Annotated in this window: 58 protein-coding genes, 1 tRNA gene and 2 pseudogenes (1 of these 61 running past the window's edge); 32 read left to right on the forward strand and 29 right to left on the reverse strand. The window is 57.4% G+C overall.

Annotated elements, in window-relative coordinates:
- From JFT91_RS26290 to JFT91_RS26295, 3 genes are all read left to right on the forward strand, one after another.
- A partial coding sequence (locus tag JFT91_RS26290; RefSeq protein ID WP_201234328.1) for a terminase large subunit domain-containing protein occupies window positions 1–1,812 on the forward strand: 1,812 nt, incomplete at its 5' end.
- Complete coding sequence (locus JFT91_RS29805; protein ID WP_177409286.1) at window positions 1,724–2,593, forward strand: phage portal protein; 870 nt, start codon at window positions 1,724–1,726, stop codon at window positions 2,591–2,593. The genes JFT91_RS26290 and JFT91_RS29805, both read left to right, overlap by 89 nt.
- Window positions 2,594–2,668: 75 nt before the next feature.
- Window positions 2,669–2,926 carry an ogr/Delta-like zinc finger family protein gene (locus JFT91_RS26295; protein WP_064392752.1) on the forward strand — a complete coding sequence of 86 codons (258 nt, stop codon included), beginning with the start codon at window positions 2,669–2,671 and terminating at the stop codon, window positions 2,924–2,926.
- Between the two features lie 55 nt (window positions 2,927–2,981).
- Here the strand turns inward: JFT91_RS26295 and JFT91_RS26300 are convergent, their stop codons facing one another.
- Window positions 2,982–3,167 (reverse strand): hypothetical protein, encoded by a 186-nt coding sequence (locus tag JFT91_RS26300; protein ID WP_201234329.1) that lies wholly within the window; start codon window positions 3,165–3,167, stop codon window positions 2,982–2,984.
- Window positions 3,168–3,269: 102 nt separating this feature from the next.
- Window positions 3,270–3,617, reverse strand: a complete 348-nt coding sequence (locus JFT91_RS26305; RefSeq protein WP_201234723.1) for a helix-turn-helix domain-containing protein — start codon at window positions 3,615–3,617, stop codon at window positions 3,270–3,272.
- 92 nt (window positions 3,618–3,709) lie between these two features.
- On the opposite strand from JFT91_RS26305, the gene JFT91_RS26310 reads away from it, so the two are divergent.
- From JFT91_RS26310 to JFT91_RS26345, 8 genes and pseudogenes are all read left to right on the forward strand, one after another.
- Entirely contained in the window at window positions 3,710–3,910 is a 201-nt protein-coding gene (locus JFT91_RS26310) for a BcepMu_gp16 family phage-derived protein (RefSeq protein ID WP_095050509.1), read from the forward strand.
- A gap of 29 nt (window positions 3,911–3,939) precedes the next feature.
- Window positions 3,940–4,413: a YmfL family putative regulatory protein gene (locus tag JFT91_RS26315; RefSeq protein WP_201234330.1), complete on the forward strand. Its 474-nt coding sequence runs from the start codon at window positions 3,940–3,942 to the stop codon at window positions 4,411–4,413.
- Entirely contained in the window at window positions 4,410–4,775 is a 366-nt protein-coding gene (locus JFT91_RS26320; protein ID WP_201234331.1) for a hypothetical protein, read from the forward strand. Before JFT91_RS26315 ends, JFT91_RS26320 begins: the two co-directional genes overlap by 4 nt.
- A 75-nt stretch (window positions 4,776–4,850) precedes the next feature.
- Window positions 4,851–5,084, forward strand: coding sequence for a hypothetical protein (locus JFT91_RS26325; protein ID WP_064392761.1), 234 nt, complete (start codon window positions 4,851–4,853; stop codon window positions 5,082–5,084).
- A gap of 2 nt (window positions 5,085–5,086) precedes the next feature.
- Window positions 5,087–7,884, forward strand: a pseudogene (locus JFT91_RS26330) (toprim domain-containing protein).
- Between the two features lie 15 nt (window positions 7,885–7,899).
- Window positions 7,900–8,193: a hypothetical protein gene (locus JFT91_RS26335; protein ID WP_201234332.1), complete on the forward strand. Its 294-nt coding sequence runs from the start codon at window positions 7,900–7,902 to the stop codon at window positions 8,191–8,193.
- A 63-nt stretch (window positions 8,194–8,256) separates the two neighbouring features.
- Window positions 8,257–8,667, forward strand: a complete 411-nt coding sequence (locus tag JFT91_RS30330) for a hypothetical protein (protein WP_518524899.1) — start codon at window positions 8,257–8,259, stop codon at window positions 8,665–8,667.
- Window positions 8,668–8,773: 106 nt separating this feature from the next.
- Complete coding sequence (locus JFT91_RS26345) at window positions 8,774–9,979, forward strand: Arm DNA-binding domain-containing protein (protein ID WP_201234333.1); 1,206 nt, start codon at window positions 8,774–8,776, stop codon at window positions 9,977–9,979.
- A 192-nt stretch (window positions 9,980–10,171) separates the two neighbouring features.
- On the opposite strand, the gene JFT91_RS26350 is transcribed toward JFT91_RS26345, so the two are convergent.
- The 5 genes from JFT91_RS26350 to JFT91_RS26370 all read right to left on the reverse strand — a co-directional run bounded on the left by JFT91_RS26350 (window position 10,172) and on the right by JFT91_RS26370 (window position 12,842).
- Complete coding sequence (locus JFT91_RS26350) at window positions 10,172–10,939, reverse strand: hypothetical protein (protein WP_201234334.1); 768 nt, start codon at window positions 10,937–10,939, stop codon at window positions 10,172–10,174.
- Between the two features lie 171 nt (window positions 10,940–11,110).
- Window positions 11,111–11,329 (reverse strand): hypothetical protein, encoded by a 219-nt coding sequence (locus JFT91_RS26355; protein WP_201234335.1) that lies wholly within the window; start codon window positions 11,327–11,329, stop codon window positions 11,111–11,113.
- A gap of 73 nt (window positions 11,330–11,402) precedes the next feature.
- Window positions 11,403–12,272, reverse strand: coding sequence for a P63C domain-containing protein (locus JFT91_RS26360; RefSeq protein WP_201234336.1), 870 nt, complete (start codon window positions 12,270–12,272; stop codon window positions 11,403–11,405).
- 322 nt (window positions 12,273–12,594) lie between these two features.
- Window positions 12,595–12,684: transfer RNA gene (locus tag JFT91_RS26365), tRNA-Ser, on the reverse strand.
- 8 nt (window positions 12,685–12,692) lie between these two features.
- Window positions 12,693–12,842, reverse strand: coding sequence for a hypothetical protein (locus tag JFT91_RS26370; RefSeq protein ID WP_201227296.1), 150 nt, complete (start codon window positions 12,840–12,842; stop codon window positions 12,693–12,695).
- A gap of 138 nt (window positions 12,843–12,980) precedes the next feature.
- Between JFT91_RS26370 and JFT91_RS26375 the strand changes: the two genes are divergently transcribed.
- From JFT91_RS26375 to JFT91_RS26385, 3 genes are all read left to right on the forward strand, one after another.
- Entirely contained in the window at window positions 12,981–13,670 is a 690-nt protein-coding gene (locus JFT91_RS26375; RefSeq protein WP_201227297.1) for a crotonase/enoyl-CoA hydratase family protein, read from the forward strand.
- A gap of 217 nt (window positions 13,671–13,887) precedes the next feature.
- Window positions 13,888–14,610, forward strand: coding sequence for a lysophospholipid acyltransferase family protein (locus tag JFT91_RS26380; RefSeq protein ID WP_201234337.1), 723 nt, complete (start codon window positions 13,888–13,890; stop codon window positions 14,608–14,610).
- A gap of 134 nt (window positions 14,611–14,744) precedes the next feature.
- Window positions 14,745–15,716, forward strand: a complete 972-nt coding sequence (locus tag JFT91_RS26385; RefSeq protein ID WP_201227299.1) for a magnesium and cobalt transport protein CorA — start codon at window positions 14,745–14,747, stop codon at window positions 15,714–15,716.
- A gap of 141 nt (window positions 15,717–15,857) precedes the next feature.
- On the opposite strand, the gene JFT91_RS26390 is transcribed toward JFT91_RS26385, so the two are convergent.
- From JFT91_RS26390 to JFT91_RS26400, 3 genes are all read right to left on the reverse strand, one after another.
- Window positions 15,858–16,586 carry an amidotransferase gene (locus tag JFT91_RS26390; protein WP_201234338.1) on the reverse strand — a complete coding sequence of 243 codons (729 nt, stop codon included), beginning with the start codon at window positions 16,584–16,586 and terminating at the stop codon, window positions 15,858–15,860.
- A gap of 94 nt (window positions 16,587–16,680) precedes the next feature.
- Window positions 16,681–18,825, reverse strand: a complete 2,145-nt coding sequence (locus tag JFT91_RS26395; RefSeq protein ID WP_201234339.1) for a 3-hydroxyacyl-CoA dehydrogenase NAD-binding domain-containing protein — start codon at window positions 18,823–18,825, stop codon at window positions 16,681–16,683.
- A gap of 24 nt (window positions 18,826–18,849) precedes the next feature.
- Complete coding sequence (locus JFT91_RS26400) at window positions 18,850–20,055, reverse strand: acetyl-CoA C-acetyltransferase (RefSeq protein ID WP_201234340.1); 1,206 nt, start codon at window positions 20,053–20,055, stop codon at window positions 18,850–18,852.
- Between the two features lie 584 nt (window positions 20,056–20,639).
- Here JFT91_RS26400 and JFT91_RS26405 point away from each other — a divergent pair.
- Complete coding sequence (locus tag JFT91_RS26405; RefSeq protein ID WP_201234725.1) at window positions 20,640–21,461, forward strand: c-type cytochrome; 822 nt, start codon at window positions 20,640–20,642, stop codon at window positions 21,459–21,461.
- Between the two features lie 119 nt (window positions 21,462–21,580).
- Here the strand turns inward: JFT91_RS26405 and JFT91_RS26410 are convergent, their stop codons facing one another.
- The 10 genes from JFT91_RS26410 to JFT91_RS26455 all read right to left on the reverse strand — a co-directional run bounded on the left by JFT91_RS26410 (window position 21,581) and on the right by JFT91_RS26455 (window position 30,931).
- A complete protein-coding gene (locus JFT91_RS26410; protein WP_201227303.1) occupies window positions 21,581–22,390 on the reverse strand; it encodes a transglutaminase family protein in 810 nt (269 codons plus the stop codon).
- On the reverse strand, window positions 22,387–23,337 hold the full coding sequence (locus tag JFT91_RS26415) for an alpha-E domain-containing protein (protein WP_201227304.1): 951 nt from the start codon (window positions 23,335–23,337) through the stop codon (window positions 22,387–22,389). Before JFT91_RS26415 ends, JFT91_RS26410 begins: the two co-directional genes overlap by 4 nt.
- Window positions 23,338–23,349: 12 nt before the next feature.
- Complete coding sequence (locus JFT91_RS26420; protein WP_201234341.1) at window positions 23,350–24,759, reverse strand: circularly permuted type 2 ATP-grasp protein; 1,410 nt, start codon at window positions 24,757–24,759, stop codon at window positions 23,350–23,352.
- Window positions 24,760–25,300: 541 nt separating this feature from the next.
- Window positions 25,301–25,648 (reverse strand): ribonuclease E inhibitor RraB, encoded by a 348-nt coding sequence (locus JFT91_RS26425; protein ID WP_007960698.1) that lies wholly within the window; start codon window positions 25,646–25,648, stop codon window positions 25,301–25,303.
- 208 nt (window positions 25,649–25,856) lie between these two features.
- A complete protein-coding gene (locus tag JFT91_RS26430; protein WP_007914057.1) occupies window positions 25,857–26,090 on the reverse strand; it encodes a hypothetical protein in 234 nt (77 codons plus the stop codon).
- 308 nt (window positions 26,091–26,398) lie between these two features.
- Window positions 26,399–27,274, reverse strand: coding sequence for a polyamine aminopropyltransferase (speE, locus tag JFT91_RS26435; RefSeq protein ID WP_201234342.1), 876 nt, complete (start codon window positions 27,272–27,274; stop codon window positions 26,399–26,401).
- A 225-nt stretch (window positions 27,275–27,499) separates the two neighbouring features.
- Window positions 27,500–27,691, reverse strand: coding sequence for a PLDc N-terminal domain-containing protein (locus tag JFT91_RS26440; protein WP_007914053.1), 192 nt, complete (start codon window positions 27,689–27,691; stop codon window positions 27,500–27,502).
- A 71-nt stretch (window positions 27,692–27,762) separates the two neighbouring features.
- Window positions 27,763–28,293: a hypothetical protein gene (locus tag JFT91_RS26445; protein WP_201234343.1), complete on the reverse strand. Its 531-nt coding sequence runs from the start codon at window positions 28,291–28,293 to the stop codon at window positions 27,763–27,765.
- 183 nt (window positions 28,294–28,476) lie between these two features.
- Window positions 28,477–28,995, reverse strand: a complete 519-nt coding sequence (locus tag JFT91_RS26450; protein ID WP_201227307.1) for an ankyrin repeat domain-containing protein — start codon at window positions 28,993–28,995, stop codon at window positions 28,477–28,479.
- Between the two features lie 97 nt (window positions 28,996–29,092).
- Window positions 29,093–30,931 (reverse strand): long-chain-acyl-CoA synthetase, encoded by a 1,839-nt coding sequence (locus JFT91_RS26455; protein ID WP_201234344.1) that lies wholly within the window; start codon window positions 30,929–30,931, stop codon window positions 29,093–29,095.
- Window positions 30,932–31,318: 387 nt separating this feature from the next.
- Here JFT91_RS26455 and JFT91_RS26460 point away from each other — a divergent pair, with 387 nt between their 5' ends.
- Entirely contained in the window at window positions 31,319–31,597 is a 279-nt protein-coding gene (locus tag JFT91_RS26460; RefSeq protein ID WP_129391315.1) for a DUF3509 domain-containing protein, read from the forward strand.
- A 214-nt stretch (window positions 31,598–31,811) separates the two neighbouring features.
- Here the strand turns inward: JFT91_RS26460 and mtnC are convergent, their stop codons facing one another.
- From mtnC to aroC, 5 genes are all read right to left on the reverse strand, one after another.
- Entirely contained in the window at window positions 31,812–32,495 is a 684-nt protein-coding gene (gene mtnC / locus JFT91_RS26465) for an acireductone synthase (protein WP_201234345.1), read from the reverse strand.
- Between the two features lie 4 nt (window positions 32,496–32,499).
- Window positions 32,500–33,045, reverse strand: a complete 546-nt coding sequence (locus JFT91_RS26470; protein ID WP_038861971.1) for a 1,2-dihydroxy-3-keto-5-methylthiopentene dioxygenase — start codon at window positions 33,043–33,045, stop codon at window positions 32,500–32,502.
- A gap of 94 nt (window positions 33,046–33,139) precedes the next feature.
- Window positions 33,140–33,766: a methylthioribulose 1-phosphate dehydratase gene (locus JFT91_RS26475; RefSeq protein ID WP_201227312.1), complete on the reverse strand. Its 627-nt coding sequence runs from the start codon at window positions 33,764–33,766 to the stop codon at window positions 33,140–33,142.
- Complete coding sequence (locus JFT91_RS26480; RefSeq protein ID WP_201227313.1) at window positions 33,763–34,908, reverse strand: MFS transporter; 1,146 nt, start codon at window positions 34,906–34,908, stop codon at window positions 33,763–33,765. The genes JFT91_RS26475 and JFT91_RS26480 overlap by 4 nt, the downstream gene beginning before the upstream one ends.
- Before the next feature lie 34 nt (window positions 34,909–34,942).
- Window positions 34,943–36,034, reverse strand: a complete 1,092-nt coding sequence (aroC, locus tag JFT91_RS26485; protein WP_201234346.1) for a chorismate synthase — start codon at window positions 36,032–36,034, stop codon at window positions 34,943–34,945.
- Between the two features lie 130 nt (window positions 36,035–36,164).
- Here aroC and JFT91_RS26490 point away from each other — a divergent pair, with 130 nt between their 5' ends.
- Together JFT91_RS26490 and JFT91_RS26495 are read left to right on the forward strand one after the other, a co-directional pair.
- Window positions 36,165–37,118 carry an alpha/beta hydrolase gene (locus tag JFT91_RS26490; protein ID WP_201234347.1) on the forward strand — a complete coding sequence of 318 codons (954 nt, stop codon included), beginning with the start codon at window positions 36,165–36,167 and terminating at the stop codon, window positions 37,116–37,118.
- 99 nt (window positions 37,119–37,217) lie between these two features.
- Window positions 37,218–38,009, forward strand: coding sequence for a hypothetical protein (locus JFT91_RS26495; RefSeq protein ID WP_201234348.1), 792 nt, complete (start codon window positions 37,218–37,220; stop codon window positions 38,007–38,009).
- Between the two features lie 155 nt (window positions 38,010–38,164).
- Here JFT91_RS26495 and prmB read toward each other — a convergent pair whose 3' ends face one another.
- Window positions 38,165–39,073: a 50S ribosomal protein L3 N(5)-glutamine methyltransferase gene (gene prmB, locus JFT91_RS26500; RefSeq protein ID WP_201234349.1), complete on the reverse strand. Its 909-nt coding sequence runs from the start codon at window positions 39,071–39,073 to the stop codon at window positions 38,165–38,167.
- A 238-nt stretch (window positions 39,074–39,311) separates the two neighbouring features.
- Here prmB and JFT91_RS26505 point away from each other — a divergent pair, with 238 nt between their 5' ends.
- The 3 genes from JFT91_RS26505 to JFT91_RS26515 all read left to right on the forward strand — a co-directional run bounded on the left by JFT91_RS26505 (window position 39,312) and on the right by JFT91_RS26515 (window position 40,996).
- Window positions 39,312–39,902 (forward strand): cysteine hydrolase family protein, encoded by a 591-nt coding sequence (locus JFT91_RS26505; protein ID WP_201234350.1) that lies wholly within the window; start codon window positions 39,312–39,314, stop codon window positions 39,900–39,902.
- A 142-nt stretch (window positions 39,903–40,044) separates the two neighbouring features.
- A complete protein-coding gene (locus JFT91_RS26510; RefSeq protein WP_201227319.1) occupies window positions 40,045–40,365 on the forward strand; it encodes a hypothetical protein in 321 nt (106 codons plus the stop codon).
- Between the two features lie 73 nt (window positions 40,366–40,438).
- Window positions 40,439–40,996: a Smr/MutS family protein gene (locus JFT91_RS26515; protein ID WP_201227320.1), complete on the forward strand. Its 558-nt coding sequence runs from the start codon at window positions 40,439–40,441 to the stop codon at window positions 40,994–40,996.
- A 149-nt stretch (window positions 40,997–41,145) separates the two neighbouring features.
- On the opposite strand, the gene JFT91_RS26520 is transcribed toward JFT91_RS26515, so the two are convergent.
- The gene (locus tag JFT91_RS26520; RefSeq protein ID WP_242485601.1) at window positions 41,146–41,766 is read right to left on the reverse strand and encodes a hypothetical protein; all 621 of its coding nucleotides are present in this window, start codon (window positions 41,764–41,766) and stop codon (window positions 41,146–41,148) included.
- A 387-nt stretch (window positions 41,767–42,153) separates the two neighbouring features.
- Here JFT91_RS26520 and JFT91_RS29810 point away from each other — a divergent pair.
- The 3 genes and pseudogenes from JFT91_RS29810 to JFT91_RS26530 form a co-directional block, all read left to right on the forward strand.
- Window positions 42,154–42,489: pseudogene (locus tag JFT91_RS29810) on the forward strand (site-specific integrase); the annotation flags it as partial.
- Window positions 42,490–42,511: 22 nt separating this feature from the next.
- The gene (folE, locus tag JFT91_RS26525) at window positions 42,512–43,057 is read left to right on the forward strand and encodes a GTP cyclohydrolase I FolE (protein WP_010456659.1); all 546 of its coding nucleotides are present in this window, start codon (window positions 42,512–42,514) and stop codon (window positions 43,055–43,057) included.
- Window positions 43,058–43,161: 104 nt separating this feature from the next.
- On the forward strand, window positions 43,162–43,533 hold the full coding sequence (locus JFT91_RS26530; protein WP_201234352.1) for a glutaredoxin family protein: 372 nt from the start codon (window positions 43,162–43,164) through the stop codon (window positions 43,531–43,533).
- 160 nt (window positions 43,534–43,693) lie between these two features.
- On the opposite strand, the gene JFT91_RS26535 is transcribed toward JFT91_RS26530, so the two are convergent.
- Window positions 43,694–44,860: an aminotransferase-like domain-containing protein gene (locus tag JFT91_RS26535; RefSeq protein WP_201234353.1), complete on the reverse strand. Its 1,167-nt coding sequence runs from the start codon at window positions 44,858–44,860 to the stop codon at window positions 43,694–43,696.
- An 82-nt stretch (window positions 44,861–44,942) separates the two neighbouring features.
- Between JFT91_RS26535 and JFT91_RS26540 the strand changes: the two genes are divergently transcribed.
- From JFT91_RS26540 to JFT91_RS26555, 4 genes are all read left to right on the forward strand, one after another.
- On the forward strand, window positions 44,943–45,389 hold the full coding sequence (locus JFT91_RS26540; protein WP_201234354.1) for a MarR family winged helix-turn-helix transcriptional regulator: 447 nt from the start codon (window positions 44,943–44,945) through the stop codon (window positions 45,387–45,389).
- Between the two features lie 290 nt (window positions 45,390–45,679).
- Window positions 45,680–47,029: an NCS2 family permease gene (locus JFT91_RS26545; protein ID WP_201147283.1), complete on the forward strand. Its 1,350-nt coding sequence runs from the start codon at window positions 45,680–45,682 to the stop codon at window positions 47,027–47,029.
- Between the two features lie 88 nt (window positions 47,030–47,117).
- Window positions 47,118–47,747: a LysE family translocator gene (locus JFT91_RS26550; protein ID WP_201234355.1), complete on the forward strand. Its 630-nt coding sequence runs from the start codon at window positions 47,118–47,120 to the stop codon at window positions 47,745–47,747.
- Between the two features lie 377 nt (window positions 47,748–48,124).
- Window positions 48,125–51,673 carry a calcium-binding protein gene (locus JFT91_RS26555; protein ID WP_201234356.1) on the forward strand — a complete coding sequence of 1,183 codons (3,549 nt, stop codon included), beginning with the start codon at window positions 48,125–48,127 and terminating at the stop codon, window positions 51,671–51,673.
- Window positions 51,674–51,821: 148 nt separating this feature from the next.
- On the opposite strand, the gene JFT91_RS26560 is transcribed toward JFT91_RS26555, so the two are convergent.
- Window positions 51,822–52,217 (reverse strand): hypothetical protein, encoded by a 396-nt coding sequence (locus tag JFT91_RS26560; protein WP_201234357.1) that lies wholly within the window; start codon window positions 52,215–52,217, stop codon window positions 51,822–51,824.
- On the opposite strand from JFT91_RS26560, the gene JFT91_RS26565 reads away from it, so the two are divergent.
- From JFT91_RS26565 to JFT91_RS26580, 4 genes are all read left to right on the forward strand, one after another.
- On the forward strand, window positions 52,218–53,321 hold the full coding sequence (locus JFT91_RS26565; RefSeq protein WP_201234358.1) for a hypothetical protein: 1,104 nt from the start codon (window positions 52,218–52,220) through the stop codon (window positions 53,319–53,321).
- Entirely contained in the window at window positions 53,246–53,650 is a 405-nt protein-coding gene (locus JFT91_RS26570; RefSeq protein WP_201234359.1) for a hypothetical protein, read from the forward strand. The genes JFT91_RS26565 and JFT91_RS26570 overlap by 76 nt, the downstream gene beginning before the upstream one ends.
- Before the next feature lie 175 nt (window positions 53,651–53,825).
- Window positions 53,826–55,517: a hypothetical protein gene (locus JFT91_RS26575; protein ID WP_201234360.1), complete on the forward strand. Its 1,692-nt coding sequence runs from the start codon at window positions 53,826–53,828 to the stop codon at window positions 55,515–55,517.
- Window positions 55,518–55,569: 52 nt separating this feature from the next.
- Window positions 55,570–56,168 carry the start of a hypothetical protein gene (locus JFT91_RS26580; protein ID WP_201234361.1) on the forward strand. The gene runs 1,006 nt beyond the window's last position, so the window shows 599 of its 1,605 coding nt (coding positions 1–599); it begins with the start codon at window positions 55,570–55,572; its stop codon lies beyond the right edge, outside the window.

Raw genomic sequence — 56,168 nt, forward strand, 5'->3', positions numbered from 1 at the left:
GACGAACTGGAGCGACTGACGGGCCTACTTGAGCGGCTGAAAAAACTTGCGGGCAAACCTGCGCAGGCGGCGCCGTCGGACGCACCGGACGAGCCTCGCGAACGCAAGCCTGGTCAACGCCGTGAACGAGGCGAAAGCAGCGGTAAGAAGCGCGAAAAGAGGGCCAAGAACGACGTTAGCGGCCTGACCGAAGTGGACTTCCTCGATAAATTCATCTCGAAAATGTACGGCTACCAGAAAGAGCTGTTCGAGGCGAAACAGAACCCACTGACTCGCCGTGTCCGAAACATCCTCAAAAGCCGTCAGGTCGGTCTGACTTACTACTTCGCCGGCGAAGCGTTCATGGACGCCGTGCTGAGCGGTGACAACCAGGTGTTTCTGTCGGCCAGCCGATCGCAGTCCGAGATTTTCCGCAGCTACATCATCCAGTTTGCACAGCAGTGGTTCGGCATCGAGCTTACGGGTAACCCGATCACCCTCAGCAACGGCGCGGAACTGCGCTTTCTCAGCACCAACAGCAGCACCGCCCAGGGCTACCACGGCCACGTCTACGTGGACGAATATTTCTGGATCCGTGACTTCGAAAAACTCAGCACCGTGGCCAGCGCCATGGGCACACACAAGAAATGGCGCAAAACCTATTTCTCAACGCCCAGCGCCGTGTCGCACCAGGCGTATCCATTCTGGTCGGGCGAGGAATTCCGCAACAGCAAACGCGGCAAGAAGGCCGGCGGTGTGTGGCCCAGCGAAGCGGCCTACACGCAGGGCGCGCTGTGTCCGGACGGCCAGTGGCGCAAGACGATCACCCTGGACGACGCGATCGCCGGCGGCTGCGATCTGTTCGACCTGGAGCAGCTGCAGCTGGAGTACGACGAAGACAAATTTCAGCAGCTGTTCTACTGCAAATTCATCGACAGTACGCAAAGCGCATTCAGCCTCAAGGATCTGGAGCGTTGCTACTCGGATCTGTCGTTGTGGGAGGACTACAACGCAGAGCTGGATCGGCCGTTCGGCAACAGTCCGGTCTGGCTGGGCTACGACCCGAGCCGCACCCGCGACGACGCCACCTGCGTGGTCATCGCGCCGCCACTCGAACCCGGGGCGAAGTTCCGCATTCTGGAGAAGCACAGCTGGCGGGGCCACTCGTTCACCTATCAGGCCGCACAGGTCAAGAAGCTGACCGAGCGCTTCAACGTCCAGCACATCGGCATTGACGTCACCGGAGTGGGTTACGGCGTGTTCGACCTGGTGCGCGACTTCTACGCCAAAGCGACGCCAATTCACTACAGCCTTGAGGCGAAAAACGCCCTAGTGCTGAAAGCCCAGGACACGATCCAAGGCAGTCGCATCGAGTGGGACGCCGGCTGGACGGACATCGCGCAGGCATTCCTGACCATCAAGCGCGGCGCCACCAACAGCGGCCAGATCACCTACAGCGCCTCGCGCACCGACGCCACCGGCCACGCCGACATCGCCTGGGCGGTTATGCACGCCTTGGCCAACGAACCTTTGAACACCAACAAGCGGCGTCGTAGCCGCTACGTCACGAGTAACCAGACCAGCTATGGCCAACCGCAAACGCAGAAAACAACACGTAGCCCAACCACCGCAGCAGCCCATGCGCTCATTTACCTTCGGGGAACCGGAACAGGTGCTGTCCGGCAACATCGGCGAGTACGTGGGCGTGTTCCCCAGCGACGACGGCAAGATCTACAAGCCGCCGGTGTCACGGGCTGGTCTGGCCAAGCTGCTGCGCGCCAACGCGCACCACGGCGCCATTCCAAAATTCAAACGCAACCTGCTGTTGCGTGAGTTCATCCCCTCGGCAGGCTGCAGCACGGAGACGATGGGACGCGCTGGGCTGGACTACATGGTGTTTGGCGAATCGTATTTCTACAACGACACCAATGCGTTCGGCCAAGTGCTGGAGCTGCAGCACCTGCCCGCCATCAACATGCGAGTAAAGGTCGACGGCGGCTTCGTAATGCTGCTGCCCGACAACAAGGAAATGGAGTTCGAACAACACGAGATCTCCCACGTCCTGGACTACGACGTGGAACAGAATATTTACGGGATCCCGGATTACTTGGGCGGTCTGCAGGCGCTGCTGCTCAATGAGGCGGCCACCCTCTTCCGCCGTCGGTACTACAGCAACGGCGCGCACGCCGGTTACATCTTCTACACCAACGATCCTGATCTGACCGAGGAGGACGAAGACGAGCTGCGCGCACAGATCAGTGCCAGCAAGGGCGTGGGCAACTTCCGCTCGATGTTCGTCAACATCCCCAACGGCAAAGAAAACGCGATCCAGATCATCCCCGTGGGTGACTTCCAGGCGAAAGACGAACTGGAGAAGGTGAAGAACATCACCCGAAACGACGTTATCGCCGCCTGGCGCATGAACCCGGCACTGGCCGGCATCATCCCGGAAAACACCGGTGGTTTCGGAGACATCGAAAAGATCGATCGCGTATACACCAGCAACGAGATCCGGCCGATCTGCCAGTTGTTCAACCAACTGAATGACAAGCTGCGAGAAGACAGGCGCTTTAGCTGGAAACCCGCACCTGAAGCAGTGGATACAACTACATGAAAAGCCACGCAGAGAGAAAGCCACTACAGATTATGGCAATATGGTGGCGATCAGCTGCCCCTGGGGAGGGACACAATGAGAGTTGTATGCAATTGCGGACACAAGGGCCGGATTGCCTCGCGGGAAGAGGTAACCAGAGCCTTTGTAAAACTGTACTGCCAGTGCCTGGACGCAAAGTGCGGGCACACATGGGTGGCGAATCTGACGTTCTCGCACACGCTCAGTCCGTCATCGCAGACATTCGAGCGGATGTTGATCGATCGTTTGCGGGAAATGCCCAGGGCGAAGCAGCGGGAGCTTTTCGAGCAGTTGGGATCGCAGGCGGTGGCGTAGCTACAAACCGCCAACGCTATAGCGCCGGCGATCGGGATCATTCAAAGAATGACGGTCAGCCCCCTACTTTCTCCTTTGGGTTGATTGCCAGTATCTCGGCCACACGGCGAACCTGTTGCTGTTCAACGCGGCTCAGCCGGCGATACAGATCGATCAGTCGACGCTCGATGTCCGTGAGTACGGCAGTTTCCGACCCGGCGTGTTCGAGGTTGATGTGATCGTTCTTCTTGCGATCCAACATGCTAACTACTCCATAAAGTGCATTGCTGAACGGACTTTATGGAGTGTGCGTAACTGCATTGGAATAAGAGATACCCCAATGACTGTACGGGAATGTTGCGAGTTAAGACCGTTGCCGGGCGGCGTCGTCTGCCATCGCTTCAAGGAAACGACGAATCGCCTTCTGATCATCATCAGGGATCGACCTGAATTGCATGATCATCTGTTCTTCCGAGGGGCTAAAAAGTTGGCCCAATGGTGTTGCACGATGTCCCGTAAGCACGTAAGCCGCATCGACCCCCTTCTCTTCCAGGGCCGTGACATAACGAAGGTCTAGGGAGCTGGCTCCCAGTTCGTAGTTCTTTTGCGTTCCCCTACTGACTCCAAGTAGGACTCCAAACTCTGTTTGATTTAACCCCAAGCGCTCGCGCTCTTCCCTGAGGCGTTCACCTACTCGATCCGCTATGAGCATTTTTTTAGTCACCACCATTGACTTGATCATTTTTTTGACCAAGAATCACCACAGACAAACGCGAACAAACACAAATGAACAGAGGGAACACTATGCCCGCCACCATTACGCACGAGCAAGCCCGCGCGGCTCTCGATCGAAAGGGACTAAGTATCGCGGAGTTCAGTCGCAAGCATGGGCTGAACAAAAATTTGGTCAGCGACCTTTTGAACGGTCGGATCAAAGGTCGCCGAGGGGAGGCACATCGCGCCGCCGTGCTGCTAGGCATCAAAGACGGCGTAATTGAACAGTAATCGCGGCGCTCAACAGGGAAAAGTAGAAGTTGAAAAGTCCAATCCTAGACACCCGCAAAGAAGTCATGAGCGAGATCATCCGCAGTTACACCGGCGGACGCGAAGCCGCTGCTGCGCGCTTGGGTCTTAAGCTCAAAAAGTTCGACAACCATGCCTATGAGAATGCCGGTTGCAGTCCCCTCAGCGACTTACAGATTTTCATGCTCGAGCAGGACTGTGGAACTCAACACTTCCCCACTTACGTCGCTTCGATGTATGGGGGACTGTTCGTACCGGTGGCCGATCCTGAAACGCTCGACAACGTCGAACTTTACAAGCGCTCCGTGCAGGTTTCTGCAAAGCGAGGTTGTGTTGATCAAGCAATTGCCGCTGCTCTTGAAGACGGTTCGATCAGTGATGAAGAAGCCGAATTCATCATGGACGCGCATAACCTCCACGTAGCAGCAAGGCACGCAGAAGTGCTGGCTGCCATCGCTCTCTATCGCGCAGGAAAGGCTCAATGAATAATTTGTCTGCAGTACCGGAATACCAGGATGTCCTGCAGAGCGCCGCGCTGGCGTTTCTTGAGCGTCACCACTGCGAACATCTGAGCGACGATCAGCAACTGTTCAGCCGAGCTGTTCAACACCTGGTTGCAGACTACGACGTGCAAACGCAGGTCGCTGAAAAGATCGTTCACCTGGCAGGCACCACCATGGTCGCCGTTCGCGATCGGCAACGCCTGAACATCCAGAGCAGCACGTCGACGCACACCGTGATCGTTGATCCGGTGACCGGCCGACAATGGGCCGTACCGGTCAGCCTCATCTATGAGCGAATCATCAACGCGCCGGACCTTGGCCGCTTTCGCTTAGCCAACTTGTAACACCACCCCTCAAACAAACGCCTGCCCCGCACTCCGTGGGTTTGGGTGAGCTGCGCCCGAAATCGAGGTTTCAAGATGGGAAACGCCGTAATTCTGACCACCCAGCTGCCACCTGCAGAGGCCGAAGCACTTCTGGCTGCGATGCGTGAGCAGTACCGCTTGAGCCTCAACGACTACTGGTACGCGGATGAATACCGGTATGTCCCGCAAGAAAAACGGCACAGCTCGATCCTCGAAAGAACGCCGGTGATGGCCGCCCAGAAACGCCTGATGGCCGCCCTCTCCCTCAGCCTCAAAGCAGTGAAGTAATCATGAAAGAAGATCTCCGCGACGACGTGTTGCTCCGCCTTCAATCCGACTTCGGACTGACGCACCGCAAGGGCACCGATTACATGCGCGGCGGCACTTGCCCCAAGTGCAAGAAAAAGGAGCTGTATTCCCGATTCGATACGCCATGGATGGTGATCTGTGGTCGTCCGGAAAAGTGCGGCCACACCCTGCACGTAAAAGAGCTGTACGACGATTTGTTTGAGGACTGGAGCAAGCGAGCGCCGGCGACGGACCAGCACCCTAACGCCACTGCACGGGCTTATCTGGAGTTTGCCCGGGGCTTTCGATTTGAGCTGATCCAGGGATGGTTCACGCAGGAAAGTTTCTACTCGCCCGAACACAATGCGGGCAGCGCCACGGTGCGCTTCGCCCTGGAAAAAGGCGGCTGGTGGGAACGGCTGATCGATCAGCCGCACCGTTTCGGCAAGATGAAAGCGCGCTTCAAGTCCAAGGACAGCTATCGCGGCGTCTGGTGGTGCCCCCTTGCGTCGACCTGCTTGAGGTCAAGGAAATCTGGATTGTCGAGGGGATCTTTGACGCCATCGCTCTGGTGCACAACGACATCGCGGCCGTATCGGCCATGTCGTCCAACGCATTCCCTGGCGACTCGCTCAAGGCCCTGATCAAAACCCGTGAGGGCGGCAAGGTGCCCAAGTTGGTCTGGGCGCTGGACAACGAACCGAGCGCCAACGCCTACACTCGGCGCTGGGTCCGCGAAGCCCGTGCCCTGGGTTTCGTCTGCGAGTCAGCACAGATCCCGCAACGTGACGGCCGCAAGTCTGATTGGAACGACCTGCACCAGCGCTGGAGCTTCATTCAGGACGACACCAAGCGCGCCGACCAGATCGCTACGGACCTCAAACAGGCCCGCCACCTGGGCGCCCTGCTGCTGGCAGAAAGCGCAGCGGAAAAGGCCTTGCTCATGTACGACTGGAACAAGCGCGGGGAATTTCACCTGGGCTTTGGCAGCCGTCTGTACTGGTTCAAGTTGGACATGGAGAAATTCAACCGGGCCATGTCCGACATCGAGGACAGCGAGAACCACGACGACCAGTTGCTCAACCAGGCGCAACAGCGCGAGAAGGCGCTGCAGCAATCCGGCAGCGTCGTGGAGATTGCCAACTGCTACCCGCAAGCCTTGTACTTCCAGCGCAACGAAGTCACCGACGAGTCCTGGTATTACCTGCGCGTGGACTTCCCGCACGACTCCGAAAGCGTGAAAAACACCTTCACCAGCGGCCAGCTGTCCGCCGCCAGTGAATTCAAAAAACGCCTGCTCGGCATGGCCGCCGGCGCCATGTTCACGGGCAGTGGTCAGCAGCTCGACAAGCTGATGAAGGACCAGCTGTTCGGCATCAAAACCGTGTCGACCATCGACTATGTCGGCTACAGCAAGGAATACGCCTGCTACGTCTATGGCGATATCGCAATCAAGGACGGCACCACCTACAAGGTCAACAGCGAAGACTATTTCGAGTTCGGCAAGCTGCGCCTAAAAACCCTGCAGAAAGGCGTCCCGATCAAGCTGCAGCGAGACGGCAAAGACTTCAACGAGCAGTGGGCGCGGTTGCTGTGGACCTGCTTCGGCGCCCAGGGCTTCGTCGCGCTGGTGTTCTTTTTCGGCTCGTTGTTCTGCGAACAGATCCGCGCGCGTTACCAGTCCTTCCCGTTTTTGGAAGCCACCGGAGAAGCCGGTGCCGGCAAAACCACCCTGCTCAATCTGCTGTGGAAACTGCTCGGACGCGAAGGCTATGAAGGTTTCGACCCGATGAAATCGACCAAGGCCGGACGCTCGCGCCTGATGGGCCAGGTGTCCGGCATGCCGGTTGTGTTTCTTGAGGCCGATCGTCACAGCGACGATCGGGCACACGCAAAAACCTTTGAATGGGATGAGCTGAAAGACTTCTACGGCGGCGGCACGCTGGCCACCAAAGGCGTCAAGACAGCGGGCAACGAGACGTATGAACCGCCCTTTCGGGGAACGATCGCCATCAGCCAGAACGCCGCCGTGGTGGCTCACGAAGCGATCATGACGCGCATCGTCAAACTGCACTTTGTGCGCCCGACCGTCACCCCGGAAAGCCGTGCGGCCGCTGACCATTTGAACGCACTGGACGGCGGCAGCCTCAGCCACTTTCTGTTGCGCGCCGTAGGCAAGGAGTCCGCGGTGCTCGATCTGTTCGCCCAGCGCATGCCCGAACACGAAGCGAAACTGCGCCGCCTGCACACGCATTGTTTTGCCTGCAGTACGGCCTATGTCAGCGACCAAGGCAACTGCTGCAGTTGTGGTTATGACCTTCGCGGCTATATCCGAGTGGAGCGGATCAGCAAGAACCACGCACAACTGCTCTCGCTGCTGGACGGGCTGCGCCTGGTGCTGAAATTGAGTGATCCGCAAGTCGCCGCCACGCAACGGCAAATCGTCCGTATGGCGATCGAGCGCCAGGCCTCGATCAGTTCCGACCATCCGGCCGTCGCCGAATTCTGGGAGGTCTACGACTACCTCGAATCCTTGAGTGAGGACCCTGTGGTCGACCACAGCAGTGACCCGGCCGTGATCGCCATCAACCTCAACGAATTCTGCGAGCGCGCCGCCGAACACAAACAGAAGCTGGCTGACGTGGCCACGTTGCGCGACCTGCTCAAGGAGTCTCGATCGCGCAAATTTCTCGACAGCAACAAGGCCGTGCACAGCGCCGTACGCGCCGCCTTCAACCATCGCAACCCCGTTTCACAACCCCGGCCGACCACGGTCAAGTGCTGGACATTCAAGGCGTAAAGGAGAGCAAGACCGATGCAGATCCAAGTGTTTATGGGCAATGCCGGCGACGGCCGAACCAACAAGCTCCAGTCGGTCCAAGACCGGCTGGACTTCACCGGGCAAAGCGCACCGATCATCCAGGCCGGTGCGTACGGGGAGGAAGGTTTACTGCAGATTCTGGAAGTGCGGGCCGCCGCTGGCCAGCGCGAAATCTTGGTGGACGACTGCAGCAGGCAACAGATCCTGCGGGTCCTGGAATGGCAATCATGTGTTGAGCATGAGCCGGATTTTGACGGCCTGGTGATCCACCTGGCACGAAAGGACTGATCTAAAAAACAGTGCCGAGGAGTTGCAGCTCCTCGACACCCGACCACTTACGAGGACCATACCATGCAAGCACAGAGCCCCAGCAGCAGCGGCACGAAGGCTACCACACCGGCGCGGCACCTGGTGGCGACCGCGATCATCGGCGCCGCCGTCATCGGCTACCTGGTGCATAAAACCCCTGAAGCCCGAACGCGCCTGGAAAGCCTCAGCCAGATGGCCAGCACCCTGGGCGACCTGAGCGAAACGGATGTCGCCGTGATCAGCCAACTGCTGGCCACCCCGGCCACTGGGGGGCGTCCCGCCATGACCAATGACCCTGCCGCAACACCGGTGCGCCGCTTTCCCTGGAACATGGATCACACCAGCGTGTGCGACCAGTGTGGCAAGTGGCGCGCTCAGGGCAATCACCAGGCCTGCAGCCGGCGGCGTCAGCTGTTAAATGCCCACCTGCGCCGGCACAAGCCCAAACCATAAGCCGCGTCCACCAGAAGACGCGCTTGCAGATACTTGGCCCGGAAACGGGCCTTTTTGTTTTCGATCGTCAGACTGTCGACATACGAGTACAGCGTTAGGGGTTTACATGAGTGGGGTCGAAGCTCGCGGCAAGTCCGTGAGAATCTATTTTCAATACAAAGGGGAGAAATGCCGGGAAACGGTTCCGGGCGGTAATACACCGGCGAACGTGGCGCAGGCCAGGCGCTTGGTCGACATCATTGAATACGAGATCCAGACCGGCACCTTCGATTACGCCCGGCACTTTCCCAACTCGCCCAGGCTGGTAGAAAACACCTTCGGCCATTACCTGGATCTGTGGTTGAAGATAAAGGCCAACAGCGTAGCGGCCTCGAGCTACCGAGGTTACGCCAACAAGGCCGAAGTGCATGTGCGGCCACGCTGGGGCAAGGTCCAGATTAACCAGATCGATCACTTGGACCTGCAGGAATGGATTCAGGACACGCTGTCGAAAACCCTGAAGAACAAGACCATCCGCGACATCATCAGCAACGTGCGCCAGGTGTTTCGCTTGTACCGCACGCGGATGAAAGTCGCCCATGACCCGACTGAAGGATTGATGGTCCGCCTGCCCGATCCCGAAACACCGGACCCGTTTACCCGCGCCGAAATCAAACAGATCCTCGACACCCCGACCAGCCGCACGCAGGAACTGCTGATGGTGCAGTTCATGTTATGGGCAGGTCCGCGTGTATCGGAAACGATTGCCCTGGCTTGGGAGGATGTCGACTTGGCGCAAGGCACAGTGACTTTTCGCCGGTCCAAGGTGCGCGGGGCTTACCGGGTAACGAAAACCCGTCGTTCGACGCGGCGGGTGCGTCTGCTGGCACCGGCATGGGATGCCCTCTGCAAGATCGATGCGCTAAACCGAAACAGGAAAGCGGAGACCGTGGAGATCGTTGAGCGGGACAACAAGACCGTGCGGCGCCACAAACTACACTTCGTTTTCCTGAACACGAAAAGCGGTCTTCCGCACGCCAACGACTTCGTGGTCCGTGACCGGTTTTTCAAAGCGCACCTGCTCGCTGCAGGCGTCCGCTATCGAGGCCCCGGGCAGTGCCGGCACACCTACGCCAGTCAGTTGCTGACCACCGGTGTGGCGTCGATCGACTGGATCGCCGAGCAGATGGGGCACACCAATGGCAACATGATCCGGCAGCACTACGGGACGTGGATCAATGAGGACGGTCCGGATGTTGTGGGCATGCTGCAACTGGCGTTAAATTTATCGCCGGTAGCAGCTGAAAATACTGAATTCACTAGCCGTCAGTAGGTAGGGACCAGTGGTACCCATTGGTCAGGATATTGGTCAGTCAGCCTAATGGAGGATGGTGGCCAAACTCCTATAAAAAAGCCCCCACACCTGGCAAAGGTGTGGGGGCCTAATGAACATAAACGGCGATCTATTTATCAGTCGTCAAAGTCAGTAATTGGCCAAAAGCGGACGTTCCATCGACGCAGGCAATTATTCCGGAATGAATGTCCATACGATACCCTGTCGCTTATCTTCTGGAGGCAGGTGCTTCTTCAAGCGACTGATTTCAATAACCTTATAATAACTTTTGCCCCATTTATCAAGGCGCTGAGGAGCGCGGCACAAAACTGTTTTCGGGATGAAACCAGGCTCAAAGTCTTTCGGCTTAGGCTTACGGTGCTCAAAGGCGATCCACTTTTGGGTGGCATCAACGAGCGCCTGACATTTAATAAAACAGTAGACTCCACAACACGAAAAAATCGTCAGAAGTACAATTGGCCCAAGATACGCGAACCGAGCAGTATCGGTCGCCGCCCAACCAGCAAGCGTAATCCCGGTATTACTAAAATACATCGCTGCGATCATTCCAGCGGCCATAAACGAAGTTACAAGACACACTGACTGCATATCTGCGTAATATTTAATTTTAGCCTGTCGAACCTTAATGCGCAAAATCGGATCATCAATTGTTTCTGTTGATGCCTCCTTGCACCTTGGAATTTTCTTGTAGCCGGCCTTAATCATTAACTTTCGCACTTGATATGCACGCCCTCCCCACACCAAAAACGCCAGGCCCATATACAAAAACAAAGCAACTAACGCGAACAAGGCCAGCTTGTCAGGAGAGAAAAGCACTTTAGAGGCTGAAGACTCGGGATTTTCGAAGGCAATCACTGCCGCAGCACATGCTGTAAAGGTGTTGCTCGCCACCAGTGACGTGATATCAAATGAGCGAGCCACCAAAGTTTTAGGTGTCATTAACGAAAATACCCCAACGCAGATTAATTCACATGCTCTTACTAGGGAGCATGATGGTCCTTTGAGTTTTGTTGTTTTAAATCACTTTAAAGATAGTGCTATTGCAACAGATTAGCTTGATCGCTCGAACATCACTTGCGATATCGCGTTCTTCGGCTTTCTGGCAGTTCCCTAGGACTGCCGTAGTTGCATAATCGCATCTGTAATTGCTTTCGCATTTTTATCCAGGGTTTCCATAGCCCCCGCTGCGTTATCTGCAACGCTCTGAGCGCCATTCTCTGAGAGCCACTTTGTGACCTCATCTATCGCAGCGCCTAGAGCATGCTGGTTGTGCAGAAGCAACGTTAAAGCATCTGCCATGGCAATGTTGGCGTGTGAGTTATCTGGCATGCTGATCATCCTTTATTTGAAGCGAGTGGATAATCATTCATCCACTCTATCGTTTTTTTATTAGAATCCGAAGCTACTTCAAACCTAAAGAGAGCTGCTCTTTATAATTAGCCCCAAACACGCGATCAAAATTATTCTTAAACTCAACCACACCATTTGAAAGCTCCATGACTGTAATGAGCTTAGTGATGTGTTTTTCTAAGTGAGGAATACCGATATCACCGGACAAAAATTGGTGATGTTTTCTCACACGATTCCCTGATTCGTTTTTTGGATTCTTTTCACGCAACTCTTTAAGCACGCCCGAAGGGAGGTGTTCGTAGACATACTCGTTCGTGAATTTACCTAGATATTGAGGGTGCGTCATTTTCAGAGGGTCATATTCCCAGCCGTAGAGACGATATAGCTCTTGATAGTATTTTCTTGGGAATCGTGCCTGCCATTTCAGAAGATCTTCAGAAATGTACGCTTTGAGAATTGTTTGCAGCGCGTTACTTTCGCGCTCATATTGATAGCCGGTTGCCTCATCGATAAGAGCGGCGATACCAACCTTCGCGAGAGCACGGATAAGAATATGTGCTTGAAGAACAATTTTCTCCTGACTCTCCAGCAGCGCATTTACATCGTTTGCTGTGAGGTACAACTCGCATATCAGAGGGATTAATTCGGCATTGTGGCCCGATGCAATCTTTCCCGTGGGTGAGTAATAGTGTACGACAGCTGATTTTTCTTTAAGCTCTTCGGAGATAAATGGAAGAAGGTTTTTAGCCCCGATCACAGAGGGCAATCCGTCAATGCGCTTCTCACCCTTCCTTGGACGATCAAATGCATCGAACAGCGCGGTTTGCGTAATAATTCGCATACCGTTGCTCAACACTGCACATGAAATCGTTTTATCGCCGATTATTAGCTCACCCCGGTGGGTGCACTCAAAAACTTCCATAATGTTTCACCACGGTCACTGATTTTGTAATCGAATAGTGACCACGATGGTCACTAATGTCAACGAAAAATAGTGACCATTTTTAAACGGATGGGAAAACACGAGGAGCGAGTACAGACGTATTCTTCTGGCTGAAATTAACCATGGTCCGAGCCATCGGCGACCGGATGTGACTTCCCGCTTACTAATTCAATCGGCTCAATTTTCCACTCCGGAACAGGGATCTGTCCCAGATCTGTCCCATATGACCATTTTTCAGACGCCAAAAACCACAAACCCCCGACTTTCTCTAGGAAAATCAGGGGTTTGTGTTTACTGAATGTGGCGGTGAAGGAGAGATTCGAACTCTCGATACAGTTTCCTGTATACACACTTTCCAGGCGTGCTCCTTAAGCCACTCGGACACTTCACCGTATCTCTTCAAACATGTTCTGTCTGTCGAGGCGCGCTAATGTAGTCGAAAGCTTTTCCGATGGCAAATTTTTTTTGCAGAATTTTCATGCGCTTAAGAGAAAAAGCCGTTTGCGCTGCTGACGGCCCATGGCAAACCGGCCAATCTTCGGTGGCCATGACCCTTCTATATAGAAGCAGAACGGCGCACTACGCAGGCTGAGCCGGGAATCGGTGACCGGCGGGTCAGTCACGGCGCTTTACCTGGCCTGCGGCGGTGGGTAACGTCTGCCCATCTTTCTTACAAGGAATAGCGTCATGAGTGAGTTGATTTCTTACCACCTCGAAGACGGTATCGCGACCCTGACCTTGAGCAATGGCAAGGTCAATGCCATTTCCCCGGACGTGATTGCGGCGTTTAACGCGGCGCTGGATCAGGCGGTGACTGATCGTGCCATCGTGATCATTACCGGTCAGCCAGGGATTCTGTCCGGTGGCTATGATCTGAAAGTAATGACCGCTGGCCCTAAAGAGGCCGTGGCGCTGGTGACCGCCGGTTCGACGCTGGCGCGACGGCTGCTCTCTCACCCTTTCCCGGTAATTGTTGCTTGCCCGGGTCATGCCGTGGCCAAAGGTGCTTTCATTCTGTTGTCCGCCGACTACCGCATCGGCGTCGATGGGCCGTTCAGCATCGGTCTGAACGAAGTGCAGATCGGCATGACCATGCACCACGCCGGTATTGAGCTGGCCCGTGATCGCCTGCGTCGATCGGCCTTCCACCGCTCGGTAATCAACGGTGAAATGTTCGATCCGAAAAGCGCTGTGGATGCTGGCTTCCTCGACAAGGTGGTTTCTGCCGAGGAGCTGCAAGGCGCCGCTCTCGCAGCCGCGCGTCAGTTGAAGAAAATCAACATGACCGCGCACAAGAACACCAAGTTGAAAGTGCGTAAGGCGCTGCTGGATGCCCTGGATAACGCGATCATTCAGGATCAGGAGCATCTGGGTTGATAGCCCGGTTGCAGCGATGAGAAAAAGCCCGACCATCGTGTCGGGCTTTTTCTTGCGCGCACTGTTGAAAATGCCGTGGCGGCTCTAGGACGCATCTGACAACCGACTCGGAAACATGCGCTTAAACATCGGCTATCTCCGGACTCTATAGCGGCAATTGCCGAAAACAGTGCACATCCGTACACTGCGCCACCTTTTGTGCCGGTGGGGCCTGCAAATGCTGTTTGTGTTTCGTATGTTATTGATGAGCCTGCACTTTATTTTGGCCGGTGTGCTGGGGGTGATCCTCGGGATATGCCGCCCGTTCAATCCGGACAATAGCCGTCTGTGCGCCCGCCTCTACGCGCTGCCGGCGATGTGCATTTTGAGTCTGCGGGTGAAATCAGACGTCAGCGGTTTGATGAACAAACCCGACAGCTGCGTGATCATCGCCAACCATCAGTCCAACTATGACCTGTTCGTATTCGGCAATGTCGTGCCGCGCCGCACCGTGTGTATTGGCAAGAAAAGCCTGAAATGGGTACCGCTGTTCGGGCAACTGTTCTGGTTGGCCGGCAATGTGTTGATCGACCGTGGCAATGCGCAGAAGGCGCGCCAGTCGATGCTCACCACGACGAACACCCTGCAGAACGAAAACACTTCGATCTGGGTGTTCCCGGAAGGTACCCGCAACCTCGGCGAAGACTTGTTGCCGTTCAAGAAAGGCGCGTTCCAGATGGCGATCGCTGCTGGCGTGCCAATCGTTCCGGTATGTGTCAGCAGCTACGTCAAGCACATGCGCCTGAACCGCTGGCGCAGCGGGAAAATTCTCATACGCTCGCTACCGGCGATTCCTACAGCCGGATTGACCATGGACGACATGCCCATGCTCATCAACCAGTGCCGCGAGCAGATGCGCGAATGCATCGAATCGATGGATCGGCAGTTACAAGCTGCTTAAAAAACAAACCCGCCCTGTGCGGGTTTTCTTTTGCCCAGTGAACTGTGCAGATTTCACTGACTCTCAAGCAGCGACACGGCTAAGCTGAAGCCTTTGAATTCCTGCCATCTGCCAAGAAGAAGTGAACCACCACCATGGGTCGAGTTGTTGCTGCTGCGGTGTACAGCGCGGGTAAAAAAGTCACCAATATTTCCCTCGATGAAGGCGCTGCCTGGGCTGCGAAAACCGGGCACTTTGTCTGGATCGGCCTGGAAGAGCCGAGCGCCCAGGAACTGTCTAACCTGCAACGTCAGTTCAACCTGCACGAACTGGCGATCGAAGATGCCCTGGAAAAACACAGTCGGCCGAAGCTGGAAACCTTTGGCGACGCTTTGTTTATCGTCACCTACTCGCCCATCCGAGAGAACGGCGTCTTGCAGTTCATCGAGACGCACATTTTTGCGGGCAAGGGCTACATCATCACCGCGCGAAACGGTCACTCGGCGTCCTACGCACATGTCCGCCAACGCTGTGAGGCGCGCCCACTGTTGCTGGAGCACGGGGAAGATTTCGTCCTCTATGCGCTGCTCGATTTCGTCATCGAGAACTATCAGCCCGTGGGCGAAGCGATTCATGCGGAGATTGATGAGCTGGAACGCAATGTGTTGTGCAGCGCATTGAATGAGCGCGACATTCAAAAGCTGCATGGCTTGCGCCGCGATGTCGTACGCCTGCGTCGCTATGCGGCTCCGATGGTGGAGATAGGCGAGGAATTGCAGAAACTGAGCTTCCCGTTTATCGACAAGAACATGCGCCCGTATTTCCGCGATGTGCAGATTCACGTCACGCGACAAATGGAAGACCTGACCACACTGGCCGACATCGCCAGTCAGACCATCGAGATCGGTGTATTGCTGGAAGCGTCACGACAGAGCGTGGTGCAACGCAAGTTTGCTGCCTGGGCGGCGATTCTGGCTTTTCCGACGGCAGTGGCGGGGATTTACGGGATGAACTTTCAGAATATGCCGGAGCTGAGTTGGCATTACGGCTACTTTGCCGTGCTGGGGTTTATTGCGGTGGGATGTGTGAGTTTGTGGGCGAGTTTCAAGAAGTCCGGGTGGTTGTAGACCTGTGGCGAGGGAGCTTGCTCCCGCCCGGCTGCGCAGCAGTCGCAATCCTCGCACTCATATTTTTGGCCATTGAATGTTGGGGGCCGCTTCGCCGCCCAGCGGGAGCAAGCTCCCTCGCCACAGAATCCGTATCAGGCTTTAAACGGCCTTAGCCTGAGGTTTGTGCGCCACAAACCGCATCATCCATTCCGCAACCGTAGCGCCATGGTGTTCCTGCTCCAGGCTGGCCACGCCCTTGCTGTAGATCTGCGAACCCAGCGCTTCCTGACGCAGATCCAGCAGCGCCCGCGAATAATCGTGAATGAATTCCGGGTGGCCCTGGAAGCACAGCACCTGATCATTGATGTGGTAAGCCGCAAACGGACAGAAATCGCTGGACGCAATCACTGTGGCGTTTTCCGGCAGAGCAGTCACCTGATCCTGATGGCTGATCAGCAGCGTCAGCTCTTCACGTACCGGGCTCATCCACGGCGCCTTGGCGGCGAGTTTGTAGTTGTGGGTGCCGACACCCCAGCCCTGCGTCGCACGTTCGCTTTTGCCACCGAGTAGCAGCGCCAACAGTTGATGGCCGAAACATACGCCAAGCAGTTTGTCGCCACGCTCGTAACGACTCAGCAGGTAGTCCTTCAGCGTTTGAATCCACGGGTCGGTACCGAACGAGTCGGCCTTGCTGCCGGTGACCAGGTACGCATCGAAGGTCAGTTCGTCACTTGGGTATTCGCCCTGCATCACGTTGTAGACGGTGAACTCGGCGGCAATCGGTTGCTGCGAGAACAGGCGCTGGAACATCTGCCCATAACCCTGGTATTGATCGACCAGTTCCGGACGCAGGATGTCGGTTTCCAGAATGCAGATGCGTAGCGACATAAAAAATACCTGACACGTGATGGGAATAATGAACACCCCAGAGCCTGCCTCGAAACACCCTGGCAAGGCAAGCCCCGACATCTGTTCACCGCCCTTAAAACAACTCGCCTTTCGCGGCTTTTTCAAGCAGCAGCGCAGGCGGAGCGAAGCGCTCGCCATATTGTTCAGCCAGATACTGCGCGCGAGCGACGAAGTCCTTCACGCCGTATTGGTTGATGAACTGCAACGCTCCGCCGGTCCACGCCGCAAAACCAATGCCGAAGATCGAGCCGACGTTGGCGTCCGCCGTCGAGGTCAGCACACCCTCCTCCACACAGCGCACGGTTTCGATGGCCTGCACGAACAGCAACCGATCACGCACATCCTTCGGTGAGATCTTCCCGTCGGCCTTCTCGAAGCGCGCTTTCAGATCCGGCCATAGATGCTTCTGAGCTCCGGCCGGATATTCATAAAATCCACCGCCGGCGGCTTTGCCCGGACGCTTGTATTCGTTGAGCAGCAAGTCAATCACGGCGAAGGCCGGGTGCTCAATCAGCGGTTTCCCTTCTGCTTGTAGGTCCTTGGCCGTTTGCTGACGGATATGGCTCATCAGGCTGAGGGAAACTTCGTCAGAGATCGCCAGAGGCCCGACCGGCATCCCGGCCTTGCGCGCTTCGGTCTCGATCATTGGCGCGCCCACCCCTTCACCGAGCATGGCGATGCCTTCATTGGTGAAGGTGCCGAACACCCGTGAAGTAAAGAAACCGCGACGGTCGTTGACGACGATCGGCGTTTTCTTGATTTGCAGGACGAAATCGAACCCACGAGCGAGGGTTTCGTCGCTGGTCTGCACGCCTTTGATGATTTCCACCAGCGGCATTTTCTCCACCGGACTGAAAAAGTGCAGACCGATAAACTTGCTCTGATCGGGTACGGCAGCCGCCAGACCGGTGATGGGCAGCGTCGAGGTATTGGAGGCGATTACCGCGTCAGCGCCAACCACCTGCTGCGCTGCCGACGAGACCTTGGCCTTGAGTTGACGATCTTCAAACACCGCTTCGATGATCAAGTCGCAGCCGGCCAGATCTGCGTCGTTTTCCGTAGCGACAATTCGCGCCAGCACGGCTTCACGCTGTTCAACGCTCATCTGGCCTCGGGCAACTTTCTTGTCCAGCAACGCCGCCGAATGCGCTTTGCCCTTCTCGGCTGCAGCAAGATTAATGTCCTTGAGCACCACGTCGATGCCTGCTGAAGCGCTGGCGAAGGCGATCCCGGCGCCCATCATCCCGGCTCCGAGCACGCCGACCTTTTGCGTTTTATACGGCGCAAAGCCCTGCGGTCGCGAACCGCCGGCATTGATCTGATTAAGCTGAAACCAGAATGTGCCAATCAGGTTTTTCGAGATCTGCCCGGTGGTCAGCTCGGTGAAATAACGGGTTTCGATCAAATGCGCGGTATCAAAATCCACCTGCGCGCCTTCAACCGCCGCACACAGAATCTTTTCCGGCGCAGGCAATGTGCCCTGGGTTTTGCTGCGCAGAATCGACGGCGCAATGGCGAGCATCTGCGCCACTTTCGGGTTCGACGGCGTGCCGCCAGGAATCTGATAACCCTTCACATCCCAACGTTGTACTGCTGTCGGGTTGGCGATGATCCACGCCCGCGCCTTGGCCAGGAGTTGATCGCGATCCGCCGCCAGTTCATCGATCAAACCGGCCTGCAACGCCTGCTGCGGGCGCACCTTTTTGCCTTCGAGCAGGTACGGCAACGCTTTTTCGATGCCGAGCATGCGCACTATGCGTACCACCCCGCCGCCGCCCGGCAGCAGACCCAGGGTCACTTCCGGCAAACCCAACTGCACCGAGGCATCGTCCAACGCCACGCGATGATGACAGGCGAGGCAGATTTCCCAACCGCCGCCGAGCGCCGCACCGTTGATGGCCGCCACCACCGGTTTGCCGAGTGTCTCGAGGGTGCGCAATTGCCCTTTGAGGGTCAGCACCATGTCGTAGAAGGCTTTGGCTTCCGGCTTGCCAATCTTGATCAGTTCATTGAGATCGCCGCCGGCAAAGAAGGTTTTTTTCGCCGAGGTGATGATCACGCCAGCCATGTGATCCTTTTCAGCTACCAGCCGGGCAACGCAGGCGGCCATCGCCTCGCGGTACACGGCGTTCATGGTGTTGGCGCTCTGGCCCGGCATGTCGATAGTCAGCACGACGATGCCGTCCTGGCCTTTTTCGTAACGAATGGCTTCGCTCATAACAAGGTTCCTTGAATTCGGGGCTCAGAGGCGTTCGATGATGGTGGCAATGCCCATGCCGCCGCCGACGCACAGCGTCGCCAGGCCAAAGCGCAGGCGCCGGGCTTCCAGTTCATCGAGCAGGGTGCCGAGGATCGCGCAACCGGTGGCGCCCAGCGGGTGACCCATGGCGATGGAGCCGCCGTTGACATTGACCTTGTCCGGGTCGACGGCCATGTCCTTGATGAACTTCAACACCACCGAGGCAAACGCTTCGTTGACCTCGAACAGGTCAATGTCTTCGACGCGCAGCCCGGCCTTGGCCAGCGCCTTGCGCGTGGCCGGCGCAGGGCCGGTGAGCATGATGGTCGGATCGGTGCTGGTGACCGCCGTGGCGACGATGCGCGCCCGTGGTTGCAGACCCAGCGCCCGCCCCTTGGCTTCGGAGCCGATCAACATCAGCGCTGCGCCGTCGACGATCCCGGAGCTGTTGCCCGGCGTGTGGACGTGATTGATTCGCTCGACATGGCTGTAGACCCGCAACGCCGTGGCATCGAAACCCATCTGGCCGATCATTTCGAAACTTGGCTTGAGCTTGCCCAGCCCTTCCAGCGTCGACTCGGCACGGATGAATTCGTCGTGATCGAGCAGGATGATGCCGTTCTGATCCTGCACCGGCACCAACGACTTGTTGAACGAGCCCTCGGCTCGCGCCCGCGCGGCTTTCTGTTGCGAGTGCAGCGCGTAGGCATCGACGTCCTGCCGGCTGAAGCCTTCGAGCGTAGCGATCAGGTCGGCGCCGACGCCTTGCGGGGTGAAATGGCTGTGCAAGTTGGTCTGCGGGTCCAGCGCCCAGGCGCCGCCATCGCTGCCCATTGGCACCCGCGACATCGATTCAACGCCGCCGACCACCACCAGATCCTCGAAACCCGAGCGCACTTTCATCGCGCCAAGGTTCACTGCCTCAAGGCCCGAAGCGCAGAAGCGGTTGATCTGCACACCCGCCACGCTGACGTCCCAATCAGCCACTTGCACTGCGGTTTTGGCGATATCCGAGCCCTGATCGCCAATCGGCGTGACGCAACCGAGCACCACATCATCGACCTGACTGGTGTCCAGCGCGGTGCGTTGTTGCAGCGCGGTCAGCAGACCGGCCACCAGATTGACTGGCTTGACGCTGTGCAAAGCGCCATCAGCCTTGCCTTTGCCACGGGGCGTGCGTAACGCGTCGAAAATCAAAGCTTGGGTCATGACGTCCTCGAACCTGTGCGGTGAGTGATTTCTTGTGCTCTCACTCTTGCCCTGAGCTGTCACGGATTCAATGACCACAGCGCTCAATGCGGTTGACGCACGCGCTCAGACGGACGGTCGTCGCCCATCAGGTGAACCGGTTCAGGTCAGCGAGTTGTCTAGCAAGCGGGCGGCAAAGAAGCTGGCAATACGCCTCATGCCTTTTTAATCGCTACTGGTAGCAACTCCATATGAAATGGATCTAAGCCAAGCGTGACGCGGGCCCTAAGGTAGTACATGTACGTCAGAGTCGTCGGGTTTTGCCGAGGCAGGCGTTCTTTAACAGGAAGTGCAGCGTTTGCCGTCATGGATATGCAGGCAGACATCAGGAAATAACAATAAAGGCGGTTCAGCCATGTTCAAACAACCGAAAGTCCGTCAAGCAGGGCTCATTCTTTTCGCCACGACGCTGTTGTTGATTTTGCCGAATCTGACCAAGGTCATCGGCTGACTCAAGCGGCAGGTGCTGTCATCGCCACTGAAAATGTGACTGGCCCGCTACCCGGGCCAGCGTGGCTGTGCCAACCTTTGCGCACTTCCACGACATGGACGACGATCATTTGAAAGTGCTCATTGTGTTCGGGGCTTTGCTGTTGAGCATGCCCTTGTCTGCCGCACAGCTGGATCTTCAGCTTGGCGCCAACAGTCGCACCTGGCAGACCGAGGAATTGCTCAAGCATCCTCAAGTGCAAACCCTGACGATCAAAAACGACGTGTCCTACAAGAAGAACATGACCTATCGCGTTGTGCCTGTGGCCGCATTGTTGACCGGAATCAAACCTGAAGATCATCTGCAAGCGGTGGCACTGGACGGGTTTGCCGCTGAGCTGGCCGCGGCGCCCTTGCTCAGCACCCAAGGCGCGCGTGCATGGCTGGCGATTGAAGACCCGGCCCAGCCGTGGCCACCGCTGTCAGCCGGCAAACACAGTGCCGGGCCGTTCTATCTGGTGTGGACTGACCCGCAGGCTGGCAACATCAGCCCTGAACAATGGCCGTTCGAAGTGGCGAGCATCAAGCGCATGGCACCGGTGGCCGAGCGCTTCCCTGCCCTGTTGCCTGATCCAGCGTTAAAGGCCGATGACCCGGTGAATCTGGGTTTCGCGTTGTTTCAGAAGAATTGCCTGGCGTGCCATCGATTGAACGGTGCGGGGGATGCGCAGTTTGGGCCCGATTTGAATATTCCGTATAACCCGACCGAGTATTTCGGCACGGATTTCCTCAAGCGCTACATTCGTGATCCGCAGAGTTTGCGTCAGTGGCCGCAGGCGAAGATGCCGGGGTTTTCGGCGGATGTGTTGCCGGAGGGGGATTTGCAGATGTTGATTGGCTACTTGCAGCACATGGCTGGGCGCAAGGTTAGGCCCTGAACCCATCCCCTTGTGGGAGTGAGCCTTCTCGCGATTGCGGTGGAACAGTCAGTATTGTTGTATCTGACATACCGCTATCGCGAGCAGGCTCACTCCTACAGGGGCTACGTGTGAGCCCGTTATTGCTGCTGCACGGAGATGATCGGCGCAGGGGTCGGCGAGACGAACACTTTTGCGTGCATCTGTTCACAGCCACCGCCCCGGCGCATGCCGCGTACCGGGCAGGCATCCAGGTAATCCAGACCCACCGCCAGTTTCAAATGTCGTTCCGGTCGGGCCAGTTCATTGGTCACGTCGAAGCTGTACCAGGCGTCATCCAGCCACGCTTCTGCCCAGGCATGGCTGGCCAGATGTTCGCAATCTTCGCTGTACAGATAGCCCGACACATAGCGTGACGGAATGCCGAGGCTGCGCGCGCAGGCCAGAAACGCATGGGTGTGATCCTGGCAGACACCCGCGCGCCCGGCGAACGCCTCGGCAGCGCTGGTATCGACTTCGGTCGAGCCCGGCGTATACGTCATGTGCTGATTCAAACCGTGCATCAAATCGATCAGCGCCGTGCGATCACGCCGTTGTTTGCAGGATTTTGCCGCAAACGCACGCAAGGCTTCATCTGCCTCGGTCAACCGGGTAAAACGCAGAAACGGCAGCGCTGACTGGCTTTCATGCTCGGCTTCACGCAGTTCGTCGATATCGACCTGACCACGGGCGCCAATGATGATCGCTTCGTGCGGCTCGTCCATGGTCAGCACATGCAGGATGTTGCCGAACGGATCGAGTTGCGCACGCACCGGGCGTGGCAGGTCGAGTTGCCAGCTCAATACGTGCTGGCGTTCGCTGTCGTGGGGTGTCAGTCGCAGGTACTGGATGCTCGCCCGCACCTTATCTTCGTAGTGATAGGTGGTCTCGTGGCTTATGGAAAGTCTCATGCAGCCTCCAGGTAGGAACTGTGAATAGCGTTACCCAACTGGCGCACCAGCGGGATGAACTCGGTCAGCCAGGCATGCAGGCCTTCCTCGAGAATTTCGTTGATGCCGGTGTAACGCAGGCGCGCGTCCATCTCGGCTGCCAGGCGTTGCGCCGGTCGGCCATTGGCGCCGGGCAATTGCGCAAGTATCTGGTCTATCTCTTCGGTGCACGCCCTTAACGAACGCGGGACATCGGCACGCAACAGCAACAGCTCGGCGACATGCCGGGCGCCGGGGGCGTCGCGGTAGATTTCGGTGTAGGCCTCGAACGACGACAGCGCGCGCAGTAATGCACTCCATTGATAGTAGGCGTGAGCCGTGCCGTCGCTGACCGCCTCGGCTTGATCGCCGGCCATCTCGTAACGAGCATCGAGCAGCCGCAGCGTGTTGTCCGCGCGCTCGATAAAGGTGCCGAGACGAATAAAACGAAACGCATCGTTACGCATGATCGTGCCGTAAGACGCGCCACGAAACAGGTGCGAACGCTCCTTGATCCACTCGCAGAAACGGCTCATGCCGTAGCGACTGAGGCCCTGCTCAGCGATCCCGCGAATCTCCAGCCACGTTGCGTTGATGTTCTCCCACATGTCTGCGGTGATGCGTCCGCGTACGGCATGAGCACTGGCCCGCGCCGCGCCGAGGCAGCTGTAGATGCTCGCCGGGTTGGCCGCATCAAGGGCGAAAAAGTGCAGCAACCGTTCGGCGTGCAGCGCGCCGTGACGCTCCAGGTAATCATCGAGGGTGCCGGTGATCAGCAACGGCATGGCCAATTCGTGCAGACCGTCGCCGCGACCGTCCTGCGGCATCAGCGACAGCGAATAACTGACGTCGAGCATCCGGGCGAGGTTTTCCGCCCGCTCCAGGTAACGCGACATCCAATACAGATCCGAGGCAGTTCTACTTAACATGGCAAGCTTCCTTCAATCCTCGACCACCCAGGTGTCCTTGGTTCCGCCGCCCTGGGAGGAATTCACCACCAGAGAGCCTTCGCGCAGCGCGACGCGGGTCAAACCGCCGGGCACCACGCGGGTTTCGCGACCGGACAAGACAAACGGGCGCAAGTCGATATGACGCGGCGCGATGCCGTTTTCGACAAAGGTCGGACAGGTCGACAGCGACAATGTCGGCTGCGCGATGTAGGCGTGGGGTTTGGCCTTGATCCGTTCGCGGAAGGCGTCGATTTCCGCCTTCGTCGACGCCGGCCCCACCAACATCCCGTAACCCCCGGAGCCTTGGGTTTCCTTGACCACCAGATCTGGAAGATTGGCCAGCACATGGGAAAGTTCAGACGGGTTACGGCATTGCCAGGTCGGCACGTTCTTAAGGATCGGCTCTTCGTCGAGGTAGAAACGGATCATGTCGGTGACAAATGGATACACCGATTTGTCATCTGCTACTCCGGTGCCGATGGCATTGGCCAGCACTACATTGCCCGAACGATAAGAAGACAGCAGCCCCGGCACGCCGAGCATTGAATCCGGATTGAATGCCAGCGGATCGAGGAACGCGTCGTCGAGCCGACGGTAGATCACGTCCACCGCTTTCGGACCGTCAGTGGTACGCATGAAGACTTTGTCGTCGCGCACAAACAGATCGGCGCCCTCGACCAGCTCCACGCCCATTTCCCGAGCTAGAAACGCATGCTCGAAGAACGCACTGTTGAAGCGCCCAGGCGTTAGCACCACCACACTGGGGTCATCAATCGGGCTGGAGCTTTTCAGGGTGTCGAGCAACAGGTTCGGATAGTGGTCGATCGGTGCGATGCGTTGCGCGGCGAACAGCTCCGGGAACAGGCGCATCATCATCTTGCGGTCTTCGAGCATGTAGCTGACGCCGCTCGGCGTGCGCAGGTTGTCTTCGAGCACGTAATAAGTGCCGTCGCCATCACGCACCAGATCGACGCCAGAGATGTGCGAATAGATATCACGGTGCAGGTCGAGCCCCTGCATCGCCAACTGATATTGCTCGTTGGCCAGCACCTGTTCGGCAGGAATGATCCCGGCCTTGATGATGCGCTGGTCGTGATAAAGGTCGGCGAGGAACATGTTCAACGCCTTGACCCGCTGGATGCAGCCGCGCTCGACGATCCGCCATTCGCTGGCAGGGATGCTGCGCGGAATGGTGTCGAAAGGAATCAGGCGCTCTGTGCCCTGCTCGTCCCCGTAGAGCGTGAAGGTAATCCCGGCACGATGGAACAGCAGATCGGCTTCACGTCGCCGTTGGGCCAAAAGCTCGTCTGGCGTGTCGGCCAGCCATCGGGCGAACTCCCGATAATGCGGGCGAACCTGGCCGCCGGCATCGTACATCTCATCAAAATAGGTGCGGATCATGCCGTACTCCTTGTCACCCGGACCTACAGGCCTTCGCAAGGCCCGTGCCATCGGCATAAACGCTTTGATTTCAATCGGTTGGATATTCACGCCACAGGCACCGCACCATTCCTGTGCGGCAAATGCCCCAACCTGAATGCCCCCGCTTCATTGCGACGCACTGCATCGCCTATCACCAGCATAGTCAGAGTTGATTTCACTGCCCGGCGCTGCTTGCGGATAATCCGCGCATTCGCTGCAAAACTTCCCTGCGCACAGCGCCGCGAAGTCGCCAGCTCAACTGACCTGGACTGCCCCCGCAGCCCGCCCCGCCGTAACCCTGACCGGTTTCCTCTCCTTATCGGTCTTCCCTTTAGCCACCCTCTCCGGTGGCTTTTTTTTTGCCCGTTTGAAATATTTTGAAAGTAAAAGCAAAAGATCGCAGCCTCCGGCAACTCCTACATAATCTGTGTAGGAGCTGCCGAAGGCTGCGATCTTCTGATCTTTAAAAATGGCAACGGCCAACCCAGAGGTTAGCCGTTGGTAATCAAATAACCTGAAATCAGTTCAAACGGTGGCGATTACGCACCTCCTGCTTGACGCCCCAGCCCTCGATGATGCCACCCAGCGGTTCGACCACGGCGGAGAAGCCCTGCTCGAAATCGCCAATATCGTCATAGGTCGCGTACATCACTTTGCTCAATTCCAGCGACCACGCGCCGTCATCCCGCGCGCTGACCTGTGCATTGATGGATTCACCGCGAAACTTGCCTGCCGCCCTGCGCGCCCGCTCCTCGTCCGGGAAAATGGCGTAGAACTCGATGGGATGGAATCGGGAAAAATCGAAACCGCCTTCTTTCATGCGGCGCAGAACATTGCTGCTGATGTCTTCTTGATAGGCTGTGCTCATGAATCGTCCCCCTCGCATAGATGGATAGACTTTCCGAATCCCGCCCCGGGCCTTTGGCCAAAGTACTACGGCAACGTGGTTGCACGCGGGAACAAGCATGTAGCTGACAAGACCAGACCTTAGCGATCCGTTCGCTGATCTCGCTTGCAGAGTAGCCCCAAGTTAGAGCTGCTGCCAAGGCCTGGTGTTAAAGGTGACAGGAAGAATGTCAGATGGGAGTGATGCTGCGGATTTCAATGCTGTTCTGGGTTTTCAGGCTTTTCACGCCAGCATCGGCAGTGCGCCCTTCCAGATCGTTCAGGTCCAGTTCGGCGGCAACGGGCAGGAGCCGTGCCTTGATCAATCGAGCGGCCTCATCGTCACTGGGGCATTCCGCGCGCTCGAACACCTCATCGACAATTTCACCATGATCGTCCACGAAAGTGACTTTCCACTTTTGCATCGGTGCCTCCTCGATCAAACCCGCAAATGGGCTTACACCTAAATCGACTGGTACGCCGAAAGTTGGTTCAAAAGGATTACAGCGCACGAACATGAAAAAAACGACATCTTGGGTACAGGCAGCAAAGTGGGGAGCGTGCTTTTGTGGCGAGGGGATTTATCCCCGTTCGGCTGCGCAGCAGTCGTGAAAATCAGCAACCGCGGTGTATCAGGAAGACCGTGGATGCTGATTTTGGGGACGCTGCGCATCCTAACGGGGATAAATCCCCTCGCCACAATAGCTCCCTCAATGGGGAGCTCGCGGTGGGATCAGTCGTTGCTTGGCTTGTTGATCGCTTGCAGCACGTACTGTGGCAAAGCAAATGCGCCGATGTGGATTTCCGGGTTGTAGTAGCGCGTGACAATGCCGCTGCCAATGAAGCGCTGTTGCAGCACTTCACGGCTCAGTTTGCGGTAAGCCGGGTTGGTCGAGCCCCAGGCGAAGGTCATCGAGCCGCCGATGTAGGTCGGCACGGCTGCCTGGTAGAAGTGCCAGTCCGGGAACAGGCTGCGCAGACGACCGGCGGTGGTTTTGACTTCGTCGATCTGCATGAACGGCGTGCCGTTCTGGGTCACGAGAATGCCGCCTTCGTTCAGGCAACGGTGGCACGCCTGGTAGAAGTTCTCCGAGAACAGCACTTCGCCCGGGCCGATCGGATCGGTCGAGTCGGAGATGATCACGTCGAATTTTTCGGTGGTAGTGGCGACGAAACGCATGCCGTCGTCGATCACCAGGTTCAGGCGCGGATCGTCGTAGGCGCCCTTGGAGTGGTTCGGCAGAAACTCTTTGCACATATCGACGACGGTGCCATCGATCTCGACCATGGTGATGTGCTCGACACTGCCGTGCTTGGCGACTTCACGCAGCATGCCGCCGTCGCCACCACCGATGATCAGCACGCGCTTGGCGGCCCCGTGGGCGAGGATCGGCACATGGGTGAGCATTTCGTGGTAGATGAATTCGTCGGCTTCGGTGGTCTGGATCACGCCATCCAGCGCCATCACCCGGCCCATGCGCGGGTTTTGAAAGATCACCAGATGCTGGTGTTCGGTGCGCACTTCGTGCAGCAGTTTTTCCATGCGAAAACGCTGGCCGTAGCCTTCGTAGAGGGTTTCCAGGTACTCGCTGGTTTTGGTGACGGTCATGGTGAAATGCTCCGATGAATGCGCGGGCGCCAATCGTGGGGACGATTGCCCGGGAAAGGCGCGCATTCTACGTTGCCGAAGATGACAGGTCGAACCTCACTTCATCGGCAAACCCCATTCCCCTGTAGGAGCAAGGCTTGCCCGCGAAGGCGTTGTGGCAGTCGACATCATTGGCAACTGACACAACGCCTTCGCAGGCAAGCCCTGCTCCTACAAAGAGCGGCGTCAGATTCGGACGTTACCGCGTGGCCCGGCGATCGCCCAGATGATCAGGCCCAGCACCGGCAGGAGGATGATCAGCAGCACCCAGACGATTTTCATCCCGGTGGTTGCGCCGCTTTTCAGTACGTTGATGATGGCCCAGATGTCGAGGGCAAGGATGATCAGGCCAATCAGACCGTTGAACGTGGAACCCATGGTGTCACTCCAGAATAGTGGCATGCACTTTTAGGATAGACGGTCGCGCGCAGGGTTCCCTTTTATTGCACTCAGACGTGAACGGCGATCTTCAGCGCTTCAAGCGAAGGCGCGGCGGCGATGCCGACTTGCGCACACAGTTCCAGTACCCGTGGCACGTCGTTGCCGTAGACCAGCACCACTTGCAACTCGTCGTCGAGCAACTGACTGAAGTTCATCAGCGTGTAACCGCCGTTTTCCTTGTTCATGCTACTCATCTGCACCTGGATGCGATTAAGCGCGGTCAGTGCTTCGGTTTTCGCCAGTTGCTTGGGCTTGAGATTGAAATCCACGCCTGGGCCAAACGAAGCGACGATCTGTGCGAACAGGTCGACATAGGTGTCCGCCTGGAACAGCACGGTGTCCGGCAGGCTGCCGACCACGACCCACTCACCCAGAGGAATCGGGAAGGTGTCGTCGTAGTTGATGTCCGGATTGGCTGTCAGAAAAGCTTCCGCGTCGGCGTAGGCCTTTGCGGCGTCGTCGGCCACGCTCAGGATCTCGTCCTCGCCCATGCAGCCGGAGCTGATTTTGCTGATGAGTTCGACGAGTGCGGCTTTCATGTGGGCGGATCCTGTGGCAGCTGAATTTGGAGGGCGCGAAGAATAACGCATTCTTCAGCACACCCGACACCTGTGGCGAGGTAGCTTGCTCCCGCTGGGGTGCGTAGCGGCCCTGAAAAAGCTTGCCAGCGCTGCGCACTGAAGCGCGAGCAAGCTCCCTCGCCACAGGGATCGCGCCAGTTTTCAGGCGAGGAGTTTTTCCAGTTGGGCAGTGGTGTCGACGGCACCCATGGTGCGGGCCGCGTCCAGCGCCGTGACGCCATTGGCGTCCTTGGCCTGCGCATTGGCACCTTTGCTGATCAGGTAATCAACGATTTCCACGCGGTTGAACATCGCCGCCATCATCAATGCAGTGCGGCCGTCGAACGACGAACCTTCGATCTCGGCGCCCGCCTCGACCAGGGCCTTGACCACCGCCAGATCACCTTTGAACGCGGCACCGGCAATCGGGCTCTGGCCGTTGCCATTGCGCATTTCCGGATCGGCTTTGTGTTTAAGCAGCACTTGCACCGCGTCCACATGGCCGTAATAGCTGGCCAACATCAGCAACGTGTCGCCCTTGCTGTTCTTCAGGTTGACCGGCAGACCGGCGCTGACCAGACGATCAAGCATCTCGGCATCACCGTCGCGTGCCTTGTTGAAAACCTGCTCGGTGAATTCGGCAGCTTCCTCAGGGGTCATCTGGCGGCTTTGTTCGGACATGGGGCAACTCCACTTTCGGTCAATCGGAAAGCCGACAGTTTCCCGAGCAAGACGATAACTGTCACCCACTTTTTCTCAAGTCGATCCATAGCCAATTTCAATAGCGATACCTGCCCTGATGAATTTCAGCCAACACTTGATCGGTGACCTGCACGTAAGTCTGGCTGCCCGGCAGCCAGGCGAAGATGGGGTCATTACCTGTCTGAGCGGGGTCGAAGCCTTCGTTTTTAAGGCGGGTTTTCTGATATTTGAAGGTGCCGGTGGTTTCCATCTTGACCTTTACCCGCAGGAATAACGGTACCGCGTAGGCTGGCATGCGCTGTCGCGCAAAACTCAGCAACTCGGCGAAATCCAGGGTCGCCAGGGATTCGGAGGGAGTAATTGCGGCCATGCCGGCACGCCCGTTGGTGTTGCGGATTTCCACGCCATACGCCACCGCCTCGGAGATATGCGGATGTTGCAGCAGCAGGTTTTCCACTTCCGTGGTCGAGACGTTCTCGCCCTTCCAGCGGTAGGTGTCACCGAGGCGATCAACAAACTGTGCGTGGCCAAAACCGATATTGCGCAGCAGATCACCGGTGTTGAAAAAGCGGTCGCCTTGAGCGAACACATCGCGTAACACAACCTTGGCGGTCTTCTGTGGATCGGTGTAGCCGTCCAGCGGCGCTTTCTCGTCGATCCGCGCCAGCAACAAACCCTGTTCGCCCTTGCCGACTTTACGCATAAAGCCGTCGTCACCGCGGATTGGCTCACCACTGTCATGGTCGTAAGCCACCAACTCCCAGGCCATCAGCGAAAAGCCGATGGTGTTGTCGAAGTTGAGAATATTGGTGAAGCCGATATTGCCGTCGCTCGCCGCATACAGTTCACAGATGTGATCAACCGCGAAGCGCGTCTTGAACTCAGCCCAGGCACCGGGGCGCAAGCCGTTGCCAATCATCTTGCGCACGTCGTGTCGGCTGTCGTCGGCGCTGGCCGGTTGATCGACCAGATAACGGCACAGTTCGCCGACGTAGCCAATGGTGGTCGCTCGATAGCGGCGTACGTCGCTCCAGAACTGACTGGCGCTGAATTTGCGGCGGATCGCAAAACCGGACGCGCCGTTGATCGCCGAGCCCCAGCACACACACAGACCCGTCGCGTGGTACAGCGGCAAGGTGCAATAGACGACGTCGTCGGGACGCATGTTCAGCGCGATCATGCCGAAACTGGCAGAGCTGCGCATCCAGCGTCCATGCTTGAACACTCCGGCTTTGGGCAGGCCCGTGGTGCCCGAGGTGTAGATGTAGAAACAGGGGTCGTCGAAAAACACCTGCTGACTGCTCGGCGGGTTATCGCTGCAGGCATCGGCACTGGCGCTGATCAGGTTGACGTAGCCTTCGGGCGCAATGCCCGGATGGCTGTAGGTGTCCTGATCCGCCACGAACCAGGTGCGGTGCGGGTCAATCGACACTTGCTCGCGCACCGCCGCAAATGCCGGCACGAGTTCCTCTCCGACGACAATGGCCACCGGTGCCACCAGATTCACGCTGTGGATCAACGTATCGCGGGTCTGCGAAGTGTTGAGCAATGCACTGACCGCGCCGACCTTGGCCAGCGCCAGAATGGTCACCAGCAATTCCGCGCGGTTCTCGATGAACACCGCGACCACATCACCCTTGCCGATGCCCTGCCCGTTCAGATAGTGGGCAATACGGTTGGCCCACTGGTTGACCTGTGAATAGGTCAGCACAACATCGTGCTGCAATAACGCCGGGCCTTCGGGATTGCGCAGGGTCGCTTGTTCGAATGTCCAGCCAAGGCCACAACTTTGCGTCGGATCCGTGACGTTGGCCACCTTCATGCCTTTGACCACCCGTGGGATGGCTTTGGCAATCATCGGCAGTTTGCGGAGCATCATGCCCCAGGTGATCGTGTCGCTTGGCGCGTTACTCATGGAAGCTCCCCGTTCGACCTTTTGTATTGGCCAGTGTTTTTATTGTCGGGCAAAGGCTTGGGATGACCGACGCATCGAGCGAGGGTCGAGACCGAAAATACGTCAGCACTTCTCGGCCTGTACACGCAGTTTTTGCAATGTTTTGTATCCGCTGATCTGGCGGGACCGACGAAGATCATCGGCTCATCGATTGGTTCCGTTGAATCGATAATGATCCCGCAAAATGCAGGATGCACGATGGCCATTCATGCAGATTGCACGACCATCAAAAATTGAAGAATCTACAAGCTATTGATTTATAACGATTTTTAAAAAATTAAATGCTGGCACAATCACTGCAACCTCCTCTGCATGCTTGCCATTCAAGTGCATACGGAGCTGAAAGACATGAGCCTGATCCAAGAAAAATTTACCTCCCTGTTCTCCAACTTCGAAGTCACCACCGCGCCACGTCCCGATGGCGGGATTCTGCTGACCTTGCGCAGCAGTGACGGCAAAGTGTTCAAACGCGCGCTGACTTATCAGCAACTGCATGCTGGTGATCAACTGTCGTGGGCGATCAGTGCCATTCGTCGTGACCTGGCTGAACAAGCCAGCGAGCTGCCGCAAATTGCCATGCTGCAAAGCCAGCAGCGTTTTGCCCTGCCGACGTATCACTCGCTGTAATTTTTAAATCGCTTTAAACAAAACAGGCCGTGAAGCTCTCGCTTCACGGCCTGTTTTTTTATGCGCGAACTCCCTGTAGGAGCTGCGGCACGCTGCGATCTTTTGATTTAGATTTCAACGATCAAGATCAAAAGATCGCAGCCTCGTTCCACTCGACAGCTCCTACAGGATTTTGTATTGGCAGTGAGGTGGTATTTACCCCTGCACCGGGAAATCAGAAGGCTTCGGGTTCGATGGCGGTGAACGTTTCGACGGTGACGTGGCTTCCCAGCTCCCCGCCTTCGCGCGCCAGGCCGCAGGTTTGCAGGCCGGCAGATTGCGCAGCGTCCAACTCTTCAACGATGTCCGAGAGGAATAGGATCTCCTGCGGTTCAACGCCAATGGCTTTCTGGATATTGGTGTAGGACTGCGGCTCACGCTTGGGCCCCGACGTGGTATCGAAATACCCGCTGAACAGCGGCGTCAAATCCCCGGCCTCCGAGCAGCCGAAAATCAGCTTCTGCGCCTGGATCGAGCCCGACGAATACACAAACAGTTGATAACCCGCAGCATGCCAGTGCTGCAGCGCTTCAACAGCATCCGGGTAAACGTGGCCCTTCAGTTGCCCGGCCTGATAACCCTGCTCCCAGACCATGCCTTGCAGCGCTTTAAGCGGCGTGGCTTTGCGGTCTTCGGCAATCCAGCTCAACAGAATCTCAACAACCCGTTCAGCATCAGCCTGCGGCTCGTTGCTGTCGCGGCGCACGGCGGCGAGTTGCTCAGCAACGTCAGCGCGCTCGGCGTTATTGCGCACGAAATCCGGCAGATGTCTGGCTGCGTATGGAAACAGCACGTCGAATACGAAACTCACCGCGCTGGTGGTGCCTTCGATGTCGGTGAGGATGACTTTGATCGACATCGCCTCAATCCTCCAGACGCGGGAAGCGGCCGGCGATGTCTTCGCCGGTGAAATTGGCGACCCAGCCTTCAGGGTTATTGAACAGACGAATTGCCACAAAATGCGGATGTTCGCCCATGTCGAACCAGTGTTTGGTGCCGGCCGGCACCGAGATCAGGTCGTTCTTCTCGCACAAGACCGCGTAGACGTAATCGTCGATGTGCAGGGTAAACAGCCCACGGCCGGCGACGAAAAAGCGTACTTCGTCTTCGCCATGGCGGTGTTCCTCAAGGAACTTGGCGCGCAATTCGGCTTTTTGCGGGTGATCGCTGTTGAGGCTGATCACGTCGACAGTGATGTAGCCGCGCTCGGTCATCAACTTGTCGATCTGCTCTTTATAGGCGCTGATCACTTCTTCCTGGGAGGCGCCGGGCTGGATCTTCGCGGCGGCTTGCCAGCGGTCGAAACGCACGCCTTGTTCGGCCAGGGTCGAGGCGATGTCTTCGAAGTGGGTCAGCACCTTGTTGGGAATCTCGGGGCTGGAGACGTGATAGACGGACAGGCTGCTCATTGGGGCAATTCCTCGGTATCGGCCTTGCCGTCCGGTTCTTGCAGACCGGTCGGGCACAGCATTTCATCAGGCAAATGGGCTACTTCTGGTGAAGTCAGCCTTGGCGGTTCATGACGCTGCGGGTTTTCAACTCGCATTCAAACAAAAATTCAAAGGCCTCGATCTGGCGCAGCGCGTCGTTCATCTGTGCGCCCCAGGTGTATAGGCCGTGGCCGCGAATCAAGTAACCGACGCAATCGGGATGGGCGTCGAGCCAAGGCTGCACCTTGGCGGCGAGGCGCGCAATGTCCTGATCGTTGTCGAAAATCGGCACACGCACACGGGATTCGTGGGTCGAAATACCGCTGAAGGCCTTTTGCAGTTCGTAGTCTTCGAACTCGATAAAGTCTTCCGGGGTGAGGCGTGACAGCACCGTGGCATTCACCGAATGCGTGTGCAGCACGGCGCCGATCTCCGCGCGCCAGGTGTAGAGCTGGGTGTGCAGCAGGGTTTCGGCGGACGGCTTTTTGCCCGGTTCCAGGCTGTTGCCGGAAAGATCCGTGGCCAGCACATCGTCCAGACCCAACTGCCCTTTGTGTTTGCCGGAAACGGTCAGCAGCGCTTCGCTCGGCGACAGCCGTGTCGAGTAATTGCTGCTGGTGGCGGGCGACCAGCCGCGACCATAAAGAAAGCGCCCGGCGTCGACGATTTGCTGAGCGAGTTGTTCACGCGTAAGGCTCATGGCCTGTCCTCTTGCATACGTGTGGCAATGATAACGGCAGCAGCGAGCGCCGCGAGACTGGCAATACTAAAGGTCAATGTCGCGCCGAGGGCATTCCAGCTGTAGCCGGAATACAGCGCCCCGATCGCACCACCGGTGCCGGCCAATGCTGCATACAGCGCCTGGCCCTGGCCTTGTTGACGCGCGCCGAAACTACGTTGCACGAACGCGATGGCTGCGGCGTGAAAGCTACCGAAGGTCGCCGCATGCAATACCTGCGCGAACAACAGCACCCACAGAAACTCGGCGAAAGAACCTAGCAGCAACCAGCGCAGTGCCGCCAGCAGAAAACTCGCCATCAGCACCCGGCGCAGGGAAAACCGCGCGAGAATCCGGCTCATCGCCATGAACATCAGCACTTCAGCGACGACACCCACGGCCCAGAGCATGCCGATGGTGCCGCGTGTGTAGCCGAGTCGTTCAAGGTGCAGGGTCAGAAAGGTGTAATACGGGCCGTGGCTCATTTGCATCAGCGCGACGCAACCGTAAAACGCCAGCACGCCGGGGTTGCGCAGTTGCTTGAGGAAACCCTCGCCGTTCAGTCGATTGCCCTGCGCCGGTTGCGCATTCGGCACCCATAAACTGCTGAGGACGATACCGGCCATGATCAACACCAGCGCCGCCGGATAGATATCGAGGCTGAGCCATTCGAACAGCCGGCCCAGCGCGACTACGGTGATGATGAAACCGATCGAGCCCCACAGGCGAATCTGGCTGTAGCGCGCGGTCTGGCCCTGCAAATGCGCCAGCGTGATGACTTCAAACTGCGGCAGCACCGCGTGCCAGAAGAACGCGTGCAAGGCCATGACCATCGCCAGCCAGGCGTAGGTTTTGCTGACAAAAATCAGCGAAAAGGTCAGCAGCGTACACACCGCACCGAAGCGCACGATGGCCAGGCGTTTACCGGTGTAATCGCCGAGCCATCCCCAGATATTCGGCGCGACGCAGCGCATCAACATCGGAATGGCGACCAGTTCACCAATGCGCGCGGCACTGAAACCGAGATGGTCGAAGTACAGCGCCAGAAACGGCGCTGTTGAACCGAGCAAGGCGAAATAGAACAGGTAGAAACTGGACAGCCGCCAGTAAGGGAGCGCCGCCACGCCGGTTATGCCGCGACGGCTTTGAGATCACCCATCAAAGCTGACCCAGCACCGGGGTGCTCACGCGCACATCGGCGTTCTGCCCACGGTGACGCAGCAGATGATCCATCAGCACAATGGCCATCATCGCTTCGGCAATCGGCGTGGCGCGGATGCCGACGCACGGGTCGTGACGGCCCTTGGTGATCACGTCGACCGGGTTACCGTGGATGTCGATCGAACGGCCCGGGGTGGTGATGCTGGAAGTCGGTTTCAGGGCCAGATGGGCAACGATTGGCTGACCGGACGAAATCCCACCAAGAATGCCGCCAGCGTTGTTGCTGAGGAAACCTTCCGGGGTCATTTCATCGCGATGCTCGGTGCCACGCTGTGCAACCGAGGCGAAACCGGCGCCGATTTCCACGCCTTTAACTGCGTTGATGCTCATCAGCGCATGGGCCAGTTCGGCGTCGAGACGGTCGAAAATCGGCTCGCCCAGACCCGGCATGACGCCTTCGGCGACCACAGTAATTTTCGCGCCGACCGAGTCCTGATCACGACGCAACTGGTCCATGTAGGCTTCCAGTTCCGGGACTTTGTCCGGGTCAGGACTGAAGAATGCGTTTTCCTCGACCGAATCCCAGGTCTTGAACGGGATTTCAATCGGGCCGAGCTGGCTCATGTAGCCACGGATGACGATGCCTTGGGTGGCCAGGTACCTTTTCGCAATTGCCCCGGCCGCCACGCGCATCGCGGTTTCGCGTGCCGAGCTGCGACCGCCGCCACGGTAGTCGCGCTCACCGTATTTATGGTGGTAGGTGTAGTCGGCATGCGCCGGGCGGAACAGATCCTTGATCGCCGAGTAGTCCTTGGACTTCTGGTCAGTGTTGCGGATCAGCAGGCCGATCGAGCATCCGGTGGTGCGCCCCTCGAACACGCCGGAGAGGATTTCGACTTCGTCGGCTTCCTGACGCTGGGTGGTGTGGCGGCTGGTGCCGGGTTTGCGGCGATCAAGGTCGCGCTGCAGGTCTTCGAGGGAGATCTCCAGGCCCGGCGGGCAGCCGTCGACAATGGCGACCAACGCCGGACCATGGCTTTCGCCAGCGGTGGTGACAGTGAACAACTTGCCGTAGGTATTGCCGGACATGCAGGACGCTCCGTGAAATCAAACCCAAATTCGTGATGCGCGCCAGTATACGCAGGCTAACCGACTAGTTCATCCTCGAACCTTAGTGGTGTTGGTGAGTCCAACCGGCACCTTGGCAAATGATGGCGTGATGATGCTGCGAGTTTTGATCTTGAGTCTTACCCTGTTTACGGGCTTTGCCCAAGCGACGGTCCTACAACGGCCGGTAACTTTGGATACCGGCACCGGTGAGCTTTTCGGTTCGCTGTTGCTGCCGAAATCTGACAATCCTGTGCCGGTTGTCCTGATCATTTCTGGCTCAGGTCCTACGGACCGTGACGGAAACAACCCCGATGGCGGGCGCAACGACAGCCTCAAACGGCTTGCCTGGGTGCTGGCCAAACACAACATTGCCAGCGTGCGCTACGACAAACGCGGAGTGGCCGCGAGCCTGGCGGCGACGCCGGATGAGCGCAATCTGTCGGTGGAAGCCTATGCGGCAGACGCGGTGGCGTGGGGGCAGAAGCTCAAGGCCGATCCACGCTTCGGCAAGCTGATCCTGCTCGGTCACAGTGAAGGCGCACTGATTGCCAGCCTCGCCGCGCCGAAAGTGGACGCGGCGGCGGTGATATCCCTGTCCGGCAGCGCCCGGCCGGTCGATCAGGTGATCCGTGAGCAACTGGCGCGCAGCCTGCCGCCGGCCTTGATGTTGCGCAGCAACGCATTGCTCGACAGCCTCAAGGCCGGTCACACCGATGACGACGTGCCGGGGCCGTTGCAGGTGATTTTCCGTCCGAGCGTGCAGCCGTATCTGATTTCGCTGTTCCGTCAGGATCCTGCAAAAGCCTTCGCGCAATTGTCGATGCCGGCACTGATCGTTCAGGGCAGCAACGACATTCAGGTCGGGGTCGATGATGCGAAATTGCTCAAAGCCGCCAAACCGGACGCCGAACTGGTGGTTATCGACGGCATGAACCACGTCATGCGCATCGTGAATAACGACATGAAGCGGCAATTGGCATCCTACAAAGATCCGAATTTGCCATTGGCAGCGGAACTCGGCGCGAAAATCATCGAATTTATTGACGGACTTCGCACCCGTTAAGCGCTGTTAGCCCTCCAGTCCTGTAAAAAACGGCCGATAAGCCTTTGTCGCCAGCGCAATGGCTGGCGGCAAGCAGGGCTTGGACAGGATCTCGCCGTTATGACTGATACCCAGACTTCACCCGACACCACCGCTGAAAAAGACGCGTCGCCAGCGGCCGAGCTGCCTTGGGCGGACGTCAGCGTCGAGCACCACAAGATGCTCCGCCTGGCCCCGCTGCAGACTGATCGCAATACCGGTGGCCGGCCATTGCGCTTCGTCGAATTCGGTTACGCCGAACGCAATAGCAAAGAACGCAGCCTGATGCGCATGGCGATCAAGCTGCCGAGCCAGCGCGTTCGCAAAGAGCAGAACCACCTCGATGTGTGGGTTGATCACACCACCAAACGTGTGAGTTTCGGCCCGGACAGCGGCTTGCAGATCGAACCGCTGAATCGCGGCATCGGCCGTTTCATGGCCGCGCAAGGCATCACGTGGGCGAAAAAACGCTGGCCCGCCTACACCGTCGACGGCATGGACTTGAACAACAAGGATGCGCTGAACGAAGACACGCGCCTGCGTCGCGATCATTTCCTGCGCGTACACGGGTTTGACGTGGCGTACGCCGATGCTCAGCATTTGAAGGGCAGCATCAAGGCTGTGCAGGTCGGGGATTTGCTCGGCGACTGGAACAGCGAAAAGCTGCAGATCGTCGAGATTCTCGAAGCTGCGCAGATGTTGCAGCAGGCCGAGCAGAATCTGGCCGAGCAGGAAGTGAAGCTGAAGAAGCAGGAAGACAAAGTCAGCAAGTTCAAGCGTGAAGACGCTGGATTACGTTTCACGATTACTTGTCTGGTGGCGTTCGCGGTGTTTCAGGCGGGGTTGTTGATCTGGATTGCTACACACCGCTGACTTCAGCGATGACCTGTGGCGAGGGAGTTTGCTCCCGCTCGGCTGCGAAGCAGTCGTAAATCATGCATATGCGGTGTGTCTGGCTCACCATCACTGCATGTTTTGGGTCTGCTCCGCAGACCAGCGGGAGCAAGCTCCTCGCCACATAAATCAGGTCAGACGCGGGAAGCGAACAGGGCCTGATGATCGCGGCACTGCTCTGCCGTCAGCATGAACACGCCGTGCCCACCGCGCGCAAACTCAAGCCAGGCAAAATCGACTTCCGGGTACAACGCTTCAACGTGCACCTGGCTGTTGCCCACTTCGACAATCAGCAAGCCCTTCTCGGTCAGGTGATCTGCCGCTTCAGCGAGCATCCGCCGCACCAGGTTCAAACCATCATCACCGCAAGCCAGGCCCAGCTCGGGCTCGTGCTGATACTCATCCGGCATGTCGGCGAAATCTTCTGCATCGACGTATGGCGGATTCGACACGATCAGGTCGAAACGCTGACCCGGCAAACCATCGAAACCATCGCCCTGCACGGTGTAGACGCGCTCATCGACGCCATGACGCTCGATGTTTTGATTGGCCACTTCCAGTGCTTCGAACGACAGATCCGCCAGCACCACTTCAGCCTCCTGGAACTCGTAAGCACAGGCAATACCGATACAACCGGAACCGGTGCACAGGTCGAGAATTCGCGCAGGCTCGGTGCCGATCCACGGTACGAAGTGGTTTTCGATCAGCTCACCAATCGGTGAACGCGGGATCAACACGCGCTCGTCGACGATGAACGACATGCCGCAGAACCACGCTTCACCCAACAGGTAAGCGGTTGGAATACGTTCTTCGATGCGACGCTTGAGCATGCGTTGCAGATTGACCAACTCGTCGTCTTCCAGCGCGCAGTCAAGGTAGCTGTCGGCAATTTCCCACGGCAGGTGCAAGGCACCGAGGACCAACTGCCGGGCTTCGTCCCAGGCATTGTCGGTGCCATGGCCGAAAAACAGATCCTCCCCATGGAAGCGGCTGACGGCCCAACGGATGTGGTCGCGCAGGGTACGAAGTCGGGAAGTGATCACGGGGCAGAACTCCAGAAAAAACGACTGACGATTCTACCAGCCAAAACGCGTGACGACGACGCAGGAAAAATGGCTGACAACAGTAGGACTTTTCTATTTTTTGCATCAGCTATTGAACAGAACGTGTAACTTGACAAGGCTGCAGGCCAGTAACGACGGTGCCTACGATGGTAGCGATTCACAGAAGCGCTCAGCCAGAGGACAATGTCGCAAAAGCCCCACCCCAAGGAGCCCCAGAATGTCCGTTCCAAAAACGATGTTTCAACTCAGCGGTCGCGGTTACACAGCGGCCACATTGAGCCATGCCACCGTGGTCATCATCGATGCCCAGAAAGAATATCTCAGCGGCCCCCTGGCCCTGAGCGGCATGGACGCGGCAGTCGCGAACATCAAACAAGTGGTTGCCGCAGCCCGTGCAGCCGGTCGGCCGATCGTGCACGTGCGTCACCTCGGCACCGTCGGTGGCCTGTTCGACCCGCAGGGCGAACGCGGCGAATTCATCCCTGGCCTCGAACCGCAGGGCGATGAAACCATTATCGGCAAATTGCTGCCGAGCGCGTTCCATGGCACCGAGCTGCTCGATCGCCTGCAAAACCTTGGCTCGCTGGACTTGATCGTCTGCGGTTTCATGAGCCACTCCAGCGTCAGCACCACCGTGCGTGCGGCGAAGAACCTCGGTTTCCGCTGCACCCTGGTGGAAGACGCCTGCGCCACCCGCGACCTGCCGTTCAAGGGCCGCGTGCTCAGTGCCGAGCTGGTACAAGAGGCAGAAATGGCGATCATGGCCGACAACTTCGCCACCCTCGCGCTGACTCAAGACCTGATCTGATCCACACAGATCAAGCCCCTGATGGGCGGTGCAGATCGCCGCTCATCCGCAAAACCCTCTCATTTGCCGCAAATGCCATAGCCTCAGGAACAACCCGGTCAACTCCCGGTCGAAGGGCCGATACCCATTGAGGAAGGTCGGAATGAAGTTATCCGATGGATTTGACGCACGCCGCTTGCGGCCCAAAGGCCAAAGCAACTGGCGTTTTCGATTCGGCGCGGCGATCGCGGCCATTCTGGCGACGTTCGGCGTGCTGCTGGCGCTGGCCGGCGCCGCCAGTCTGATCGGGCACCCACCGGCGCTCGGCGACTTGAACGCTACGCCCATGGGCTCGGCGATCATTCTGGCGGTCGGTTTGCTGTTTGTATATTTCGGTATCGCCCTGTGGCGCCGCTGCCGCCGTCGCGCACGGCAATCGCGGGAGCTGAACATGTCCCCGCACCTGATGAAAAAACACGATTGAACAACGGCCTGGCTTTTTGCCGGGCCGTTTTGTTTCGACTTGGGTAAACTGGCCGCCCTTCGCGGAGGCTGACATGCAAGACGACGATTTTTCCCTGTTCAAAAACGAGTTGCGCGGCGTCAAGCCGATCAAGCACGATCGCGCCGACACCGGCAAACCCAAGGCTGACCGCGCACAGATTGCCAAGCTGCGCCAGTCCGCCACCGTGCGCACTGATGCCACCACCGTTGACGGTCTGTCCGATCAGTTCGTGATTGATGTCGGCCCGGAAGACGAGCTGATGTGGTCGCGCGACGGGGTGCAGGAAAGTCAGATGCGCAAGCTCAAGGTCGGCCAGATTCCGTTCGAAGGCAGTCTCGACCTGCACGGCATGAGCGTCGAAAAAGCCCGGGAAACCCTTTGGGCGTTTCTCGCCGAAGCGACCAGATTCGAAATCCGTTGCGTGCGTGTCACCCACGGCAAGGCTGTGCGCCTCGACGGCAAGCGGCCAATGATCAAAAGCCACGTCAACACCTGGCTGCGGCAGCACGCGCAGGTGCTCGGTTTCTGCTCCTGCCAGGCCAAACACGGCGGTGCCGGCGCGGTTTACGTGATGCTCAAACGCACGATGATGGAAGGTCGCGACGAATAATCCCGTTACACCGAACGTGCAGGGTCGTCGTTTCTACTCACCGCTGCCCAGCGGTTTGAGGCTGGGCTATGGCGACCCGTGATCTTTCCCCTCAACTTACGGCAGTCGGCTTTGCACCCACTGCCGGCGCTTGACGCGACAACCAGGATTCAATTATTGACGGGCGACAGCGCATCGTTTGCTGACGATGAGGGCACATAAACTGTATTGCTCTGCTCATGTTCCTCTTGGTGAGCCTTTTCGATGCGGTACGCAAGTTCTTCTTCAAGGTTGTCATAGTCGACGTTTTTGCCATCCTCGTCGCGCAGACCGCCGTAGTTGAACACGACAAGATGCTTGCGAAAGCCTTTACCCTTACGCGCACTCGGCATCTTGAAAAAGATCTTCCATCGGCTGTCATTAAAGTTCGGCAGGGTGTCAGCTTTTTCGGCAATGATATGAAGTACCGTATTGAGTTGCATCTGAGCTATCCCGCTGTACGACTCGACCTCTGTGGCTTCAATCGATGTGTAAGGGACTAACCCGTCAGCATTGAAAAACCAGATGCCCTTGTCCTTAAGGATCATCAAAGTTTGCGAACCCGCGTTCCGATTCAGCCACGCCATGCCCAAGTACCATAACGAACACACTAGCAGCAGTGCAGCGATTCCATTGGACTCCATACGGAACCCCTGGATGGCCATCGCCAAGAATACAATTCCACCTAGTAAAGCTCTCACTGGCACGCGGCGACGCTCAGTGAACGCCATATCATTGATTGAACTTTTCATGATTTTCCTTTGGCTAATAGGTGCGAAAATCGCATCCCGGTAATGCAAAAGGCCCTTTCGGGCCGTAGTTTTTTATGAACCTTTCCATCAAGTTTTCTTGCCTTCCGGATGCCCAGGCTCAGCCTCGATACCCAGCTGCTTTCAACTTCCTTACAGGGTATAGGTCGACCTGTGGCCTTTCCGGATACATCACCAATCATCGTTTTTTTGCGATTTTACTCGATAAAATCGCTTACGTGAGATAACGACTCTTCCACGTCTTCTTCATGGATAAGCTCCTGGACGAATTCCATAAAGTCCGAACACATTTGCTTCACGAAATCAGTTTGCTTTTCTTTAGTTCCAGGGTCACTACCGAAGCTATCGGTGCTTCTGCAGAGCCCTCGCAAACGCGCCGAATCACCCGACGTGCTCCCGCCAACCAAGAACCTTGAATTCACTCACCCGCCGAGTGTGACCGACAAACACTTCCAGGCCGCACCGACCGAATTAGGGATTCGCGCCCGCCGGCAATACAACTGCCGACACACATACGCTACCATGTGCCTCATGGCGGGTATGAACCCTGCGTTTATTGCCACTCAGCTCGGTCATAGCGTTCAGATGTTGCTATCGACTTACGCCCGATGGATCAATTCCAGCACCGACTGGGGTGAACTCGGTAAGCTCGAAAACAGCTTGATTGGTACAAAATTGGTACAGACAGAAACAGTACCCCTCTGAAACCCTTATGGAATCAGCCCCTGTGACACTGGAACAGAACTACACCGCGATCCTCGGCCAATTGGGCGAAGACGTCTCCCGCGAGGGCCTGCTCGACACGCCAAAGCGTGCCGCCAAAGCCATGCAGTACCTCTGCCGCGGTTATGAACAGACGCTCGAAGAGGTCACCAACGGTGCCCTGTTCAGCTCCGACAACAGCGAAATGGTGCTGGTAAAGGACATCGAGCTGTACTCGCTGTGCGAACACCACCTGCTGCCGTTCATCGGCAAGGCGCACGTCGCGTATATCCCGAGCGGCAAAGTGCTGGGCCTGTCGAAGGTCGCACGCATCGTTGATATGTACGCTCGCCGCTTGCAGATTCAGGAAAACCTCAGCCGCCAGATCGCTGACGCGGTCCAGCAAGTCACCGGCGCGCTGGGCGTGGCCGTGGTGATCGAGGCCAAGCACATGTGCATGATGATGCGCGGTGTCGAGAAGCAGAATTCGTCGATGATCACTTCGGTGATGCTCGGTGAGTTCCGTGAAAACGCTGCCACCCGCAGCGAGTTTCTCAGCCTGATCAAGTAATACGCAGCACGAAGAAAACCGGCATTCATCGCCGGTTTTTTTTCGCCCGTGAAAAATCGGGTAAGCTGCGCGCCTTTCTTTATTTGCACCGTGAGGCTTTCAACATGTTCGTCAAAGCGCTTCGTGTCGGCCTCGGCCAACTGGTTATTTTCGTCGACTTCATCACCCGTCCAGGCAAGAAAAAACGCCCCGCCGCCGCTCAGGCTCAGGTGGATGCGGCAGCGAAAGATCTGACGTTGTATCAGTTCAATGCCTGCCCGTTCTGTGTAAAAACCCGCCGGACCTTGCGTCGCCTGAATGTGCCGGTGGCGCTGAAGGATGCGAAGAACAACGAGCAGGATCGCCAGACGCTGTTGGAACAGGGTGGCCGGATCAAAGTGCCGTGCCTGCGGATTGAAGAGAATGGGCAGACGACCTGGATGTATGAGTCGAAGGTGATTATTGATTACCTGGATAAGCGCTTCGCTGCAGTCTGATGGTTCTGCAGTGTATTGACTGACGCTTTCGCGAGCAGGCTCGCTCCCACATTTGGAATGAGTTTCCCCTGTGGGAGCGAGCCTGCTCGCGAAGAGGCCCGTTCATTCAGTACAAATTCAGACAAAAATAAACCGGCCCTTGAGCCGGTTTATTTGTTTTTCAGGCCGCTTTATCTAGCTGCGCCCGCCGCACCACCGCCGCCAGTCGCTTCAGCCCTTCATCCAGACGCGCCGGATCGATGTGGCTGAAATTCAGACGTAAATGCCCATGATGTTTATCCGGTTCGGGAAAGAATGGCTCGCCCGGCATAAACGCCACGTCATTGGCCAACGCCTCGTTCAGCAGCGTCCGCGTATCCAGCGGTTGCTTCAACGTGAGCCAGAAAAACAGCCCACCCTGTGGCATGTCCCAATCGGCCAGATCGGAGAAATGCGTTTCCAGTGCTGACTGGAAGGCATCGCGCCGCTCACGGTAGAAACCGCGCAATTCACTCAGGTGCTGCTGATATTTCTCGGTGCCGATCCATTGCAGCGCCTGCCATTGGCCAATGCGATTGGTGTGCAGATCCGCCGATTGCTTGAGCTTGAGCAGGTGCGGGAACAGATCCGGGCTGGCAATCAGATAGCCGACGCGCAAACCCGGCAGCAAGGTTTTCGACACGGTGCCGGTGTAGATCCAGCTGGATTTCTTCAGGCGCCCGGCAATCGGTTTGGCGCTGCCGCCATCGAAAGTCAGTTCGCGGTAGGGTTCGTCTTCGATCAGGGTGACGCCGAACTCATCGAGCAGTGCCGCGACCGCTGCACGTTTGGCTTCGCTGTAGCGCACGGCGGACGGGTTCTGGAAGGTCGGGATCAAGTAGATGAATGCCGGACGATGCTGCTCCAGACGACTGCGCAATGCCGCCAGGTTCGGGCCGTCGGACTCTTGCGCCACGGTCAGGCAGTCGGCGCCGAACAGTTGGAATATCTGTAGCGCGGCCAGGTAAGTCGGCGCTTCGAGCAGAATTTCCGTGCCTTGATCAATGTACAGCTTGGCAGCCAGATCGAGGGTTTGTTGGGAACCGCTGACCACCAACACCTGACTTGCATCACAAGCCAACCCAAGCGCCCTCGCCTCTGCCGCCAACACTTCGCGCAATGCCGGCTCGCCCTCGCTCATGCCGTACTGACCGAGGGACAGTGGCATGTCAGCCCAGTCGACCTTCGGCAACATGGCCTCGGCGGGCAGGCCACCGGCGAACGACATCACTTCCGGGCGCTGGGCCGCAGCGAGGATTTCACGGATCAGAGAACTTTTAAGGCGCGAGACACGTTCGGAAAAAGCCATGGAGGTCACCGGTAGCGAGGCATGGGAATAATGAGTCAAACTTGTTGACTGAAATTACGACAGCTTGAGCGAGTACGTCAACATGATTGACCTTAAAAACCCAACCAGTCAGCAGCAGGCGATGGAAGCTTTTTTCTTCGGCTATCAGGCGTTCACGGCCAAGGCCGACGAAATGCTTGAGCGGCGGGGATTGTCGCGGGTGCATCAGCGCATCGTGTTTTTCATCGCCCGCTATCCGAATCTGAGTGTGAAGGAGTTGCTCGGGCTGCTCGGTGTGAGCAAGCAAGCGCTGAACATGCCGTTGCGCCAATTGCAGGAAATGCATCTGGTGGAAAGCGTGGCGTCGGAGGCGGACAAGCGTAAGCGGCTGCTGGAGTTGACGGCGGAAGGCGCGAAGTTTGAACGGGCATTGCGGCGTGAGCAGGTGAAGTTGCTGGAGCGCGTGTTTGCCGAGGCTGGGGAAGCAGCGGTGAATGGCTGGTTGGCGGTAAATCTGGCGTTGGGGAACAGTCAGGCGCAACTCGATTGACAGGGGTAACCTCTTCGCGAGCAGGCTCGCTCCTACATTAGACCGCACTCCCCTGTGGGAGCTGGCTTGCCAGCGATGAGGCCCTCGAAGGCGATATATCCCTATCGACGGAACTTTCGTAAACAAAACCAAAAACAATATTTGCTTTATTTGTACACAAAAGCATAATCCACAGCGTGCGAGTTCCTGACCGCATGGTCAACAAATTCGCGTATGCCTCAAAGGGCCGCTGCCACCCCTCATGGGTCCGGCCCTGGAAATAACAATAAAACTCTTGAGGAGTACTCGCTGTGGAAAGCCGCAAATCCGAAGCATCGACGCTGGATCTCTCGCCGCCGTTACGCAATGGCCTGCTAGAGCGCTTGTTCAAACTCAGCTTGCATGGCACCACGGTGAAGACCGAGCTGATCGCCGGTCTGACAACCTTCATCACCATGGCTTACATCATCTTCGTCAACCCGAACATCATGGCCGATGCCGGGATCGATCACGGTGCAGCTTTCGTCGCCACCTGTATAGCCGCCGCTCTCGGCTGCCTGTTGATGGGTCTTTACGCCAACTGGCCGGTTGGCCTGGCGCCGGGCATGGGCCTCAACGCGTTCTTCACTTACACCGTGGTCGGCACCATGGGCTACAACTGGGAGACCGCGCTGGGTGCGGTGTTTGTCTCGGGTGTACTGTTCATGATTTTGACCTTCTCGCGCATTCGCGAGTGGCTGCTCAACAGCATTCCGGTCAGTCTGCGTTTTGCGATGGGCGCCGGCGTCGGTTTGTTCCTGGGTCTGATCGGTCTGAAAACCGCCGGCATTGTCGTCGACAGCCCGGCGACACTGATCAAGCTCGGTTCCCTGCGCGAACCTGGCCCACTGCTCGCTGCCATCTGCTTCCTGATGATCGCGATCCTCAGCTACCACAAAATTTTCGGCGCGATCCTCATCAGTATCATCACCGTGACCCTGGCCGGTTGGGGCTTGGGCATCGTGCATTACGAAGGGATCATGTCGACCCCGCCAAGTCTGGCGCCCACTTTCATGGCAATGAATGTCGCCGGCGTATTCAACGTCAGCATGATCAGCGTGGTACTGGCCTTCCTCTTTGTGCACATGTTCGACACCGCCGGCACATTGATGGGCGTCGCCCAGCGCGCCAATCTGGTCAACGCCGACGGTCGTATCGAAAATCTGTCCCGCGCAATGAAAGCTGACAGTGCATCCAGCGTATTCGGCGCGATCGTTGGCGTGCCGCCGGTCACAAGTTATGTGGAAAGTGCTGCCGGCGTGGCCGCTGGTGGTCGGACTGGTCTTACCGCGGTGACCGTAGGTGTGCTATTTATAGCGGCAATGTTTTTCGCACCGCTGGCCGGCATGATTCCCGCTTACGCCACCGCCGGGGCACTGATCTACGTTGCGATGCTGATGATGGGCGGCATGGCCCACATCGAGTGGGACGAAGCCACTGACGCAATTCCGGCGATCGTCACCGCCATCATGATGCCGCTGACCTTCTCGGTCGCCGACGGTATCGCGCTGGGCTTCATTACCTACGTGGCGCTGAAGGCCGGTACCGGCAAGTACAAGGAAATTTCCGTGAGCCTGTGGGTGCTCTGCGCGATCTTCATCGCCAAGTTCATCTTCCTGTAAGCGCTACGCGGTTCAGGCTTCAAAACAGCCTCACCCTTGCGGGTGGGGCTTTTGTGCATTTTTCAATACAACAAAAAGGAGGAAAGTGATGAGTCTGGAAACCTGGCTGCTGTTCAGCGGCGCTGCGTTGGTGGTGATCCTTATTCCGGGGCCATTGTCATTGCTGATGATCAGCAACAGTCTGAATTACGGTCTGCGCCGTTCTTACCCGGCGTTTTTGGGTGGCGTGATTGCGTCGATCTGTTTGCTCAGTGCTTCGGCGCTCGGTCTTGGTGCGTTGCTGCTGGCGTCTGAACAGCTGTTCAGTGCGCTGAAAATCGTCGGCGCGCTGTACCTGTTCTACCTTGCCTGGCAGAGCTGGCAGCAATCGCGTCAGCCGTCAGTGGGCGCGGAGGTGCCTCAGGCTGCACCGACTCCGCGCTTCCGCACGCTGTTCGGGCGCGCGTTTGTGCTGGGTGCGAGCAATCCCAAGGACATTCTGTTCTTTGCTGCGTTTCTGCCGCAGTTCCTCAGCGCGCAGCAGCCGTTTCTGCCGCAGTTGCTGATCATGATCGCGACGTGGGTGGTGCTCGATCTGTGCTGCAAGCTGGCTTACGGGCTGGGCGCGCATGGCGCGGCGCGGTATCTGCGTAGCGGTAAAGGTCAGAGTTGGTTCAACCGCATCAGTGCCGGGTTGTTCGGCGGAGCGGGAGCCGCTTCCTTGCTCAGCAGTCACTGAGAAGTTACTGCTACTTAATGATGATGTTGTTTGAATAGCCATTCTGATTGCAAAACAATTGCAGACAGGATGGCTAAATTTTTATCACTTCGAAAGTTTCGTCAAACAGTGGCGTTTGGCGACTATTCAGAACACTTTTCGAAAAACTATATTCCTTACCCGATCAAGACCAAGAAACAAAGGCCCAACTCGCAACCCGGCGTTGTCATGGCAAGAGAAGCCTGAAGCTTATTTCACACCTTACTGTTACTTCCACTTACTGATTAATGCCTGTAAATGCAATACATCGCAACAACCCGACGATATACACCAGTCGAAACTCGACATTAATATAGCCACGCCGCTAAATATTTATTTCGCCGAACAAGGATGTTCAAATGGCCACTCTTATACAAGAGTCTGAAATACAGCACGACTCCGTCGTCATTAACGATATTGGCCCTCAGCCTGCCAATACACGCACGGAGTCCACTCTCGATCTGAAAGCTGCGCGTCATGACGCTGCCGACACAACTAGCAAAACCCACACCAGCCAACTGAATCTCAACGACAAGCTTTTCGGGCCACTGGAAATTGGCCAGATTTCGGTGACACGGGTAGCTCTCGATGCACTGGGTGCAAGGATCAACGGCCAGCCCCTGAACGGTGACAACACCTTCTTTCGAGTGCCCAAGCGTTCATTCGTCAATTCCTTGCAATTCAGCTTGCTCGACATCGAAACCCATATGAAATCGGCCAGCGGCAGGGATGCCTACCTGCTGCCGAATCTGCTGTTCGATATCGCCAGCCGGCGGCCATTAACGGCTCCGCGCATGATCAGGGAAAATCCTGAAACCACTGTAGATCCGGGCAACCTTCGCAGCAAACTCGAGAAGCTGTTGAATGCCGCGCACAAGCTGGATTTGCGTCATGCTTCCCTGCCGAAAAACACGCCCGTATGGGTTTCGAAGACGAAAAGCTATTCCGCGCTCGGCGCCAGCGTCGGGATTCAAGGCTTCGGAATATTCATGGGCATTCGGGGCGTATACGAAGCCATAAAAGTCGAAAACACCAATGAGGTGGTCATCAATGCCACGGGGATACTGACCGAAGTCAGTTCCATTGCCGTTGACCTGGCCATTACGCATGAAGCCACGCGCATGATCACGGCCGGGCAACAGGCTTACAAGGATTTTGCCAGAACCCGTTTTGCAGTCAGGCTGAGCCGCTCCGGAGGCCTGATCGGCGGGGCACTGACGTTGCCGTTTGATCTCTATACGGCGGTCAGATCCTTCACCGCGGCTGAAAACACCACTGGCAAAGAAGCCTTGGATCACTACGTCAGTGCCGCACTGAGCATCACCAGTGCCGTCATGACCGTCATCCTCGGCGCCGCAGCCATGGCCGGTTTTTCATTCGCTGGCCCGGTGGGTCTCCTGGCGGGAGTCATGCTGGCAATCGGGTCTCAGGTTTATGGTGCGGTGCGGGCGGTGGATGACATCGATGATTACATCGAACTCTCCATCAATGAGCGCTGGCAGACAGGCTTTCTCGCGTTCTTTTTACAGGGACCACCGAGTGACGTTCAGAATCGTTTTCTGATCGCCAAAGCCAAAATCGATCACGCCAAACAGTTGAAGGAAAGCGCCAGGGCTTTACTGGATGGGCCATTGAAGGAGACCACCGAAGCCATCGTCAACGGCAGCTTCGATGTGGAACTCGTGACCGAGAGCGTCAGGACGCAGAACTGGTGGACCAAAAAATGGGACTGGGACAGCGTTTCCACGCCAAGAATAAAAGACGGCGACGACGCCATTGACGCCCGCGAAGGGGTGACGGACAAGACCCCCGGCGCGGAAATAGGCACTGGCGGAGAAAACAAAGGCGTCCTGTGGTTCATGGGGGCGGTGATGACGCCATACAAGGGGTGGAAAAAAGCCGAACGCATTCTATTTCGAGACGGGAAAAAACAACTGACCGGCGGCGACAAGGATGACCATTTCGTATTCCAGGGCGCAGAAGTCGCCAAGCCTGATGACGAACTTGCTGATCGCTGGACCTTGCGTGGCGGTGCAGGTAACGACTCGCTGATTCTGGGCAAGCTTGCTCAAAAATACGCCTATCCGAAAAAACCTTTGGCCGGCTACAACATTGATTTAGCCGCCGGAACCATCCACACCGTCACGCTTGATCCATTAACCGGAAAAGAGTTGAAGCGTAGTGCACACAGTACCGTCGAGAGTATCGAGAACGTCGAAACCATCGCTGATACTTCCACCACCGTCATCGGGACTGATGGGCGCAATGTGATCAAGGCGCGTGGCACCGACATCATCCGGGCCGGGGCTGGTAACGACCAGATTCATTTGCTGCAAGCGGGGGCGTCGGTCTGGGGTGGCGCCGGCCTGGATGAGTATTTCATTGATAATGTATCGGGCACGGTCTCGCTTTTCGAAGACGGCGTAGAGGACAGTGTGATTGTCCTCAATTTCAGAATGGAACTGATCGACCACTTTCTGGTGATGAAAGACGGCTCTCTGAGTGTGGTGCTGAACTCTGATCTGCATGTGAAAACCAGATTAGTCATCGCGGACGTCTATGAACACAAAGACGGCAAGTTAAAAATAAAAAACAACAAAATAACCTTTGTCACCAAGGACCGATTCTATCTTGCGCCTGACTTCCTTGAGTCGGTAGATCGCAATGGAGACGTGACCCTGGACGCTATTATTTTAAAGCGTGGATCGCCAATAAACCCGATCATCCTCTATTCCGACACCTGCGACACCGACCACGAAAACTATGTAAGTTATTACCTTCCACGCAACGACAAAAACATCACTTTCCGCTCAATCAAGCGCACACGGGAATGTATAAAAGTCCACCTTGACTACGCCAGCAACGAACTTACCAAGGTAGAGGTCGCTTATGGTGCCGCGCAAGATGATGGCTACTGGTGGGGGTCTACAGATCTGATCTATCATTTTGGCGAAAAAACGTTGAAGTTAGTAAGTTTTTCGAAAGAAAACCCTGATTTACCCAAGCGTACCAAGGAGATGGGTAAATTCCTTGAATACCTTCAGTACACACCTGAACAGAGGTACGTACTCGAATTCAATGACGGCAAGCAGATCTCTGCCAAAATCACAAAAATCGAACAGCCCACCGAAACGGACTATCCGTCGACTGGTTTTATTCGGTGGAAAAGCCTGCTGCCTATGCCTTTGAACTTCCGCTGGAGCGGGTCGAAATTCGAGTTGCCCGAAAACGACGCCTACACGTTAAGTCCACGGGGCGCTTGCATCAACTTCTCCGCCGCTCCCGGGCAAAACGCGATGGAATGTCTGGAAGGTGCAGGCGGGACGTACATTCTTCACCTCGTTGCCGAGCAAAACATCAAGATCGGGACGCCGGGCGGCCTGGCCAGCGCGAGTGTCAGATTGCCGCACTCGTCGACCTGGGAACTTGATGCGACCAAGCTGGGCAATGTCGAAATCAAACTTGAAAACAACAAACTCTATATCGGCACCTGCACGATTCATCTTCCGGAATACGGCAGTGAAGATATCATCGACACCGTGCACGTCATTGATGAAAAAGGAATTATCAAAACGGTCGATCTGTCATTTGACCTGATTACCATCACCGGCGTTGACGCCCGATACTTCATTGAACCGCCAGAGTTCCCTGTCACTCTCTCGGGCAGATACTCCTCAGTAGCGGAATTGGAACTCCCGGTGATAAATGCGGCCCTTTATAATTACCCGACTTTTGAACTGAGCTACAGCTTTCCAAAACGTCGCTGGATTACCACCCCCTACATGACCAATATCATTAACCGGTCACACCTTGAAATTTACGGCCGGTGTAATCACCAGCCACCAAAACCGCAACTCACACCACTTCAACAGTCAATAGTGGCCCTGGATGAAGTGCCCGTCTCTTAATCCGTGAGCTCTACTTTCAACTGTATAAATCCTGCGCATTCTGACAACAGAACAGCTTGAGCCTTGCCAACTTTCCCAGCCCCGACCCTGTCGGGGCTGCACTCAAGTGCGCTTCAAAAATGTGATGACACGCTCATCAAACGGAGTATCAATTCATGGCCAAATCGCCCAAAAAATTCCGGGGGCTTCCACAGGCGACACGTCGACGCCAACCACCCGAACTGGCGTTGACCTTCCCGCCGGCCACCGCTTTCCTGATCTGCACCTGCCTGACAGCGATCCCACACCAGGTCACTCGGCGCGCCAATCGCAGATCCCGGTGGTTGATCAGCCCAACGTCGTCATAAGCAATCTGCCCGGCCACGGCGTTGATACCTATGGATTCGCCCGCAGCGAGATCGCCTGGCCACAAAGCCGCTACCACGAGCTGGTCGCTCTGGGCGCTGATACCGGATTGTTCAGGGGGCCAGATCTGCGAACCTACGCGGAAATAGGTGGCGAAGGCCGCTTTCTCGTTGAACTCAGTGAACGTGGTGTTTACCACGTGCCCCTGTCCTTCGCCCCCGGAGTTCCAGGCCCGATCCTGAGCAAAATCGAAGGTCAGCCACGCTGGCGCATCGAGCGGCCGGGCTGGCAATCGTCGCCGACAGCGGCGGTTTCCGTAACGCCGAAACCGCCAACCTACTTGCCCCCGCATTTGGCCGCCGTATTGACCAAAGCCGAGTTGGCATCCGATGGAATCCGCTACGACAAGCACAAGAAAACCTACGTCGACACGGCAGAAGGCACGGTAATGGTGCGCAAGGTCAGCGACGGCATCTACCGGGAAACATCCGCCAGCGAACTCTCCCCTTCCGGCCCCGAACTTGAAGCCGTTACGGGGACGACACTCTGGCGACGCAAGGCTCAGGACAGTGCCGACCCCACTCGCGCCGCTGACGAACCGACGCCCGGTCCGAGCAAACGTCCACGGCTTGACGACCCACAAGATCCTGCCGCTACCAGCACCCTCGCGCCGGAGCAAACACCTTATTTCTGGCTGCCATGGGGCCACTTGAATCAGCCGACCACTGGCGAATCGGTGCAGCTCGGCTGGCTGCACTATCCCATCGTCCCGGTCGGTTCGGCGCCCCATCGCTTGCCCAAGGTGTATTACCTGCAACACCCGGAATTTGCGCCGTCACATTTCGATGCCTTTGAGCGGATGCTGCAAACGGCGCCGGAGCTCCAGCCAGTGGCAACCTTCCGCATCGGCACCGAACCGGGAGAGATACGTCCCGGCAAACGCTTTTTTGAAAAGCCGTTAACGCAGTCCGTGGCTGAAACCTTTGCCGATTTCTCCGATTTCACGGCTAGAGCCGTTGCGCGAAAACTGTTCGAACTTTCGGATGACGCCGCCACTATCACCGGCACCGGGCTGAGCAACATTCAGACAGTCTTGAGCCAATGGAACCAGAAGCCCTTCCCCGCCACACCGGCGTTTGCCGACCCGCTGAACATGTTGCCTGTGGCGAAAACCATCGACATCTCCGGGAAAAAGTCATCCCGTTGCACCCTCAGGTTGAAGGTGATTTGCAGCGACTGGTATTTGATCCACAGCGTTTTCCATTCGAATGGCAGAACTACAAGAAGGATCCGACCGATCTGAACCTCAGGCGTCTGGTCGGTGCCTTGCTGATTCGCAGCAGCTACGACGTCTTTCCTCTGACCCACGATCACCGCATGCCGACGCTGGTCTTCAAGCGCACAAATCATGATGAAGTGTTCTTTCTGAAACTCGGCGCGGTCGAGCATATCGGCCTGTCCCACGCACCGGGCAATGAACTGGCTGATCCGGGACTGCCTGCACGTATCGGCAACGAAGCCTTTACCGCGCTGACCAGCGCTGCGGTTAAAGGCAAGGTGGTCTGGCTGATTGGCGGGGTAATGAAAGTCGAATCGAACCCGGAGGCCGTGTTTATCCTCAGAGAACGCTGACAGCTGCGGCTGCCCTCGCCGCACTGCCGGTGAGGGCAGCCTCTGCCTCGGGGCATCAACCTCGTAAACTTTTGCATCATGTGCCGTCGGTGCAAGACATATGTACCGCACACCACGTCCTCCGATTACCGAGCATTAGCCCCTTGAAGAACCCGTACTTCACAGGAGCATTGCAATGGCAAAATCGCCCAAGAAAATTCCGTTTTTACCTCCGCCCGATAACGCGGCGAACCCCACCCGCCCCGTGACCGAACCACCGGCTGGCAGCCACGGCGATACCGGGCATTCGGTGTCGGCGCTGACCGGCACCGAGCCGACACCCGGGACCTCGACCGGGAGCGCGGCCGACATAGCCGGCCGGCGCCCCAGCGTCATCATCAGCCAAATGCCTGAAGCCGAACCTCACGCACCTGCGCGGCGTGCGTCTTCAGAAGGCGCCTCCCAACTACCGGACACCGGTCAGGCGACACCCGCCATCGACTCAGCCATCGGCGCGAGTCTGCATCCCGCCACGTTCATCGATCCGGCACTGGCAGCCCTGCTGACCAGTGCCGACAGCTCGGCGGAAGGCATCCGTTACGACAAACACAAAAAAACCTATGTCGATCTGGAGGACGGCACGGTGATGGTGCGCAAACATCCGGATGGCAGTTATCAGCAAACCCATCCTGGTGAATTGAGCCCGACCGGCGAACGGGTCGAGCAGATTCCGGGGTCGAAACGCTGGCGTCAGGTGGCGTCGAACCGTTCGCCAGTGGACGCTGATCCGCTCTTCGTCGAGGTCAGTGAACCTGTGCCCGGCCCGAGCAAACGGCCGCGTCTGGACGAGCCAGCCAGCGCGACGGATGAAGCCGGAATACTGGTGGAAAGTCTTCTGTCGCAGCAACCGGACGCCCTCGATCTGTCCGCCGGGCAATGGCGAAACTGGGGCAAAGCCACACCACCGGAATCGGCTGTATCCATCGAAATTGACGGTGCGTATTACCCGATCGTGGACCAGGGCATCCACCCCGTCACGGGTCTGGTCTATTTACAGCACCCGGGCTTTGCACCCGGACGCTACGACGCGTTTGAACAAATGCTCCGCCACGAGCCCTCACGCCAACCAAAATGGGCGTTGAAACGCGATGGCCAATGGCGAGTCCTGGAAAGCCATCTGCCGTTTGAAATGCCCCTCAAGCAATACGTCGCCCACGCGTTCAAATACCTCTCCGATCACTCGTTGAGCAACCTCGCACGCGCCGTCTTCGACCAGACCCACCCCTTCGGCACGGTGACCGGCCACGGCCTGTCGGTGATGACCCTGACCTTTCGCCACTGGATGGATCGCGTCAACAACGAGGCGCCCATGCGCGGGCTTATGGATCCGTTGCTGATGTTGCCCAGACTCGCTGTTGAGCCCTTCACCATGGTCCCCGGTGGCGTGCTTTCGCTGCCCGCGCCCTCACCGCGTTTTTTGCAGCGAATCGACTTCGACCCGCAACAGTTCCCGCTGGAATGGGGCACCTACGCAGCGGCCCCGACGGGTGCCAGTTTGCGCACGTTATTCAGCACGATCCTGCGGCAGAACGGTTACACCATCAATGCCACCCCACGGGCGATGAGTGAAGGCGCGTTGCTGTTTCACCGCGAAGGCGTCGCCGCCGTATTTGTCTTGAAGCTGCCGCGTGTCACCGGTAGCACGATTGCCCGTTACAGCGTGCCCGGCGCGGAAATGGCCAGTCCGGCCTTCCAGACGAAACTCAGCAACGCGGCCCGGCACACGTTGAACATTCATCTGGCGCAGAACCAGATCGTTTATCTGGTTGGCGGCACGCAGCTGATCGCCCCGGACAAACCGACGCTGTTCATGGTTAGAGAAGGATGACGGTTGACCTTGCGTCCACTGCATCACTCGCCCACTGCGTTCCAGCATTCACATGGAAGAGAAACCCGATATGGCCAAAGCACCGAAGAAAATTCCACTCACTCCAACACCCGATACGTCTCTGGCAATCACCCGAATCGTGACACACGAACCTGCCGGGCACCTCCCGCATACCGGCAGCTCCGATCCGACAGCATCACGGGTTGGCGCACCTGAATCGGACGCACGAATTCCTTCGTCGAGCGCAAACTCGCGACCATCAGCGGTCACCGTCAGCCATCTGCCCGAGACCGTCGCCGCGCTGCTGGAAGCCAATATGCGCGCGATCAACTGGCCGGCGGAAAATGCTCACCTGTTGCGCGCAATCAGCAGTCATCGCGGGTTGTTCGACAGTCCCGAGGGCGATACCTATGCGCATATCGCCGACGAAGGCTATTTTCGCGTCGACCGCCAATCCGATGGCCGCTATCGCCTGCACTGGCCTGAGGGCCTCGGCGAGGCGGGCCCGCTGCTCACGCAAGTCGAGGGGCAACCTCACTGGCGCCCCGAGCAAGCCGCCCGGCCCACACACGCGGCAGTGAATGCCGAGGCAGCGGCACAGCCTTCACCACCACGGCCCTTGCCCGCCGATCAGGCGACCTGGCTGACCAG

The organism is Pseudomonas sp. TH08, from assembly GCF_016651275.1.
GTDB lineage: Bacteria > Pseudomonadota > Gammaproteobacteria > Pseudomonadales > Pseudomonadaceae > Aquipseudomonas.

Excerpts from the sequence above, each read along its gene's own strand:
- JFT91_RS26295 (WP_064392752.1), top strand. The coding sequence starts at position 2,669 with ATGAGAGTTGTATGCAATTGCGGACACAAGGGCCGGATTGCCTCGCGG.
- JFT91_RS26300 (WP_201234329.1), bottom strand. The coding sequence starts at position 3,167 with ATGTTGGATCGCAAGAAGAACGATCACATCAACCTCGAACACGCCGGG.
- JFT91_RS26305 (WP_201234723.1), bottom strand. The coding sequence starts at position 3,617 with ATGCTCATAGCGGATCGAGTAGGTGAACGCCTCAGGGAAGAGCGCGAG.
- JFT91_RS26310 (WP_095050509.1), top strand. The coding sequence starts at position 3,710 with ATGCCCGCCACCATTACGCACGAGCAAGCCCGCGCGGCTCTCGATCGA.
- JFT91_RS26320 (WP_201234331.1), top strand. The coding sequence starts at position 4,410 with ATGAATAATTTGTCTGCAGTACCGGAATACCAGGATGTCCTGCAGAGC.
- JFT91_RS26325 (WP_064392761.1), top strand. The coding sequence starts at position 4,851 with ATGGGAAACGCCGTAATTCTGACCACCCAGCTGCCACCTGCAGAGGCC.
- JFT91_RS26335 (WP_201234332.1), top strand. The coding sequence starts at position 7,900 with ATGCAGATCCAAGTGTTTATGGGCAATGCCGGCGACGGCCGAACCAAC.
- JFT91_RS30330 (WP_518524899.1), top strand. The coding sequence starts at position 8,257 with ATGCAAGCACAGAGCCCCAGCAGCAGCGGCACGAAGGCTACCACACCG.
- JFT91_RS26345 (WP_201234333.1), top strand. The coding sequence starts at position 8,774 with ATGAGTGGGGTCGAAGCTCGCGGCAAGTCCGTGAGAATCTATTTTCAA.
- JFT91_RS26350 (WP_201234334.1), bottom strand. The coding sequence starts at position 10,939 with ATGACACCTAAAACTTTGGTGGCTCGCTCATTTGATATCACGTCACTG.
- JFT91_RS26355 (WP_201234335.1), bottom strand. The coding sequence starts at position 11,329 with ATGCCAGATAACTCACACGCCAACATTGCCATGGCAGATGCTTTAACG.
- JFT91_RS26360 (WP_201234336.1), bottom strand. The coding sequence starts at position 12,272 with ATGGAAGTTTTTGAGTGCACCCACCGGGGTGAGCTAATAATCGGCGAT.
- JFT91_RS26370 (WP_201227296.1), bottom strand. The coding sequence starts at position 12,842 with ATGGCCACCGAAGATTGGCCGGTTTGCCATGGGCCGTCAGCAGCGCAA.
- JFT91_RS26375 (WP_201227297.1), top strand. The coding sequence starts at position 12,981 with ATGAGTGAGTTGATTTCTTACCACCTCGAAGACGGTATCGCGACCCTG.
- JFT91_RS26380 (WP_201234337.1), top strand. The coding sequence starts at position 13,888 with ATGCTGTTTGTGTTTCGTATGTTATTGATGAGCCTGCACTTTATTTTG.
- JFT91_RS26385 (WP_201227299.1), top strand. The coding sequence starts at position 14,745 with ATGGGTCGAGTTGTTGCTGCTGCGGTGTACAGCGCGGGTAAAAAAGTC.
- JFT91_RS26390 (WP_201234338.1), bottom strand. The coding sequence starts at position 16,586 with ATGTCGCTACGCATCTGCATTCTGGAAACCGACATCCTGCGTCCGGAA.
- JFT91_RS26395 (WP_201234339.1), bottom strand. The coding sequence starts at position 18,825 with ATGAGCGAAGCCATTCGTTACGAAAAAGGCCAGGACGGCATCGTCGTG.
- JFT91_RS26400 (WP_201234340.1), bottom strand. The coding sequence starts at position 20,055 with ATGACCCAAGCTTTGATTTTCGACGCGTTACGCACGCCCCGTGGCAAA.
- JFT91_RS26405 (WP_201234725.1), top strand. The coding sequence starts at position 20,640 with ATGGACGACGATCATTTGAAAGTGCTCATTGTGTTCGGGGCTTTGCTG.
- JFT91_RS26410 (WP_201227303.1), bottom strand. The coding sequence starts at position 22,390 with ATGAGACTTTCCATAAGCCACGAGACCACCTATCACTACGAAGATAAG.
- JFT91_RS26415 (WP_201227304.1), bottom strand. The coding sequence starts at position 23,337 with ATGTTAAGTAGAACTGCCTCGGATCTGTATTGGATGTCGCGTTACCTG.
- JFT91_RS26420 (WP_201234341.1), bottom strand. The coding sequence starts at position 24,759 with ATGATCCGCACCTATTTTGATGAGATGTACGATGCCGGCGGCCAGGTT.
- JFT91_RS26425 (WP_007960698.1), bottom strand. The coding sequence starts at position 25,648 with ATGAGCACAGCCTATCAAGAAGACATCAGCAGCAATGTTCTGCGCCGC.
- JFT91_RS26430 (WP_007914057.1), bottom strand. The coding sequence starts at position 26,090 with ATGCAAAAGTGGAAAGTCACTTTCGTGGACGATCATGGTGAAATTGTC.
- speE (WP_201234342.1), bottom strand. The coding sequence starts at position 27,274 with ATGACCGTCACCAAAACCAGCGAGTACCTGGAAACCCTCTACGAAGGC.
- JFT91_RS26440 (WP_007914053.1), bottom strand. The coding sequence starts at position 27,691 with ATGGGTTCCACGTTCAACGGTCTGATTGGCCTGATCATCCTTGCCCTC.
- JFT91_RS26445 (WP_201234343.1), bottom strand. The coding sequence starts at position 28,293 with ATGAAAGCCGCACTCGTCGAACTCATCAGCAAAATCAGCTCCGGCTGC.
- JFT91_RS26450 (WP_201227307.1), bottom strand. The coding sequence starts at position 28,995 with ATGTCCGAACAAAGCCGCCAGATGACCCCTGAGGAAGCTGCCGAATTC.
- JFT91_RS26455 (WP_201234344.1), bottom strand. The coding sequence starts at position 30,931 with ATGAGTAACGCGCCAAGCGACACGATCACCTGGGGCATGATGCTCCGC.
- JFT91_RS26460 (WP_129391315.1), top strand. The coding sequence starts at position 31,319 with ATGAGCCTGATCCAAGAAAAATTTACCTCCCTGTTCTCCAACTTCGAA.
- mtnC (WP_201234345.1), bottom strand. The coding sequence starts at position 32,495 with ATGTCGATCAAAGTCATCCTCACCGACATCGAAGGCACCACCAGCGCG.
- JFT91_RS26470 (WP_038861971.1), bottom strand. The coding sequence starts at position 33,045 with ATGAGCAGCCTGTCCGTCTATCACGTCTCCAGCCCCGAGATTCCCAAC.
- JFT91_RS26475 (WP_201227312.1), bottom strand. The coding sequence starts at position 33,766 with ATGAGCCTTACGCGTGAACAACTCGCTCAGCAAATCGTCGACGCCGGG.
- aroC (WP_201234346.1), bottom strand. The coding sequence starts at position 36,034 with ATGTCCGGCAATACCTACGGCAAGTTGTTCACTGTCACCACCGCTGGC.
- JFT91_RS26490 (WP_201234347.1), top strand. The coding sequence starts at position 36,165 with ATGATGCTGCGAGTTTTGATCTTGAGTCTTACCCTGTTTACGGGCTTT.
- JFT91_RS26495 (WP_201234348.1), top strand. The coding sequence starts at position 37,218 with ATGACTGATACCCAGACTTCACCCGACACCACCGCTGAAAAAGACGCG.
- JFT91_RS26505 (WP_201234350.1), top strand. The coding sequence starts at position 39,312 with ATGTCCGTTCCAAAAACGATGTTTCAACTCAGCGGTCGCGGTTACACA.
- JFT91_RS26510 (WP_201227319.1), top strand. The coding sequence starts at position 40,045 with ATGAAGTTATCCGATGGATTTGACGCACGCCGCTTGCGGCCCAAAGGC.
- JFT91_RS26515 (WP_201227320.1), top strand. The coding sequence starts at position 40,439 with ATGCAAGACGACGATTTTTCCCTGTTCAAAAACGAGTTGCGCGGCGTC.
- JFT91_RS26520 (WP_242485601.1), bottom strand. The coding sequence starts at position 41,766 with ATGAAAAGTTCAATCAATGATATGGCGTTCACTGAGCGTCGCCGCGTG.
- JFT91_RS26530 (WP_201234352.1), top strand. The coding sequence starts at position 43,162 with ATGTTCGTCAAAGCGCTTCGTGTCGGCCTCGGCCAACTGGTTATTTTC.
- JFT91_RS26535 (WP_201234353.1), bottom strand. The coding sequence starts at position 44,860 with ATGGCTTTTTCCGAACGTGTCTCGCGCCTTAAAAGTTCTCTGATCCGT.
- JFT91_RS26540 (WP_201234354.1), top strand. The coding sequence starts at position 44,943 with ATGATTGACCTTAAAAACCCAACCAGTCAGCAGCAGGCGATGGAAGCT.
- JFT91_RS26550 (WP_201234355.1), top strand. The coding sequence starts at position 47,118 with ATGAGTCTGGAAACCTGGCTGCTGTTCAGCGGCGCTGCGTTGGTGGTG.
- JFT91_RS26555 (WP_201234356.1), top strand. The coding sequence starts at position 48,125 with ATGGCCACTCTTATACAAGAGTCTGAAATACAGCACGACTCCGTCGTC.
- JFT91_RS26575 (WP_201234360.1), top strand. The coding sequence starts at position 53,826 with ATGGCAAAATCGCCCAAGAAAATTCCGTTTTTACCTCCGCCCGATAAC.